Annotated in this window: 51 protein-coding genes and 1 tRNA gene (1 of these 52 only partly in view); 32 read left to right on the forward strand and 20 right to left on the reverse strand. The window is 66.1% G+C overall.

Features of this window, described 5'->3' with window-relative positions:
* Window positions 1-241: 241 nt before the first annotated feature.
* The 7 genes from TEP_RS03900 (at window position 242) to TEP_RS03930 (ending at window position 10,533) form a co-directional block, all read left to right on the forward strand.
* The gene (locus tag TEP_RS03900) at window positions 242-691 is read left to right on the forward strand and encodes a DUF2946 family protein (RefSeq protein WP_276321426.1); all 450 of its coding nucleotides are present in this window, start codon (window positions 242-244) and stop codon (window positions 689-691) included.
* A gap of 72 nt (window positions 692-763) precedes the next feature.
* A complete protein-coding gene (locus TEP_RS03905; RefSeq protein ID WP_132824337.1) occupies window positions 764-2,827 on the forward strand; it encodes a TonB-dependent copper receptor in 2,064 nt (687 codons plus the stop codon).
* Window positions 2,828-3,146: 319 nt separating this feature from the next.
* A complete protein-coding gene (locus TEP_RS03910) occupies window positions 3,147-4,253 on the forward strand; it encodes an efflux RND transporter periplasmic adaptor subunit (protein WP_132824338.1) in 1,107 nt (368 codons plus the stop codon).
* Window positions 4,250-7,375, forward strand: coding sequence for an efflux RND transporter permease subunit (locus TEP_RS03915; RefSeq protein WP_132824339.1), 3,126 nt, complete (start codon window positions 4,250-4,252; stop codon window positions 7,373-7,375). The genes TEP_RS03910 and TEP_RS03915 overlap by 4 nt, the downstream gene beginning before the upstream one ends.
* Complete coding sequence (locus TEP_RS03920) at window positions 7,368-7,964, forward strand: GNAT family protein (protein ID WP_132824340.1); 597 nt, start codon at window positions 7,368-7,370, stop codon at window positions 7,962-7,964. The genes TEP_RS03915 and TEP_RS03920 overlap by 8 nt, the downstream gene beginning before the upstream one ends.
* Window positions 7,965-8,189: 225 nt before the next feature.
* Window positions 8,190-9,707: an alanine/glycine:cation symporter family protein gene (locus tag TEP_RS03925; protein ID WP_025874267.1), complete on the forward strand. Its 1,518-nt coding sequence runs from the start codon at window positions 8,190-8,192 to the stop codon at window positions 9,705-9,707.
* Window positions 9,700-10,533, forward strand: coding sequence for a TrmH family RNA methyltransferase (locus TEP_RS03930; protein WP_132824341.1), 834 nt, complete (start codon window positions 9,700-9,702; stop codon window positions 10,531-10,533). The genes TEP_RS03925 and TEP_RS03930 overlap by 8 nt, the downstream gene beginning before the upstream one ends.
* A gap of 140 nt (window positions 10,534-10,673) precedes the next feature.
* Here the strand turns inward: TEP_RS03930 and TEP_RS03935 are convergent, their stop codons facing one another.
* The 4 genes from TEP_RS03935 to TEP_RS03950 all read right to left on the reverse strand — a co-directional run bounded on the left by TEP_RS03935 (window position 10,674) and on the right by TEP_RS03950 (window position 13,849).
* Window positions 10,674-12,095, reverse strand: coding sequence for a M28 family peptidase (locus tag TEP_RS03935; protein ID WP_132824342.1), 1,422 nt, complete (start codon window positions 12,093-12,095; stop codon window positions 10,674-10,676).
* 225 nt (window positions 12,096-12,320) lie between these two features.
* Window positions 12,321-12,725: a large-conductance mechanosensitive channel protein MscL gene (gene mscL, locus TEP_RS03940; RefSeq protein ID WP_025874272.1), complete on the reverse strand. Its 405-nt coding sequence runs from the start codon at window positions 12,723-12,725 to the stop codon at window positions 12,321-12,323.
* 55 nt (window positions 12,726-12,780) lie between these two features.
* Window positions 12,781-13,497, reverse strand: a complete 717-nt coding sequence (locus tag TEP_RS03945; protein WP_132824343.1) for a fumarylacetoacetate hydrolase family protein — start codon at window positions 13,495-13,497, stop codon at window positions 12,781-12,783.
* 70 nt (window positions 13,498-13,567) lie between these two features.
* Window positions 13,568-13,849 carry a hypothetical protein gene (locus TEP_RS03950; protein WP_132824344.1) on the reverse strand — a complete coding sequence of 94 codons (282 nt, stop codon included), beginning with the start codon at window positions 13,847-13,849 and terminating at the stop codon, window positions 13,568-13,570.
* A 178-nt stretch (window positions 13,850-14,027) separates the two neighbouring features.
* On the opposite strand from TEP_RS03950, the gene TEP_RS03955 reads away from it, so the two are divergent.
* The gene (locus TEP_RS03955) at window positions 14,028-14,363 is read left to right on the forward strand and encodes a Rieske (2Fe-2S) protein (RefSeq protein ID WP_132824345.1); all 336 of its coding nucleotides are present in this window, start codon (window positions 14,028-14,030) and stop codon (window positions 14,361-14,363) included.
* Between the two features lie 314 nt (window positions 14,364-14,677).
* Here TEP_RS03955 and TEP_RS03960 read toward each other — a convergent pair whose 3' ends face one another.
* From TEP_RS03960 to thiS, 4 genes are all read right to left on the reverse strand, one after another.
* A complete protein-coding gene (locus TEP_RS03960; RefSeq protein ID WP_132824346.1) occupies window positions 14,678-16,525 on the reverse strand; it encodes an SLC13 family permease in 1,848 nt (615 codons plus the stop codon).
* Window positions 16,526-16,552: 27 nt separating this feature from the next.
* Window positions 16,553-17,287, reverse strand: coding sequence for a tRNA (guanosine(46)-N7)-methyltransferase TrmB (trmB, locus tag TEP_RS03965; protein WP_025874277.1), 735 nt, complete (start codon window positions 17,285-17,287; stop codon window positions 16,553-16,555).
* Window positions 17,287-18,096: a thiazole synthase gene (locus tag TEP_RS03970; RefSeq protein ID WP_132824347.1), complete on the reverse strand. Its 810-nt coding sequence runs from the start codon at window positions 18,094-18,096 to the stop codon at window positions 17,287-17,289. Before TEP_RS03970 ends, trmB begins: the two co-directional genes overlap by 1 nt.
* A 134-nt stretch (window positions 18,097-18,230) precedes the next feature.
* Complete coding sequence (thiS, locus tag TEP_RS03975; RefSeq protein ID WP_132824348.1) at window positions 18,231-18,431, reverse strand: sulfur carrier protein ThiS; 201 nt, start codon at window positions 18,429-18,431, stop codon at window positions 18,231-18,233.
* Between the two features lie 207 nt (window positions 18,432-18,638).
* Here thiS and TEP_RS03980 point away from each other — a divergent pair, with 207 nt between their 5' ends.
* Together TEP_RS03980 and TEP_RS03985 are read left to right on the forward strand one after the other, a co-directional pair.
* Window positions 18,639-20,471 carry an autotransporter domain-containing protein gene (locus TEP_RS03980; protein WP_132824349.1) on the forward strand — a complete coding sequence of 611 codons (1,833 nt, stop codon included), beginning with the start codon at window positions 18,639-18,641 and terminating at the stop codon, window positions 20,469-20,471.
* A gap of 105 nt (window positions 20,472-20,576) precedes the next feature.
* A tRNA-Gly gene (locus TEP_RS03985) sits at window positions 20,577-20,650 on the forward strand.
* Window positions 20,651-21,088: 438 nt separating this feature from the next.
* Here the strand turns inward: TEP_RS03985 and TEP_RS03990 are convergent.
* Window positions 21,089-21,541 (reverse strand): hypothetical protein, encoded by a 453-nt coding sequence (locus tag TEP_RS03990; protein ID WP_132824350.1) that lies wholly within the window; start codon window positions 21,539-21,541, stop codon window positions 21,089-21,091.
* Window positions 21,542-21,933: 392 nt separating this feature from the next.
* On the opposite strand from TEP_RS03990, the gene TEP_RS03995 reads away from it, so the two are divergent.
* From TEP_RS03995 to TEP_RS04025, 7 genes are all read left to right on the forward strand, one after another.
* Entirely contained in the window at window positions 21,934-22,176 is a 243-nt protein-coding gene (locus TEP_RS03995) for a hypothetical protein (RefSeq protein ID WP_132824351.1), read from the forward strand.
* Window positions 22,177-22,269: 93 nt separating this feature from the next.
* Window positions 22,270-23,148, forward strand: a complete 879-nt coding sequence (rimK, locus tag TEP_RS04000; protein WP_025874283.1) for a 30S ribosomal protein S6--L-glutamate ligase — start codon at window positions 22,270-22,272, stop codon at window positions 23,146-23,148.
* 255 nt (window positions 23,149-23,403) lie between these two features.
* A complete protein-coding gene (locus TEP_RS04005) occupies window positions 23,404-23,880 on the forward strand; it encodes a hypothetical protein (protein WP_132824352.1) in 477 nt (158 codons plus the stop codon).
* A gap of 89 nt (window positions 23,881-23,969) precedes the next feature.
* Entirely contained in the window at window positions 23,970-24,437 is a 468-nt protein-coding gene (locus TEP_RS04010) for a hypothetical protein (protein ID WP_132824353.1), read from the forward strand.
* An 8-nt stretch (window positions 24,438-24,445) separates the two neighbouring features.
* Window positions 24,446-25,123, forward strand: coding sequence for a response regulator transcription factor (locus TEP_RS04015; RefSeq protein ID WP_025874286.1), 678 nt, complete (start codon window positions 24,446-24,448; stop codon window positions 25,121-25,123).
* The gene (locus TEP_RS04020) at window positions 25,086-26,456 is read left to right on the forward strand and encodes a HAMP domain-containing sensor histidine kinase (protein ID WP_132824354.1); all 1,371 of its coding nucleotides are present in this window, start codon (window positions 25,086-25,088) and stop codon (window positions 26,454-26,456) included. Before TEP_RS04015 ends, TEP_RS04020 begins: the two co-directional genes overlap by 38 nt.
* Window positions 26,457-27,071: 615 nt before the next feature.
* Window positions 27,072-27,458 carry a hypothetical protein gene (locus tag TEP_RS04025; protein ID WP_132824355.1) on the forward strand — a complete coding sequence of 129 codons (387 nt, stop codon included), beginning with the start codon at window positions 27,072-27,074 and terminating at the stop codon, window positions 27,456-27,458.
* 52 nt (window positions 27,459-27,510) lie between these two features.
* On the opposite strand, the gene coaE is transcribed toward TEP_RS04025, so the two are convergent.
* From coaE to TEP_RS04040, 3 genes are read right to left on the reverse strand one after another with little or no spacing between them, the layout of a single operon-like run.
* Window positions 27,511-28,122, reverse strand: a complete 612-nt coding sequence (coaE, locus tag TEP_RS04030; RefSeq protein ID WP_132824356.1) for a dephospho-CoA kinase — start codon at window positions 28,120-28,122, stop codon at window positions 27,511-27,513.
* An 11-nt stretch (window positions 28,123-28,133) separates the two neighbouring features.
* Window positions 28,134-28,997: an A24 family peptidase gene (locus tag TEP_RS04035; RefSeq protein WP_049463888.1), complete on the reverse strand. Its 864-nt coding sequence runs from the start codon at window positions 28,995-28,997 to the stop codon at window positions 28,134-28,136.
* Between the two features lie 8 nt (window positions 28,998-29,005).
* Window positions 29,006-30,265: a type II secretion system F family protein gene (locus tag TEP_RS04040; RefSeq protein ID WP_132824357.1), complete on the reverse strand. Its 1,260-nt coding sequence runs from the start codon at window positions 30,263-30,265 to the stop codon at window positions 29,006-29,008.
* A 348-nt stretch (window positions 30,266-30,613) separates the two neighbouring features.
* Here TEP_RS04040 and TEP_RS04045 point away from each other — a divergent pair, with 348 nt between their 5' ends.
* The 6 genes from TEP_RS04045 (at window position 30,614) to pilB (ending at window position 35,115) form a co-directional block, all read left to right on the forward strand.
* Window positions 30,614-31,051, forward strand: a complete 438-nt coding sequence (locus TEP_RS04045; protein WP_132824358.1) for a pilin — start codon at window positions 30,614-30,616, stop codon at window positions 31,049-31,051.
* Between the two features lie 92 nt (window positions 31,052-31,143).
* Window positions 31,144-31,989 carry a sterol desaturase family protein gene (locus TEP_RS04050; protein ID WP_132824359.1) on the forward strand — a complete coding sequence of 282 codons (846 nt, stop codon included), beginning with the start codon at window positions 31,144-31,146 and terminating at the stop codon, window positions 31,987-31,989.
* 154 nt (window positions 31,990-32,143) lie between these two features.
* The gene (locus TEP_RS19725) at window positions 32,144-32,284 is read left to right on the forward strand and encodes a hypothetical protein (RefSeq protein ID WP_165933888.1); all 141 of its coding nucleotides are present in this window, start codon (window positions 32,144-32,146) and stop codon (window positions 32,282-32,284) included.
* 88 nt (window positions 32,285-32,372) lie between these two features.
* Window positions 32,373-32,882 carry a hypothetical protein gene (locus TEP_RS04055; RefSeq protein ID WP_132824360.1) on the forward strand — a complete coding sequence of 170 codons (510 nt, stop codon included), beginning with the start codon at window positions 32,373-32,375 and terminating at the stop codon, window positions 32,880-32,882.
* Window positions 32,883-33,048: 166 nt separating this feature from the next.
* The gene (locus TEP_RS04060; protein ID WP_132824361.1) at window positions 33,049-33,375 is read left to right on the forward strand and encodes a hypothetical protein; all 327 of its coding nucleotides are present in this window, start codon (window positions 33,049-33,051) and stop codon (window positions 33,373-33,375) included.
* A 12-nt stretch (window positions 33,376-33,387) separates the two neighbouring features.
* Window positions 33,388-35,115 (forward strand): type IV-A pilus assembly ATPase PilB, encoded by a 1,728-nt coding sequence (gene pilB, locus TEP_RS04065; RefSeq protein WP_132824362.1) that lies wholly within the window; start codon window positions 33,388-33,390, stop codon window positions 35,113-35,115.
* Between the two features lie 319 nt (window positions 35,116-35,434).
* Here pilB and TEP_RS04070 read toward each other — a convergent pair whose 3' ends face one another.
* Both TEP_RS04070 and TEP_RS04075 read right to left on the reverse strand, forming a co-directional pair.
* A complete protein-coding gene (locus TEP_RS04070) occupies window positions 35,435-36,808 on the reverse strand; it encodes a sigma-54 dependent transcriptional regulator (RefSeq protein WP_132824363.1) in 1,374 nt (457 codons plus the stop codon).
* 54 nt (window positions 36,809-36,862) lie between these two features.
* On the reverse strand, window positions 36,863-38,476 hold the full coding sequence (locus tag TEP_RS04075) for an ATP-binding protein (RefSeq protein ID WP_132824364.1): 1,614 nt from the start codon (window positions 38,474-38,476) through the stop codon (window positions 36,863-36,865).
* 376 nt (window positions 38,477-38,852) lie between these two features.
* Between TEP_RS04075 and sucC the strand changes: the two genes are divergently transcribed.
* The 3 genes from sucC (at window position 38,853) to TEP_RS04090 (ending at window position 42,790) form a co-directional block, all read left to right on the forward strand.
* Window positions 38,853-40,022 (forward strand): ADP-forming succinate--CoA ligase subunit beta, encoded by a 1,170-nt coding sequence (gene sucC / locus TEP_RS04080; protein WP_025874298.1) that lies wholly within the window; start codon window positions 38,853-38,855, stop codon window positions 40,020-40,022.
* Between the two features lie 21 nt (window positions 40,023-40,043).
* Window positions 40,044-40,919, forward strand: a complete 876-nt coding sequence (gene sucD / locus TEP_RS04085; RefSeq protein WP_017356169.1) for a succinate--CoA ligase subunit alpha — start codon at window positions 40,044-40,046, stop codon at window positions 40,917-40,919.
* A 236-nt stretch (window positions 40,920-41,155) separates the two neighbouring features.
* Window positions 41,156-42,790, forward strand: a complete 1,635-nt coding sequence (locus TEP_RS04090) for an NAD+ synthase (RefSeq protein ID WP_132824365.1) — start codon at window positions 41,156-41,158, stop codon at window positions 42,788-42,790.
* 110 nt (window positions 42,791-42,900) lie between these two features.
* Here TEP_RS04090 and TEP_RS04095 read toward each other — a convergent pair whose 3' ends face one another.
* Window positions 42,901-44,100, reverse strand: a complete 1,200-nt coding sequence (locus TEP_RS04095; protein WP_132824366.1) for a lipase family protein — start codon at window positions 44,098-44,100, stop codon at window positions 42,901-42,903.
* Between the two features lie 153 nt (window positions 44,101-44,253).
* Complete coding sequence (locus tag TEP_RS04100; protein WP_132824367.1) at window positions 44,254-45,138, reverse strand: outer membrane protein assembly factor BamD; 885 nt, start codon at window positions 45,136-45,138, stop codon at window positions 44,254-44,256.
* A gap of 113 nt (window positions 45,139-45,251) precedes the next feature.
* On the opposite strand from TEP_RS04100, the gene rluD reads away from it, so the two are divergent.
* Genes rluD through TEP_RS04115 form a run of 3 tightly spaced genes read left to right on the forward strand, consistent with a single transcriptional unit; the run spans window position 45,252 to window position 47,433 of the window.
* A complete protein-coding gene (gene rluD, locus TEP_RS04105) occupies window positions 45,252-46,241 on the forward strand; it encodes a 23S rRNA pseudouridine(1911/1915/1917) synthase RluD (protein WP_080278287.1) in 990 nt (329 codons plus the stop codon).
* Window positions 46,241-47,008: a peptidoglycan editing factor PgeF gene (gene pgeF, locus TEP_RS04110; protein ID WP_132824368.1), complete on the forward strand. Its 768-nt coding sequence runs from the start codon at window positions 46,241-46,243 to the stop codon at window positions 47,006-47,008. The genes rluD and pgeF overlap by 1 nt, the downstream gene beginning before the upstream one ends.
* Window positions 47,008-47,433 (forward strand): thiol-disulfide oxidoreductase DCC family protein, encoded by a 426-nt coding sequence (locus TEP_RS04115; protein ID WP_132824369.1) that lies wholly within the window; start codon window positions 47,008-47,010, stop codon window positions 47,431-47,433. The genes pgeF and TEP_RS04115 overlap by 1 nt, the downstream gene beginning before the upstream one ends.
* A gap of 74 nt (window positions 47,434-47,507) precedes the next feature.
* Here the strand turns inward: TEP_RS04115 and otsA are convergent, their stop codons facing one another.
* From otsA to TEP_RS04135, 4 genes are all read right to left on the reverse strand, one after another.
* A complete protein-coding gene (gene otsA, locus TEP_RS04120; protein ID WP_132824370.1) occupies window positions 47,508-48,872 on the reverse strand; it encodes an alpha,alpha-trehalose-phosphate synthase (UDP-forming) in 1,365 nt (454 codons plus the stop codon).
* Window positions 48,869-50,650 carry a glycoside hydrolase family 15 protein gene (locus TEP_RS04125; RefSeq protein WP_093818793.1) on the reverse strand — a complete coding sequence of 594 codons (1,782 nt, stop codon included), beginning with the start codon at window positions 50,648-50,650 and terminating at the stop codon, window positions 48,869-48,871. Before TEP_RS04125 ends, otsA begins: the two co-directional genes overlap by 4 nt.
* Window positions 50,651-50,688: 38 nt before the next feature.
* Window positions 50,689-51,447 carry a trehalose-phosphatase gene (gene otsB / locus TEP_RS04130; RefSeq protein WP_132824371.1) on the reverse strand — a complete coding sequence of 253 codons (759 nt, stop codon included), beginning with the start codon at window positions 51,445-51,447 and terminating at the stop codon, window positions 50,689-50,691.
* 273 nt (window positions 51,448-51,720) lie between these two features.
* A complete protein-coding gene (locus TEP_RS04135) occupies window positions 51,721-54,153 on the reverse strand; it encodes a TonB-dependent receptor (protein ID WP_132824372.1) in 2,433 nt (810 codons plus the stop codon).
* A gap of 237 nt (window positions 54,154-54,390) precedes the next feature.
* On the opposite strand from TEP_RS04135, the gene TEP_RS04140 reads away from it, so the two are divergent.
* The 3 genes from TEP_RS04140 to TEP_RS04150 all read left to right on the forward strand — a co-directional run.
* A complete protein-coding gene (locus TEP_RS04140; RefSeq protein ID WP_165933889.1) occupies window positions 54,391-54,867 on the forward strand; it encodes a DUF3574 domain-containing protein in 477 nt (158 codons plus the stop codon).
* Between the two features lie 36 nt (window positions 54,868-54,903).
* Entirely contained in the window at window positions 54,904-55,764 is an 861-nt protein-coding gene (locus TEP_RS04145) for an SH3 domain-containing protein (RefSeq protein WP_132824373.1), read from the forward strand.
* A gap of 109 nt (window positions 55,765-55,873) precedes the next feature.
* Window positions 55,874-56,453: the 5' end (the start) of a thiamine pyrophosphate-dependent enzyme gene (locus tag TEP_RS04150; RefSeq protein ID WP_132824374.1), read on the forward strand. The gene runs 1,139 nt beyond the window's last position; only the first 580 of its 1,719 coding nucleotides appear in the window; it begins with the start codon at window positions 55,874-55,876; its stop codon lies off the right edge, out of view.

Genomic DNA, 56,453 nt, shown 5'->3' on the forward strand with positions numbered 1-56,453 from the left:
GGGCGTGAGCCGCATGGATGCGGCGACCGAGCTTACATGGACGTACTTGCAGCGGCCCCCGCAACCGGACCCACCCCGCCTACCCACAGGAAGCCAGCTTTTGATGTTGCTGTTGCTGCTGAGGTTGCCGGCCAGCGGCCGGCATTACCGCAGGTGCAGGGCGCAGCCCTGCCGATAAACCCCCTCCTGCGACGGTTCGTCGCACGGTGCCTTCTGGAGGCACCTCTACACTAGCGCGGTGATCCGTACCGGCTGCCTCCGTCGAACCCTGCTCCAGCTCGCCTTCATCGCGACGCTGTTGATGGTGCTTGCGCCGCTGGTCAGCCGTGCGCTGCAGCAGCCGCAGGGTCAGATCTCTTCACCACAGGGAAGGGCTCTGACCCCATCCACAATGCATGGCGGCATGGACCATGCCCACATGCATCACGGCGACATTGCTGAGGGTCAGAGCCCTTTGCCGGGGCAAAGGGATCCGACCCCGCCCGCCGATCCGCACGCCATGCACGGCGAGGCCTGCGAGTACTGCGTGCTGGCCATGCGCCTGCTGCCGTGGCTGGCCGTGCTGGTGCTGCTGCTGCCCCTGCTGTGGCGGCCGAAGCCGGTGTTCCCATGGTCGCAGCCGCGACTGCCGCTGCTGCATTGGCCGGCACATGCTGCGCGTGGCCCGCCGCTGATCTCCACCGTCCGCTGATTTCCCTATCGAATCCGCCGCACGAGGCCTGCAAGGGCGTCGTGCGCGCGTGCGTACCTTGGAGCTGTTTCCATGAAAATGACTTTCCCCGCTGCGGGCGCCCGTGCGCGCCTGCCGTTTGCGCTTGGCGCTGCCCTGGCCGCGCCCTTCGCCCATGCCGCGCCCGCTGAAGAAGCGCGGACGCTGGATACGCTGGTGGTCACCGCCGCCGCGCCGTCCTCGCCACTGCATTGGGTGACCGATCCGCGCCTGCCGCGGCAGCCGGTACCGGCCAGCGATGGCGCCGATTACCTGAAGACCGTTCCCGGCTTCTCCGCCATCCGCAACGGTGGCACCAACGGCGACCCGGTGCTGCGTGGCATGTCCGGTTCGCGCCTGAACATCCTCAGCAACGACGGCAATCTGATTGGCGCGTGTCCCTCGCGCATGGACAACCCGCTGTCCTACATCTCGCCGGAGAGCTTTGATCGGCTGACCATCATCAAGGGCCCGCAGAGCGTGCGCTGGGGCGCGGGTGCCTCTGCGGGCACCGTGCGTTTCGAGCGTGATACCCCGCGTTTCGATGCGCCCGGGCTGCGTGCCGATGCCAGTGCGCTGGTCGGCTCACGCAACCGCAACGACCAGGTGCTGGACCTGACCCTGGGCAATCCAACGGGCTATGTGCGTGCCAGCGGTAATCGCTCCGAAGCCGATGACTACAAGGACGGCAACGGCGATGTGGTTCCGTCGAAATGGCGCAAGTGGAATGGCGACGTAGCGGTGGGTTGGACGCCTGACGCCGATACCCTGTTGGAGGTCTCCGCCGGTGCCGGCGATGCGATCGCGCGTTACGCGGGGCGCGGCATGGATGGTGCCGCGTTCGAACGCACCAGTTACGCCGCACGCTTCGAGAAGCGCAATCTGCCCGGGGCGTGGGACACGCTGCAGGCGAACGTGTACTACAACGAAGCCGACCACGTGATGGACAACTACACGCTGCGTACGCCGAACCCACACAGCATGATGCCGATGCCGATGGCGTCGAACGTGGATCGCCGCACGCAGGGCGGGCGCATCGGCGCCGAATGGCGCTGGCAGGACGTGCAGCTGGTGGCCGGCGTCGACGGCGAAGACAGCCGGCATCGCGGCCGCATGGGCATGGGCCGCGATACCTACAAGCAGGCGGACTGGAACACCGACGCCGATTTCCGCCGCTACGGTGCATTCACCGAACTGACCCTCGGTGTGGACACCGGGCAGCGTTGGATCGGCGGGCTGCGCATCGATCGTGCCAGCGTGCGCGATGCGCGTGCCGACATCGGCGGCATGATGATGGCCATGCCCAATCCCACCGCCGGCCAGCGCCGCAGGGAATGGCTGGGCAGTGGTTTCCTGCGCTACGAACAGGACCTTGCCGACGGCCTGACCTGGTATGCCGGGCTGGGCCACAGCCAGCGCATGCCCGACTACTGGGAACTGTTCTCGCCCGATCAGGGGCCGGCAGGTGCGGTGAACGCGTTCGCTGGCATCCAGCCCGAGCGCACCACCCAGCTCGACATCGGCCTGCAATACAAGGGCCCGCGCGTGCAGGCCTGGGTCTCGGCGTATGCGGGTCAGATCCAGGACTACATCCTGTTCACCTATCGCGGCAGCGGCATGATGGGCATGAGCCAGGCTGACAACGTGCAGGCACGCATCGCCGGTGCCGAGGCCGGCCTGCAGCTACAGCTGGACGACCAGTGGAAGCTGGGGGGCACGCTGGCCTATGCCTGGGGCGAGAACCGCGATCAGCATCGCCCGTTGCCGCAGATGCCGCCGCTGGAAGCGCGCCTGAGCGCTGACTGGGAAGGCCAACGCTGGAGTGCCGGTGCGCTGCTGCGCGCGGTCACCCACCAGCATCGGGTCGCGGACGGGCAGGGCAACGTGGTGGCGCAGGACCTGGGGACGAGCAGCGGCTTTGCCACGTTGGCGCTCAACGCGGCCTATCGCTTCAGTTCACAGCTGCAGCTCAGCGCCGGTGTCGACAACCTGTTCGACCGTGCCTACAGCGAGCATCTGAACCTGGCCGGCAGCGCAGATTTCGGCTTCCCGGCTGATCCGGTGCGCATCAACGAGCCCGGCCGCAGCCTGTGGATGAAGGTGAACTACCGGTACTGATCCGCCGGGCATGGCCCGGCGCTACCGGTGCGCCGGGCAAACAAGGCCTGTGTCCAAAAGAAAACGGGGTCGGATCCCCGCCAGGTTCCGACCCCGCCCGGCGCCCTCGGCCGGGCCCCTCGACTGTACGACGGTATCGCCGGCCATGGCGCGCCGGGATACATCCCGACATACGCCGACACCGTGCTGCGGACCCCCTGCATGGAATGGGCACACGGCGCTATCGCAGCCCCCGTTCCACGCCGGTAAACGCTTGGCACATACCGCTTTTGCGGGGCCTTGCCTACACTCGGCGGCCGTGCACCACTCAGGACGCTTCATGTTGGCTCGTATCGCTTCGACCCTGGCCCTTGGCCTCAGCCTGGCCGTGCTGGCCGGGTGCGCAGGCAAACAGGAGGCCGCCGCGCGTCGGCAGGGCGAAGCCGTGCCGGTCACCGCGCAGGTCGTGCAGGCGGTGCAGTGGAACGACACGCTGCAGGCGCTGGGCACGGCCAAGGCGCGCGAGTCGATCAGCGTGACCGCCAAGGTGAGCGAGATCGTCGAGCGCGTGCACTTTGAAAGTGGCCAGCAGGTCGCCGCCGGTGCGCCCCTCGTGACCCTGCGCGGGCAGGCCCAGGAGGCCGCATTGGTGCAGGCGCAGGCGACCTTCCGCGAAGCCGACCAGCTGTACAAGCGCCAGCGCGAACTGGCGGCGCAGCGGTTGGTATCCAGCGCGACCCTGGACACGCAGAAGTCGATCCGCGACGCCGCCGAAGCGCGGGTGGCACAGATGCAGTCGGACATCGGTGACCGTCGTGTGCGCGCGCCGTTCGCCGGCGTCCTTGGCATCCGCCAGGTCAGCCCGGGTACGCTGCTGACGCCGACCACGGTGATCGCTACCCTCGACGACGTCGAGCGCATGCACGTCGATTTCCAGGTGCCGGAAGTGGAACTGGCCGCGCTGACCATCGGCGACAAGGTGCAGGCCACCAGCGTGGCCTGGCCGGGCCGTACCTTCGAGGGCGAGGTCAGCACCATCGATGCACGCATCGACCCCGCCACCCGTGCGGTGACCGTGCGTGCCGACTTCGCCAACGGCGACCATGCGCTGCGGCCGGGCATGCTGCTCGATGTGCGCCTGTTCCATCCCGAGCGGCCGGCGCTGGTGATTCCGGAAATCGCCGTGGTGCAGGTCGGTCGCGATACCTTCGTGTACCGCATCAAGAGCGACGACAGCGTCGAGCGCGTGGACGTGGTGACCGGTGCGCGCCGCGCCGGCGTGGTCGAGATCAAGCAGGGCCTGGAAGCGGGCCAGCGCATCGTGGTCGATGGCACCGGCAAGCTGCGCCCAGGCCTGAAGGTCGCGGCCAAGGATGCGGCACCGGCCAGCGGTGCAAAGCCCGCTGACGCCGCTGCACCGGTCGCGGCCGAGGGCCACGGCGGATGAAGCTGTCCGACGTCTCCATCCAGCGGCCGGTGTTCGCCGTGGTGATGAGCCTGTTGCTGCTGGTGCTGGGGGTGATGTCCTTCACCCGGTTGACGCTGCGCGAACTGCCGGCCATCGACCCGCCGATCGTTTCGGTCTCGGTGGATTACACCGGTGCCTCGGCAGCGGTCATCGAGAGCCGCATCACCCAGGTGCTGGAAGACGCGCTGGCCGGCATCGAAGGCATCGATACGATCAACGCGCGCAGTACCAACGGCCGCTCGCAGGTCAGCATCGAATTCACCTCCAACCGTGATATCGAAGCGGCGGCCAACGACGTGCGCGACGCGGTCAGCCGCGTGGCCGACCGCATGCCCGAGGAGGCACGGCCACCGGAGATCGCCAAGGTCGAGAGCGATGCCGACCCGATCATCTGGTTCAACATGGTCTCCTCGACCATGGATACGCTGGAACTGAGCGACTACGCCGACCGCTACGTGGTCGACCGCTTCTCCAGCCTCGATGGTGTGGCCCAGGTCCGCATCGGTGGCCGCCAGCGCTATGCGATGCGCATCTGGCTGGACCGCGACCAGCTGGCCGCACGTGGGCTGACCACCGGCGATGTGGAAACCGCGTTGCGCAACGAGAACGTGGAACTGCCGGCCGGCCGCATCGAATCCACCGACCGCGACTTCACCCTGCGCGTGGAACGCAACTACATCAAGCCGGAAGACTTCGCGACCATCCCGCTGGGCAAGGGCCGTGATGGCTATGTGGTGCGCATGGGCGATGTGGCGAAGATCGAGCTGGCCTCGGCCGAGCGTCGCGCCTACTACCGCAGCAACGGCGAGCCCGGCATCGGCCTGGGCATCGTCAAGACCTCCACGGCCAATTCGCTGGACGTGGCGCGCACCGCGCGCGCCGAGGCCGAACGTGTCGCGCTGACCCTGCCCAAGGGCACGCAGATCTTCGTTGCCTTCGACAACACCACCTTCATCGAGGCTGCCGTCGACCGCGTGTACGCCACCCTGGTGGAGGCGATGATCCTGGTGCTGGCGGTGATCTGGCTGTTCCTCGGCAGCTTCCGCGCGGCGTTGATTCCTGCGGTCACCGTGCCGGTATGCCTGGTGGCGGCGTTCATCGCGCTGTACGCGTTCGACTTCTCGATCAACCTGCTGACCCTGCTGGCGCTGGTGCTGTGCATCGGCCTGGTGGTGGATGACGCGATCGTGGTGGTGGAGAACGTGCAGCGCCGCATCGACCTGGGCGAACCGCCGCTGGTGGCGTCCAAGCGGGGTACCGGGCAGGTGGCGTTCGCGGTGATCGCCACCACCGCCGTGCTGGTAGCGGTATTCCTGCCGGTCGGCTTCCTGGAAGGCAATACCGGGCGCCTGTTCCGTGAACTGGCGGTAGCCCTGGCCGCCGCCGTCGCGCTGTCGGCGTTCGTCGCGCTGACGCTGACGCCGATGATGGCCTCCAAGCTGCTCAAGCCGCATACCGGGCAGGCACCGCGCGGGCTGCACGGCTTCATCAACCGCAATCTGGAACGCCTGGCCGGCGCCTACGGCCGCGTGCTCGATCACCATGTCGATCGCACCTGGATCTACCTGCTGGTGATGGCTGCTGCGTTGGCGGCCAGCTGGCTGCTGATCAAAGTGCTGCCTTCGGAACTGGCCCCGGCCGAAGACCGTGGTTCGTTCCAGATCATGATCGACGGCCCGGAAGGCGCCGGCTATGACTACACCGTGCAGCAGGTGCAGCAGGTCGAAGCGCTGCTGGCACCGCACGTCGGCGCGGACAAGCCGATCGTGCGCGCCAACCCGCGCGTGCCCGGCGGTTTCGGTGCCAGCGAGGAAATGCACACGGGCCGCGTCAGCGTGTTCCTGCAGCCGTGGCGCCAGCGCAGCGAAGGCACGCCGGAAGTCGCCAACGAACTGCAGAAGGAGCTGGACACCATCCGTGGCGTGCGCGTACGTACCCAGGTCGGTGGCGGCCTGGTACGCAGTGGCGGGCAGCCGTTCCAGATCGTGCTGGGCGGCCCGGAATACGCCGAGATCGCACAGTGGCGCGACCGCATCCTGCTGCGCATGGCCGACAACCCCGGCCTGGTCGGCGCGGACTCGGACTACAAGGAAACCCGTCCGCAGATGCGGGTGAACATCGACCGCCAGCGTGCCGCCGACCTCGGCGTGCCGGTCACCGCGATTGGTTCGGCGCTGGAAACGATGATGGGCTCGCGCCGCGTCACCACCTTCGTCGACAACGGCGAGGAGTACGACGTGCTGGTCCAGGCCGGCCGTGATGGCCGCGCCAGCCCCGCCGATCTGGCCGCGATCCGCGTGCGTGCGACCTCCGGCGAGCTGGTGCCGTTGTCCAACCTGGTCACGCTGAGCGAAGTGGCCGAGGCCGGAACCCTGAACCGCTTCAACCGCCTGCGCTCGATCACCATCAGTGCTGGCCTGGCACCGGGCTATCCGCTGGGCGAGGCCATCGCCTGGGCCCAGCAGGTGACCGGCGAGGAGCTGCCGCAGTACGCACAGGTGAACTGGAAGGGCGAATCGCGCGAGTACCAGAGTGCGGGTGGTGCGGTGCTGCTGACCTTCGCCATGGCCCTGTTGGTGGTGTACCTGGTGCTGGCCGCGCAGTTCGAGAGCTTCATCCACCCGCTGACTATCATGCTGACCGTGCCGCTGGGCGTGCTTGGTGCGCTGGTTGGCCTGTGGCTGAGTGGCGGCACGGTGAACCTGTTCAGCCAGATCGGCATCGTCATGCTGGTCGGCCTGGCGGCCAAGAACGGCATCCTGATCGTCGAATTCGCCAACCAGCTGCGCGACGATGGCCGCAGCGTGCGCGAAGCGATCATCGAATCGGCGATGGTGCGCCTGCGTCCGATCCTGATGACCTCGATCGCCACCGTGGTCGGTGCCATCCCGCTGGTGGTGGCCGGTGGCCCGGGCTCGGCCAGCCGTGGCACCATCGGCATCGTGATCATCTTCGGCGTCACCCTGTCCACCTTCCTGTCGCTGTTCGTGGTGCCGGCGTTCTACGCGCGGCTGGCCCCGTATACCCGCTCGCCGGAGGCGGTGAAGCGCGAGCTGGAGAAGCAGGAGGCCGACTCGCCGTCGGTGGGTGGGCATGCCTGAGCCGTCTGCCAACGAGGGCGGCGTCGGGGTCGGATCCCTTGCCGAGGAGGAACGGGCTCTGACCCCACGCTTGCAAGGCAACGGATTCGTCCTGCGCCCCTGGCGCAGAGATGACCTGCAGTCGCTGTTGCATCACGCCAACGACGCGGACGTCTCGCGCGGGCTGCGTGACCGCTTCCCGTATCCATACACCCGCGAGGATGGCGAAGCCTTCCTGGGCGGACGCGTGCTGGCCCCGGGTACGCTGAACCTGGCCATCGAGATAGAGGGCCAGGCCTGCGGCAGCATCAGTGCCCAGCGGGGCGTGGCCGAGCGCGGGCATACCGCGGAACTGGGCTACTGGCTCGGCCAGGCCCATTGGGGGCAGGGCCTGATGACCGCTGTGGTCGGCCTGTTCGCGCCCTGGGTGATGGATGAGCTTGGCCTGTTCAGGCTGCAGGCCACGGTCGTCGACTTCAACCTGGGCTCGGCCCGGGTACTGGAAAAGAACGGTTTCCAGGAGGAGGGCGTGGAGCGCTGCGCCCTGTACAAGCGCGGCGTCCTGCATGACCTGCGCCGCTTCGCCCGGGTACGCAGGCAGCTGCCCTGAAAGGCCGCCGGGCATGGCCCGGCGCTACCGTGGGGGCACGGTCATTGCCGGTCGCCGGGCACGGCCCGGCGCTACCCGTGGTGCGGCCGGCATGCCCGGTAGCGCCGGGCCATGCCCGGCGGATCCCTTCCGGCGCTATCGCAGCGACCTTCGATCAGGGAGAATCGACCGGTCCCTTCCAGCCGACGGGACGTCCTTACAACCCGCCGACTGGAGAGAGCGCGCGTGGAAGCTACCGTACATTTCATCAACAGCATCATCTGGAGCAAGGCGCTGATCTTCATGTGCCTGGCCGCCGGCCTGTTCTTCAGCCTGCGCACCCGCTTCATGCAGATCCGTGGTTTCGTCGAGATGTGCCGCCTCACCGTGTCCGGTGAGAAGTCCGACGCCGGCGTGTCCTCGTTCCAGGCCCTGGCCATGTCGATGGCCGGCCGCATGGGCATCGGCAACATCGCCGGCGTGGCCACCGCCATCGCCTTCGGCGGCCCCGGCGCGATCTTCTGGATGTGGGTGATGGGCTTCCTCGGCGCCTCCACCTCGTATGTGGAATGCACCCTGGCGCAGATCTACAAGACCAAGGATGCCGAAGGCCGCTACCGCGGTGGCCCGGCCTATTACATCGAAAAAGCGATGGGCCTGAAGTGGTATGCAATGGCTTTCGCCATCGCCACGATCATCGCCGCCGGTTTCCTGATGCCCGGCGTGCAGGCCAACGCGATCGCCGACAGCGTCATCAACGCCTGCCGCGGTACCGCGCTGTGCGGTCCGCTCGATGGCCAGGCCTTCGGCATGGAATCGGCGCAGGCGCTGAAGCTGGGCATCGGCATCGTCGTCGCCCTGCTGCTGGGCGTGGTGATCTTCGGTGGCGTCAAGCGCATCGCCAACTTCGCGGAAGTGGTGGTGCCGTTCATGGCCGCCGGCTTCATCCTGATGGCCATCGTCATCATGATCATCAACTACGACCGCGTGCCGGAAATGTTCGGCATCATCTTCAAGAGCGCGTTCGGCACCCATGCCGCGTTCGGCGCGATGATGGGCCTGGCGGTGGAGTGGGGCATCAAGCGCGGCATCTACGCCAACGAGGCCGGCCAGGGCTCGGGTCCGCACGCTGCGGCGGCCTCCGAGGTCTCGCACCCGGCCAAGCAGGGCTACGTGCAGGCGTTCGCCATCTACTTCGACACCATGATGGTGTGCACCGCCACCGCCTTCCTGATCCTGGCCAGCGGCACCTACAACGTGTATTCGCCGGTCGCCGGCGCCGCGCCGATCTTCCAGGGCCTGGCCGGCATTCCCGAAGGTGCGGGCTACGCGCAGGCGGGTGTGGAAGCGGTGCTGCCGGGCTGGGGCTCGGCCTTCGTGTCGGTGGCGATCTTCTTCTTCGCCTTCACCACGATCATGGCCTATTACTACATGGCCGAAACCAACCTGACCTACGTCAACCACAACAAGCGCCGGCCGCTCACCGTGCTGCTGCTGCGCCTGGGCATCATCGGCATGGTGGTGTTCGGTGCCTTCCACAACGCCACCCTGGCCTGGGCGCTGGGTGATATCGGCGTGGGCCTGATGGCCTGGCTGAACATCATCGCCATCCTCATCGTGCAGAAGCCGGCCATGCTGGCCCTGCGCGATTACGAACGACAGAAGAAGCTCGGTCTCGACCCGATCTTCGACCCCGATGCCCTGGGCATCAAGAACGCCGATTTCTGGCGTCAACGCAAGCTGGAGTTGTCCCGTAGTGAATGATCCCTGGAAGAATGCCCGCCGCCCGTCGTCGCGACCGCCGCGGGCCACCCCGCTGCCACCGCGTGAGGGCGGCACCCCGCCACCGCCGGGGCGGGGCAACGACGAACTTCGCCTGTACGGCTGGAACGCGGTGCAGGCGCTGTTCGCCAAGCGTCCGCAGGCGCTGCGCAAGCTGTACCTGGTGGAATCGCTGATTCCGCGCATGCAGCCGGTGCTGAAGTGGTGCGTGGCCAACCGCGTGGGCTATCGCGTGGTGGAGGAGGGCGACCTCAACAAGCTGGCCGCCACCACCCACCATGAAGGCCTGGTGGCCGACGTGCTGCGCGCGCCGGTGTTGCCGCTGGCGCAATGGCTGGCCGACCTGGGCGAAGGCCCGGCGCTGGCACTGTGGCTGGATGGCGTCGGTAATCCGCACAACTTCGGTGCGATCCTGCGCTCTGCCGCGCACTTCGGCGCCAAGGCGCTGCTGCTGCCGGCCAGCAGTACGCTGGCGTTGTCCGGCGCGGCCGCACGCGTGGCCGAGGGCGGCGCAGAGTCGGTGCCGCTGGTGCAGTTGCCTGAGGATGCAGAAGCGATGGCGCAGCTGCGCGCGGCCGGTTTCGGCCTCGCCGCGACCCTGGTCGAGGGTGGCGATAACGTGTTCCGCACTTCGCTGCCGGCCCGCCTGGTCTACGTGATGGGCGCGGAAAGCGAAGGCATGGATCGCGGCCTGGCCAGCCAGTGCGACCAGCAGCTGTCGATTCCCGGCAGTGGCGCGGTTGAAAGCCTGAATGTCGCTTCCGCCACGGCCGTGTTGCTGGCGCAGTGGGTCAGCCAGCGCGGCTGAGCGGTGCAGGGGGGGCGAACCTTGGTTCGCACCCCGATTGCCGCTGCACTCGCCGGGCATGGCCCGGCGCTACCAATGCGGAATCTCCCCTGGTGGGTGCGGACCTGGGTCCGCACCGTTCCTGCCGCGCCGTTACCGCATCACTCGTTCGGCGGCGTGGTTGCCTTGGCTTCGCTACCGAAGTTGCCATCGGCCTCGGCCGCCAGGTAGGCAAACACGGTGTAGGCCGCCACGTTCTGTGCCAGCGCCTTCGGGTCGATCTTGTCGAGGGTGTCGTCGGCGGTGTGGTGCAGGTGGAAGTAATCCGAGCCATCCTGCGCCAGCCACGCCCATGCGCCACCCTTGGCGGCCAGCGGACCGACATCCGGCCCCGGGCCACCCTTGTCGGCCTGGTACTCGATGCCGAGCGGCTTCATCACTTCGGCAATCTGCTTCGTCGCTTCGCGCGAGCCTTCCGGGTTCGGCGAACCGGTGTTGAAGGCGTAGATGCGGCCAGCACCGAAATCGCTCTCGGCGGCCAGCTGGTGCAGGGCTACATCCTTGGCATGCGCCTCGGCGTAGGCCTTGCCGCCATACAGGCCCTGTTCTTCGTTGGCGAAGGCGACCACGCGGATGGTGCGCTTCGGCGCCTGCTTCAGCTGGCCGATCAGGTGGCCGGCGGCCATGGTGATGCCCACGCCTGCGCCGTCATCGACCGCGCCGGTGCCCAGGTCCCACGAGTCCAGGTGTCCACCGATCACCACCACTTCCTTCGGCAGCGTGCGGCCGGTGATCTCACCGATCACGTTGTACGAGGTCGCCGTGCCATCCCAACCGCAGTCCAGTGCGACCTTCACCGTGGTTGCGCCACGGGCAAGCAGGCGCGCCAACTGGTCGGCGTCGGGCACCGACAGCGCCGCCGACGGCACCGGGGTCAGGCCGTCATCAAAGCGAGTGATGCCGGTGTGCGGCACGCGGTGCGAATCGGTACCGGCCGAGCGCATCAGGAAACCGATCGCGCCCTTGCGGATGGCCTCGGACGGGCCCTTGCTGCGGATCGCGCCGCCACGGCCATAGTCGCGGCCATCGCGGAACGGCAGCATCTGATAATCGACGAAGGCGATCTTGCCCTTCAGCGAACCCGCCGGTGCGGCCTGCAGCGCGGCCAGATCGGCAAACCGCACTACCTCGGCTTCGACCGTACCGCCCGGGCTGCCACCCAGCGCGGTGATCTGCAGCGGTTGCGGGCTCCTGCCGGTCACGGCGGCGTGTTCACTGCGGCGCTCCCATTTCGGGAAGGTCACCGGTTCCTTCCACACCTTGTCAAAACCCAGTGCCTTGAACTTGGCTTCTGCCCAGGCCACGGCACGGGCGTCGGCCTCGCTGCCGGCGATGCGGGGGCCGATCTCGGTGGTCAACGATTCGACCACCTTCCAGCCGGTGTCATCAGCCAGCGCCTGGTCGCGCAGCTGCGCGGCGGTGGCCAGCGAAGCCGGCGGCAGGGTGGTGGCATGCGGCGCCGCGAAGGCCGGCGCGGCCAGCAGGGCGAGGGAGGATGCGATGGCAAGGACGCGGCGACGCATGGACAGCTCCGGGAAGGGTGTAAGCCTTGGAGCTTAACAGTCGTTCAGCGCAGCGCATGGGCGGGAGGTCATGGCCGGCGCGGATGCTGTTTTCCGCCAGATGCAGCAAAGCGAAAGCCCCGCCGTAGCGGGGCTTCCGCACGCCTCTGCAGTAGCGCCAAGCATGGCCCGGCGAGCGCAGCGGCAGGATGGCGTTCCGCCGGGCATGGCCCGGCGCTACCCACCTTATTTCTTCAGGCTGTCGCGGATCTCGCGCAGCAGCACCACTTCCTCGGCCGGCGCTGCCGGCGCCGCTTCCTTCTTGCGCGACAGGCGGTTGATCACCTTGATCACCAGGAAGATGGCGAAGGCCACGATCACGAACTGGATCAGCGTGTTGATGAAATCACCGTAGCCGATCACCACGGCCGGGATTTCCTTGCCATCAGGCCCGATGCTGGCCGGCGACAGCGTCCACGCAAGCTGCGAGAAATCGACCTTGCCGATCAGCATGCCCAGCGGCGGCATGATGATCTTCTCCACCAGCGCGGTGACGATCTTGCCGAAGGCCGCGCCGATGACCACGCCGACGGCGAGGTCGATGACGTTGCCGCGCATCGCGAATTCCTTGAACTCGGTGAGCATTCCCATTGTTGTTTTTCTCCTGAGGGCGAGGGGGGCAGCGCGAAGGGTAGCGCAGCTGATGTCAGCCGGCGATCACGCCGTGGCGCTCGGCCACGTTCTCAAGGCGTGCACTGAAACGGTCGCCGGGCTTCAGGGCGGCCACGCCAGACGGCGTACCCATGAACACCAGGTCGCCGGCGCGCAGCTGCCACAGCTTGGACAGCTCGTGCAGGATCTCCGGCACGTTCCAGATCATCTGGTCGAGCAGGGACTGCTGGCGTACCTCGCCATTGATCTCCAGCGACAGGTTGAGCGCGGCCAGATCGCCAACTTCACCGGCGTGCACGATCTCGCTGATCGGTGCAGAGGCATCGAAACCCTTGGCCGAATCCCACGGGTGGCCCTTCTCCTTGGCGGCCGCCTGCAGATCACGGCGGGTCAGGTCCAGGCCCACGGCATAGCCATAGACCAGGGCCTCGGCGTCGGCCACGGCCAGCTCGCCGGTGGGCGCGTCACGGCCGATCGCCACCACCAGTTCCACCTCGTGATGCAGGTTGCTGGTGGCAGGCGGATAGGGGATCACATCGTCGTGGCCGACCACGATGGCGTCGGCCGGCTTGGTGAAGAACATCGGGCGGCCGCGATCATCTGCTGCGGGCACGGCAGCACCCATCTCACGCGCGTGGTCGGCGAAGTTGCGGCCGACGCAGTAGATGCGGTGCACGGGAAAGCTGCCGCCGCCAACAACCGGTACACGCGGCGTGGCTGCAGCAGGGATCACATCGGAGACATCGGACATGCGGGCATCCAGGAAGGGAGTGCCCGCAGTCTAGAACGCAGCAAGGCCCGCCGTCAGCGGGCAGCGTCGATCAGCGCGAGGACGGCAGCGCCGACTTGCGCACCACGTGGTACTCGCCCTCGACCACGTTCGGGTCGACCGGGCGGCTCGGGCCGGACTTGCGCGAAGCCAGCAGCTTCCACGCCAGGCCCACCAGGATCATGGCGGCACCGACGAATACGCCGATGAACACCATCGCGGCCAGGATCGCCAGGCCGAGCAGGCCGACGGCAACGCGCACCAGCGGATGACGCGGCTTGCGCGGGGCAAACAGGGTGCGGAACTGGTTGAAGGCGAAATCGCGATTGAACATGGTGGCTCGATAGGCTGGAAATCAGCGAGCCATGAGTATCAGCAGCTGCCACTGTCATTGAGTGAAAAACTCGTTAAATATAGCCTTGGCTTATTACGGATCAATGACTTGTGTTCATGTCGCAGCTAGTCACATGACCTGGCGTGCGACAATGCGCGATTCCGTCCGAGCCCTCGCCATGACTGCCGCTGTTGCCCTGATCACCCTGGATGCCATTGCCGATGGCGCGTTTGCCGAGGTTGAAGCGGTGGTCGATGGCGATGCCGAGTCGCTGCTGCTGTACCGCGACGGTGAACATGTGCGCGCGTTCCTGAACATCTGCCCGCACGCGGGCCGCCGTCTGGACTGGGCACCCGGCCAGTTCCTGAAGAGCCGCGAAGGCCATCTGGTCTGCGCCGCCCACGGCGCCTCGTTCGCGCTGGACAGTGGCGACTGCATCGCCGGCCCCTGCAAGGGCGACCGTCTGCGCGCAGTGCCGGTGGATGTGCGGGATGGACAGGTCTACCTGGCCTGAGGCATCGGTGTGCGGACCAACGGTCCGCACCCACCAAGTTCAGACCCCACCAAGTTCAGACCCCCACATCAGCGAAACGTCCAGGAATCCATCCACGCCTGGCGTGGATCTACCGTGTCGACCAAGGTCGACACCCACCCACAGCAGCACAGAATGCCGTTCCGACAGCGCGCGGAAATCTGTCGAAGGCGGGGTGGGTCCGGTTGCGGGGGCGTGAGCGCCATGGATGGCGCGACCGAGCTTACAGGGACGTACTTGCAGGCTGTTGCCGTTGCCTCTGCGGGTGCAGGGCGCAGCCCTGCAGAGAAGGCCCCTCAGAACATCAGGTTGATCATCACCACCACCACACAGGTGTAGATCAGCGACAGCGGGCCGCCAACCCGCCACATCTCGCGCGGGGTGTAGTTGGCCGGGCCGGTGATCATTGAAATCACCGGGTTCGACGCCGTCATCAGGTTGTTGGACGCCGACAGCGCCACGATCAGCGCGAACGCCGTGGGATTGCCGCCGGCCGCCAGCGCCAGGTTCACCGCGATCGGCACCATCACGATGGTCGCGCCCACATGGCTGATCACCAGCGAGAACACCGTGGTCAGCAGCGCCAGCGCCAGTTCCAGCACCCAGATCGGAATGCCGGTGGGCAGCTTGTCGATGGTATGGCCGGCCACCCATGCCGCTGCGCCGCTGGAATCCATCGCCCAGCCGAGCGGAATCAGCCCGGCCATCATGAATACCGTCTTCCAGTTGATCGAGGCATAGGCCTCGTCCATGCGCAGCACGCCGGTCAACAGCATCCCGGCCACGCCGGTCATCAGGGTCAGCGCCACCGGCAGCTTGCTGGTCAGCGCGATCAGGATGGTCAGGGCGAAGATCGCCATGGCGATCTTGAACTTGTGCGGGCGCTGCTCGCCGGTGGGGTAATCGGTGACCACCACGAAGTCACGGCTCTTGGCGGCCTGCGCCAGATCAGTCCAGATGCTGTGGAAGACCAGCATGTCGCCGGCGCGCAGCTGCACATCGCGTACATCCTCGCGGATCACCTGCTTGTCGCGGTTGATCGCCAGCAGGCTGATGCCGCGTTCCTTGCGCAGGCGCAGCTCGCCTGCGGTCTTGCCGATGACGCCGGAGGTCGGCGGCACCACCGCTTCGGAAATGCCAGCGCGGCTGGGATTGAACAGGTCACCGAGGTGTTTCAGGCGCGAGGACATGCGCAGGAACTGGTTCTGCGCGAAATCGTGGATCTGCTGGCGCGGGCCCATCGCACCGAGCACGCTGCCGACCCATATGCGCATTTCCGCAGGCGGTGCCAAGCGGGTGTCATTGCCGGTCTTCAGTGCCAGCAGCAGTGGCGCGTCATGCAGGTTCTCGGCCTCGCCCAGGGTCATGCCGACCAGCGGGCTCTCGGCGGTGACCACAAGCTCGAACACGTCGCCTTCGATGCCGTAGGTCTTGGCGAAGTAGCTCTCGGTGCGGGCCGGCGTGGTGCCGTCGTTGACCAGGCTTTCCTCTTCCACCAGCTTGCGGTCGCCGTAATAGCGGAAATACAGCAGTGAGGCGATCAGCAGGGCGACGCCGATCGGCAGCGGCGCGAACATGCGCAGCGGCTCGATGGTGGCCAGGCCGGAGGGCAGGTTGTTGTTGGCCGAGGCCAGCAGATCGTTCAGCAGGATCAGCGGTGAGTTGCCGACCATGGTCAGCGCGCCGCCCATCACGATCGCCGCCGAGATCGGCAGCAGCAGGCGCTGCATGGTCAGCCCGGTGCGCGCGGCCAGGCGCGAGGCGACCGGCAGGTACAACGCCATCACCGACGGGTTCTGCATGAAGGACGAGTTCAGGCCGGCGATGGCCGTGGTCATCATCAGCAGCCGCTGCTCCACGCCATGGCCACGCCGCAGCAGCCAGGCCGCGAGCCGGTTCAATGCACCGGTACGGTCCAGGCCTGCGCCGAGGATGGTGGTGGCGATGATGCTCATCACCGCGTTGCCGGAGAAGCCGCCGAAGATCTCCTCCGGCGCGATCAGGCCGGTCACGCCCAGCACCACCAGCACCACCAGCGCGACCACGTCGGCGCGGATGCGCTCGAACAGGAACATCGCCATTGTGAAGCCGACCAGCCCGAGCACGAGCTTCATGTCAGTGGTCAGCGTCAGCGCGGTATCCATGTGGGGCGCGGCGTCCTCAGGCGTTCATCAGGTGCGGTCGTACAACAGGTCCCAGACGCCATGGCCGAGCTTCTGGCCGCGGGTCTCGAAGTGGGTCTGCGGGCGCCAGTCCGGGCGCGGCACGCTGCCACGCGGACCGGCACGGTTGACCAGGCCGGGGGTGGCATCGAGCACGTCCCACATCTGCTCGGCGTAATCCTCCCAGTCGGTGGCACAGTGCAGGCGGCCACCGGGGCGCAGCTTGCGCACCAGCAGCTCGGCAAAACCCGGCTGGATCAGGCGACGCTTGTTGTGGCGCTTCTTGTGCCACGGGTCGGGGAAGTAGATGCGCACTTCGTCCAGCGCGCCATCGGCGATTTCCTTTTCCAGCACTTCCACTGCGTCGTGGTGGTACAGGCGCACGTGGTCGGCGTTGTCGTCGGCCAGCGCGTTCAGCAGGCGGCCCACGCCGGGCGCGTGCACTTCCAGGCCGATGTAGTCGCGGCTGGGGTCCTGCTGCGCGGCGAAGCGCAGCGCGGCGCCGTTGCCGAAGCCGATTTCCAGCACCTTGTGTGCATCGCGGCCGAAGGTGGCGTCCAGATCACGCGGTTCACCGCTGAAATCCAGGCCGAAACGCGGCCAGCGCTCGTCGAACGCGCGCTGCTGGGCCGGGGTGAAACGGCCCTGGCGCAGCACGAAGCTGCGCACTTCACGGCGGCCTTCGTTGACCGTGAACGGCTTGGGCGGTGCCTTCGAACCGGCGCTGTCGAATGGATTGGTCATCAGCCGATCAACCCATCGATCGGCGAGGACGCACTGGCATAGCGCTTGCGCGGAATGCGGCCGGCCAGGAACGCCTCGCGGCCGGCTTCCACGGCCTTGCGCATGGCGCTGGCCATCAACACCGGGTTGCGCGCGCCGGCGATGGCGGTGTTCATCAGCACGCCGTCGCAGCCCAGCTCCATCGCGATCGCCGCATCCGACGCGGTGCCCACGCCGGCGTCGACGATGATCGGCACCTTGGCATCTTCGATGATCTGCAGCAGGTTGTACTTGTTCTGGATGCCCAGGCCCGAGCCGATCGGCGCGGCCAGCGGCATCACCGCAGCGCAGCCGATCTCTTCCAGGCGCTTGGCCAGGATCGGGTCGTCGGAGGTATAGACCATCACCTCGAAACCGTCCTTGACCAGCTGTTCGGCGGCCTTCAGGGTCTGCACGACGTCCGGGTACAGCGACTTCTGGTCGCCCAGTACTTCCAGCTTGGTCAGGTTGTGGCCGTCCAGCAGTTCGCGGGCCAGGCGGCAGGTGCGCACGGCATCCTCGGCGGAATAGCAGCCGGCGGTGTTGGGCAGGATGGTGTAACGGTCCGGCGGCAGTACGTCCAGCAGGTTCGGTTCGCCCGGGTTCTGGCCGACATCTTTGTTGAAGAACGGGGTGCGGCGGATGGCCACGGTGACGATCTGGGCGCCCGCGGCCTCGGTGGCCAGGCGGGTTTCTTCCAGATCCTTGAACTTGCCGGTGCCGGTAAGCAGCCGCGAGCTGTAGGTCTTGCCGGCGATCACCAGCGAATCGGGGGAGACATGAGCGTTCATGACGCGATTATCGCTTATCCGCCCGAAGATGGGGTCGTCACTTCGACGCCGCCGGGCATGGCCCGGCGCTAACGGAACGGATGCGCAGGGTAGCGCCGGGCCATGCCCGGCGAGCGCGGAGCGCGGGCTTTGCTTCAACCACCGCCAAGCGCATGCACGATCTCCACCACATCGCCCTCGGCCAATGCATGCTCGGCATGACGGCTGCGGCTGACGATCTCGCCGTTCACCTCCACTGCCACCCGGCGTTGCAACAGCTGCTCGGCCGCGAGCAGGTCCAGGAGGGTCGCCGGAGCGGGCAGGGTGCGGGGTTCGCCATTGAGCTGGATGTTCATGGGGCCATTGTCGCTGATCGCCGGTTCGCATCGGAACCGTTGCAAGTTGTGCGCGACGCCTGCACCGGCAAAGCCCGCCGGGCCTGGCTCGGGCGACAATCCATGCGGCGGCGCAGCGTGAGCAATTGGCGGCGCAGTGAAACCATTCACCGTGCGCCGGCGTACGTGCGTCGGATCCTCAAACGATACCCCCACAGGAGTTTTTACATGCTGCTCAGCAAACGCCCGATCCGCTCCCTCATGGCGGCCGCGATCGCGCTGGCCGCGCTGCCGGCCATGGCAGGCGAATCCCCGTTCACCCGTACCGTGTTTTTCGGTGACAGCCTCACCGACAGCGGCTACTACCGTCCCCTGCTGCCGGCGGAGGCGCGTCCGGTCGCCGGCCAGTTCACCACCAACCCCGGCCTGGAATGGGCGCAGTTCGTCGCCGACTACTACGGCACCAATGCGTCCCCCAACGGCAACGGCCAGACCGGTGACAATTACGCGGTCGGCGGTGCCCGCGTGGGTACCGACCTGACCCAGCCGGCCTTCGGTAACGTGCCGGTGCCGTCGCTGAAGACGCAGATGGCCAGGTATCTCGCCGCCAACGGTGGCAAGGCCGACCCGAATGCGCTGTACACCGTGTGGGGCGGCGCCAACGACCTGTTCTCGATCACCGCTCCGGCCCAGGCCCCGGCCGTGATTGGCGCAGCGGTGACCGACCAGATCGGCATCGTGGCCAGCCTCAAGCAGGCCGGCGCGCAGTATGTGCTGGTGCCGAACCTGCCCGACGTCGGCATCACCCCCGGGTTCATCGACCGCGGCGCAGCGGGCCAGGCGCAGGGTACCGCCCTGTCCACCGCGTACAACAAAGCGCTGTACGGTGGCCTGAAGCAGGCCGGCATCGACTTCATCCCGCTCGACACCTATACCCTCCTGCACGAAATCATCGCCAACCCGGGGATGTATGGTTTCAGCAACGTCACCGGCCGCGCCTGCCTGACCGCGTCGTCGCTGACCTGCAGCCCGCTGGCCTACGCCCGCCCGGATGCCGCCAGCAGCTACCTGTTCGCCGATGATGTGCACCCGACTTCGGGCGCGCACCAGATGCTGGGCCAGTACGCCATCTCGATCCTGGAAGGCCCGCGCCTGCAGCAGGTGCTGAGCCACTCGGCACAGACCATCGGCCGCTCGCGCGCCGACCAGGTCAGCCTGCACCAGGCCGGCCGCCCGGCCGACGGGATGTCGTGGTGGGGCGGCGTGCGCGGTGACATGCAGCGCTACGACCACGCCGATCTGTACGACGGCTTGGCCCCGGCCGGCCTGTTCGGCGTCGACTGGGCGCGTGACGGCATGGTCTTCGGTGGCTTCGCCGGCTTTGGCCGCCTGAATGCCGATTTCGGCAACAGCCGCGGCGACTTCACCCAGAAGGACACCACCGCCGGTCTGTTCGCCGGCTGGTACGGCGACCGCATCTGGGTCAATGGCCAGGTCAGCTACACCTGGCTGTCCTATGACGTGAACCGCAAGGTCCAGCTCGGCCCGGCCACCCGCGAACACGGTGGCTCGCCGGACGGCAGCAACCTGACCGCCGCCCTGAACGCCGGTTACGAGTTCGGCACCGAAGGTGGCTTCCGCCACGGCCCGATCGCCTCGGTGATCTGGCAGCAGGTCAAGCTCGACGGTTACACCGAAAGCGCCGATGCCGGCACCCTGGCCACCGCGCTGGGTTACGGCAAGCAGGATGTCGATTCCACCGTCGGCCGTATCGGCTGGCAGGCCCGCTTCGACGGCGGCACCGTCAAGCCGTACGTGCAGGTGACCTACGACCACGAGTTCGAAGACACCAAGCAGGCCAGCGCCTGGGTGCAGAGCCTGCCGGACGTGGGCATGTACCGCGTGCCGGGCATGGACTTCGACAAGAACTATGCAACCGCCATCCTGGGCGCGCGCATGGAGCTGTTCGGCCTGCAGAGCAACATCGGCCTGAGCGCCACCACCCTGCAGAAGCGTGCGCAGGACGCGACGCTGTTTGCCAGCTTCAGCGGCAGCTTCTGAGGCACATGGCGGCAGGCCTGTGGGCCTGCCGTCACCGCTACGGGCAGCTGCAAGGGCCTGCCCGTTGCGTTTGAACACGTGCCCCGCATAGACTTGTCGGGCAACGCGGGCGTAGCTCAATGGTAGAGCTGTAGCTTCCCAAGCTACTGACGAGGGTTCGATTCCCTTCGCCCGCTCCATGTCTTCCAGCGGTTTGCGCCAGATCGAGGCGCTCCGCAATAGCCGAAGCGCTTCGCAATTCACTGCGCCGAAGTGGCTTTGGAATCTCTTTTTCTTTCGCGCGTGGATCCCGGTCGTGGTGACTGATGGATGCTCGGCTGGGCCTGCGCTTCGTGAATGTCTGCCGCCTCGCGGGTCTTATCGAATCCTCAGTGCGATGCGCGCCCGTCAAGGGAAGACTCGCTTCATTCGCGATCGGCCGCGAGGCGTTAGTCTTCGCTGCTCGTTCGGCAGGTTCTTGCGGACTTCGTTCGGGTGTAGAGAATCACGTGGAAAGATGAGTGGCCTGCCTCAACTGCAGGTGACCTTGTTGGCTACGGTACTCAGCGCACCTGGCGTACTGTTTGGAGTTGTGCACTGCCTGCAATTCTGGCTGCAGCGGTAATCCGGAGGGCAGGTCACAACCTCGGACGCTCTGGGGGAAGGATTTCATTGATCGTTCTGCCCCCGATTCGTGCAATAACGTACTTGAATCCGACAGTTCCGGAGAGGTACTCGTAAAGCTCCGCCTCGATCTCGCCGATCTTTTCGCCGAAACTCTCACTCAGCTCCGTCGCCCCTTTAGGCAAATAGCCTGAATCCAGATCAATCCAGACTATGCCTGTAGACGGCTCAGGAGTGATCCGGACAAGTACATGCTCTTCTTGGCCCGGTAGCCGCGTCTGCTGATCCACAAAACGCTGAAGTTCAGGCTCCAGCTGTCGGAAAATCGACATGCTTTCCGCCACAGAGGGAAGTCGCTGTTGCTGCTGAGGCTGTGTCTGTTGCGTGCTTGCATTGGCGGCGAGCGCTAAAGAAAGTGCCAGCCCTGCGACGATACAAGCCAGTCCCCCATGTTGCGTAACAGGCATCATGCATTTCCTTTGCTGATGGATCCCTGCGTCCGAAGTTATCAACAATGATCGCGTCGTTTGAAGTCAGGTAACTCCCCGTCTATTGCAGGTAATTCCGGCGAAGGTGAACGGTGGCCTTTCCAGGCGTGCAGGATGCTGCGTAGGGGGAATGGCCAAGTGCTGTCGCGGCATTGCCCTACTGCGTCGAGCTGGCCGGGGCGCCCTCCTGACCTCGCACATTCAAAAGTCGCTTGGGCGAGCGATTCAGGTGGGCCCGCTTCGTTCGCATCGGCTGGATTCTGTCGGGCCCGCTTCAGGCCGAGCGCGGGGCGTTCGTTTCAAACAATCCGCATGTCCGACCGCTGCGGTCTTCGCTAGTGTGTTGCTCTCATTTCAGGGAGTACGCAGGCATGGATCGCAGGGATGACGTCGTCACCGCGCTGCATCGGATCTTTCTTTCGGCCGGCATAGGCTCGGCCAAACAGGTCGAAGCAGTTCGAGCACTCGGGCGTGCCGGTGGCCCGGAGGCGGCGCGGTTGATCGGGCAGATCTATCAGGATGCCTTCAGCGGGTCGACCGTCCAGATGGCCTGCATCGCCGCGCTGGGCGAAGCGGCACGCACCTGTCCGCCGGTGTTGCCAGGCACGGAGTGAGCTGGGCAGCGCGGCCGCGCGCGGGCCAGGCAGCATCATCCAGACGCAACGCTGCCACGCTATGCTTCGCGCCTGCCGACCGATCCCACTGCGATGAAGCTCGCCATCCTGTCCCGCAACACCCGGCTGTACTCCACCCGTCGGCTGGTCGAGGCCGCGCGCGCGCGCGGCCATACCGTGCGCATCCTGGATCCGCTGCGCTGCTACATGCGCATCGCCGCGGACGGCTTTTCCATGCACTACAAGGGCCGGCCGATGACCGGCGTGGATGCGGTCATCCCGCGCATCGGTGCTTCGGTCACCCGCTATGGCACCGCCGTGCTGCGCCAGTTCGAACTGATGGGCGCACGCACGCCCAATCCGTCCGACGCGATCCTGCGCTCGCGCGACAAGCTGCGGGCGCACCAGCTGCTGGCGGCCAAGGGCATCGACATGCCGGTCACCGTCTTTGGCGACAACCCGGATGACACCGTCGACCTGTTGTCCATGCTCGGCCCACCGCCGCACGTGGTGAAGCTCAATGAAGGCACCCAGGGCCGCGGCGTGATCCTCACCGAGAAGGCCAGCGCCTCGCGCGGCATCGTCGAAGCCCTGCGTGGCCTGTATGCCAACTTCCTGATGCAGGAGTTCATCGGCGAGGCCAAGGGCGCCGACCTGCGTTGCTTCGTGGTCGGCGACCAGGTGGTGGCGTCGATGCAGCGCCAGGCGCCGGAGGGGGATTTCCGCTCGAACCTGCATGCCGGCGGCACGGCGGTCGCGTCCAAGGCCAGCCGGGCCGAGCAGCAGGTGGCGGTGCGTTCGGCCAAGGCGCTGGGGCTGGGCGTCTGCGGGGTGGACCTGATCCGCTCCGAGCGCGGCCCGCTGGTGCTGGAGGTGAACTCCACCCCGGGCCTGGAAGGGATCGAGGCCGCCTGCGGGGTGGATGTGGCCGCACGCATCATCGAACATGTCGAGAAGATCAAAAAATCCTGATATTTCAGAGGCTTGAAATTAAGTTCAGGCGGGGTTGGCGGGTTTAACGCTGCTTTAATCGCCCCGGGCGTAGCCTTCAACGAACCGCAGCTCTGCCTCTCAGCAGGATCGGTATCGGGATACAACTTCAGGCCCAGGCGGGTGCACCGCCTGGGTCTTTTTTATGCCCTGCGTCCCCCTGCCAAGGGGCCCTTGTGGGCACATGGGGACACTCGTACAGTTGGGCCTTCGTTCCGAAGGATCGGGAGGTTGGCGATGTACCGCACCACGATGATCGTGCTGTTGCTGTGCCTGCCTGGCGTTGCACTGGCCAAGCCGGAAAAGGCGGCCGTGCAGATGGACCGCCAGACCCCGGTGGCCGAGCAGGTCCGCCAGGTCGAAAAAGCCCTGCAGCAGGGCGACTACAACGAAATTTCCGCCGAGGACCGCAGTCAGGTCCAGCAGGCACTGGCGCGGATCACCCAGCGGATGGGCGACCGGCAGACCGTCCAGGAGCTGCCACCGCAGGTGCAGAACGACGTCTTCAACGATCAGGAGCGGGTCAACAGCATCCTGACGCGCGCCCACGACGACAGCCGCCAGATCTGCTCGTACCAGCGCACCACCGGCAGCAACATGCCCAAGAGCCGTTGCCTGACCGTGGCCGAACGGCGCCGCATCGAAGAGAAGGGCAAGGCCCTGCTCAACGACCAGCGCACCTACAGCAACTTGAACCCCGACTCCAAGCTTTAGGGCCGCCTGCACCCTGCCGGCCAGCACTTGCTGGCAGAGCGGGCATCCGCATACAGTCGGCGTTCACCTCAGACAGGGATTCGTTTGTCATGAAGCACTCTTTGCTACTAGCCATTCTGGCCACGGGATTGGCCCTTGCCGCTTCAGCTCAAGGCAAGGAGCCTGTGCTGCAGCCGGGCAAGCCGCTGTTGGCGCAGATCGAACAGATTGAGAAGCAGCTAGGTGACGGTGAAACCTATTCGGAGCTCAGCGGTGCGGATCGTTCCCGGGTGCGGGAGACGTTGTCTCGCCTGCGCGGGGTCGGCGAACAGTATGCCAATGGCGTGGGCATGCCTGAATCGGTCCAAACCCAAGTGTTCAACGACCAGGAGGTTGTGAACGTGCTTTTGACACAGGCGCGTGAAGATAGTCGTCTAATATGTCGACGTGAAAAGGCCATCGGTTCCAACCGGACCACGACGCAGTGCTCGACCGTCGCCGAACGAGCCCGTCAGCGGGAAGCCGCCGACCGGGATCTGGCGCGGGCGCAACGCGGTGGCCACACCGCCAACAATTAGAGGTGACAGTGAGAATCCTGGTAATCGAAGACAACAGCGACATTGCGGCCAATCTGGGCGACTACCTGGAGGACCGGGGCCACACCGTGGACTTCGCTGCCGACGGAGTGACCGGGTTGCATCTGGCTGTCGTGCACGAGTTCGACGCGATTGTCCTGGACCTCAACCTGCCCGGCATGGACGGCATCGAAGTCTGCCGCAAGCTTCGCAATGAAGCGCGCAAGCAGACCCCGGTGCTGATGCTGACCGCGCGCGATTCGCTGGACAACAAGCTGGCCGGCTTCGATTCCGGTGCTGACGACTACCTGATCAAGCCGTTCGCACTGCAGGAAGTGGAAGTGCGTCTGAACGCCCTGTCGCGTCGCGGCAAGGGCGTGCAGACCCGCGTGCTGGAAACCGGTGACCTGGAATACAACCTGGACACGCTGGAAGTGCGCCGCCAGGGCAAGCTGCTGCAGCTCAACCCGACCGCACTGAAGATCCTGCAGGCGCTGATGGAAGCGGCCCCGGCCGTGGTCACCCGGCAGGAGCTGGAAACCCGTGTCTGGGGCGAAGAGCTGCCGGACTCCGATTCGCTGCGCGTGCACATCCATGGCCTGCGCGCCGTGGTGGACAAGCCCTTTGAAGTGCCGATGATCCAGACCCGCCATGGCATCGGATACCGCATCGCTACGCCGGAAGCCTGATTCGGTGGCAAGCAAGGGGGAGCGCCGGCGCACGCCTTATCGGCGGCGCCTGCGCAGCCGCATCATCGTCTCGTTCGTGTTGTTGGGCTTCTGCCTGACGACACTGTTCGCGTTCGCCACCAACTGGGCCCGCATGCGGGTGGAAAACCAGCTGGTGGAAGATGTGATGAACCGCAACATCAACGAGTATGCGCGGCGCTTCCATGAGAATCCGGATCGCAATCCGGATCTGCCCGTGCAGCAGATGTATGCCCGCCTGATCAAGCCGGACAAGTTCGAGGCACTCCGCCAGGAAGAGCCGGACTGGTACGAGTTCAAGGACGGCCTGTACAACATGAGCGGCATCGACGAGCGCGGCCAGCGCTATTCCTACAAGCTGGCCGTGCGCAAGACTCCCGATGCCTGGGCGTTCCTGGCCTATGACATGACCGACAGCGTGCGCGGTGGGCAGCAGCTCAACCGCGCGCTGATCCTGTCGGTGCTGGTGTTCAGCCTGCTGTCGCTGGTGCTGGGCTGGTGGTCGGCTTCCAAGGTGATGAAGCCTGTTTCGGATCTGGCCGCACGCCTGCGTGCGTACCGTGGCGGTACCAGTGAGCCCGAGCCGTTGGCGCCACGCTTCCCGGATGACGAAGTGGGGCAGTTGGCACAGGCGTTGGATGACTATTCCTCGCGGCTGACCGAAGTGGTGCAGCGCGACCGTGAGTTCAATGCCGATGTCAGCCACGAGCTGCGCACGCCGTTGGCGGTGATCCGTGGCGCCACCGAACTGCTGCTGACCCGCCCGGGCCTGGACGAAAAGGTGCTGCAGCGCCTGCAGCGCATCCAGCGTGCCGAGCAGCAGTGCAGCGATCTGATCGGCGCGCTGCTGCTGCTGTCGCGCAACGAACGCGGGCAGGGCAGCAGCAATGTAGCCCGGGTGGCCGAGCAGCTGCTGGACGCGCACCGCGCCCAGTTGGGTGGCAAGCCGCTGGAGCTGCACCTGGATGGCGAACGCGATCTGGTCATCGATGCCCCCGAAGCGGCGCTGTCGGTGGCGCTGGGCAACCTGATCGGCAATGCGGTGAAGTATTCGCAGGATGGCGAGGTGCGCGTGCATGTGGGTGCCAACGCCGTGTCGGTGACCGACAGCGGGCCGGGCCTGAGCGAGGAAGATGCCGCCAAGCTGTTCCAGCGCGGCTATCGCGGTACTCACGCCGGTCACTCGCAGGGCGGTGGCATTGGCCTGTCGATCGTCAGCCGCCTGTGCGATCTGTACGGCTGGCAGGTGAGCGTGCGCCCGGGCGGCGCCCGTGGCGTGATCGCCACGCTGACGTTCTCGCCGAAGCCGCTGTAACCCATTCTGCTGCTGCCTTGGTGGATGCCGACCTTGGTCGGCACAAACCCTCCCGTTGCCGATGCTGCTCTGGTGGGTGCCGACCTTGGTCGGCACGAATCCATCCGTTGCCGGTGCTGCTTTGGTGGGTGCCGACCTTGGTCGGCACGAATCCATCCGTCGCCAAAATCTCCCACTTGGCGCGAAATGTCGCATGCAACGCCAATGCAGCTTCCGCGAAGGTGCGGTGTTTCCGGTCCAGCACGACACCTGCGTGATGCATTCCGCGCCCCGTGCGTGTCACACCGCACGGTTCCGCAGACGCTTGGCCCGCATGGCGTTTTCGCCTCATGACCGCAGTGCATGCAGCTGGCGAGATGGCACGGCCGGGGTCGTTGCCCTGGCCGGGATTGGCGTCCCGAATAAACCCGACAATTCAACAGCTCCTGATGCGCCCAGGCCATCATGGAAAATGCACCGCATGCTCTTGCTTCGGCGGGCGGTGCGTGGGGATTCACCAGAATCCGCTGGAGTCTTTTTCCTTGCTGTTGAGTAGTTGGGTCTCCGGTACGCCAACCCGCACCGTCCGCCACCCCGCATCCGCGGGTGGCCTTGCCGTCTGCGAGGAGCATTGCCATGTCTGCACGCACTACCTATCCGAACCTGCGCCGCCTGGTTGGCGAATCCGCCGATCAGTTGCCGGCCGACATCGCCGAACGCATCGAAGACCTACTGGCCGAACCCAGCGACCTGCTGCCCGCGCTGATGGCACGCATGGATGGCCGCGACAACGCCGATGGCCAGACCCGGCAGGGCACCGGTCTCAGTCCGTCGCAGGCGGTAACCCTGGCCAGCCTCAGCCGTACCCTGGCCGGTCTCAATGCGCTGATCCAGATGCTGCACGCCGCCGAAGCGGCACGCGTGCAGGGCAGCGCGGGCCAGCAACTGCCGCCGGATGTAGTGGAAGGTCTGTTGCTGGCCGCCCGCGAACTTGCCCGCTACGCCCGCCAGCAGCTGGAGTAGATCCACGTCATGCGTGGATGCGCGTTCGCGCGGTGCCGATGGACCTGCAGGATTACCCTGCCGCCAACACCAGGTACCGCGCGTGCAACCGCTCCACCTGCGCCTGCAGGTCATCCGGATGGCCATCATTGACCACCACGTCATCGGCCAGCGCCAGGCGCTGCGCGCGGGTGGCCTGGGCGGCGATCATCTGGTCCGCCAGCGCGGCGTCGATGTCGTCGCGCTGCATCAGCCGGGCGTGCTGCACGGCTTCCGGGGCATCCACCAGCAGCACCCGGTCCAGCCACGGATAGGCCTGGCGGCCGCCGACCTCGGTCAGCAGCGGGATCGCCGCCAGCGCATAGGGGCTGGCGGCCTGTTCGCACTGCTGCTGCATCAGACGGCGGATGGCCGGGTGAGTGATCGCTTCCAGCGCCGTCCGCTCGGCCGGGTCGGCAAAGATGTGGGCACGCAGGCGCGCCCGGTCCAGGGCGCCGTCGGCGAGCAGCATGTCTGCACCGAAGCGCTCGGCAATCAGGGCGAGGGCAGGGCTGCCCACCGCCACCACCGCGCGCGCGGCCAGGTCGGCGTCGGCCACAACAATCCCCAGCGCCTCGAAGCGCCGGGTGACCTCACTCTTGCCCGAGGCGATGCCGCCGGTCAGGCCCACCACGTACTGGCTCATGGGGACTCCCCTCAGCGCAGCCCGCTCATCACCAGATACTGGTTCAGCAGGGGCTCGCCCCACATGAAGAACAGCCAGCCTGCCAGTGCCAGGTAAGGGCCGAACGGAATCGGCGTCGCCCGGTCACGGCCGCGGCTGTACAGCCAGATCGAGCCGATGAGGGCGCCCAGCACCGACGACATCAGGATGATCGGCAGGATGCCCTTCATGCCGCACCACGCGCCCAGCGCGGCCAGCAGCTTGAAGTCGCCGTGGCCCATGCCTTCCTTGCCGGTCAGCTGCTTGAACAGCCACCACACCGACCACAGCGACAGGTAGCCCAGCAGGGCGCCGAGCAGGGCCGGTTTGGCCGGCATGTACAGGTTGTCGATGCTGCCGATCAACCCCAGCCACATCAGCGGCAGGGTCAATTGGTCCGGTAGCAGCTGGGTGCGCAGGTCGATGCCGGACAGGGCGATCAGGAAACAGGTCAGCACGATCGCACCGAAGCCCTGCCAGCCGAAGCCGAACTGCCACACGCAGGCCAGCACCATCACCGCGGTCAGCGCTTCCACCAGCGGGTACTGGATGGAGATGGGCGCCTTGCAGTGGCGGCACTTGCCGCCTTGGATGATCCAGCTGAACAGCGGGATGTTCTCGTACCAGGCCAGCTTGTGCTTGCAGTGCGGGCAGTGCGAAGGCTCCACCACGATACCCGGCGGGGGCGGCTCGTAGAAGTCCGGCTCCTCCAGAACCTCGCGCGCATCGCGCTTCCACTGCCATTCCAGCCGCTTGGGCAGGCGCAGGATGACGACGTTCAGGAAGCTGCCCAGAAGCAGCCCCAGGCCGGCCGCGGCGGGATAGCCGAGGCCGGGATGCTGGTCGAGAAATGCCATTGTTACCTTTAGCCGACGACGGCGCCGAGTTTGAAGATGGGCAGGTACATCGCAATGACCAAGCCACCGACAAGGGTACCAATGAATACCATGATCATCGGTTCCAGCAGGCTGCTCAGGGCGTCCACTGCGTTGTTGACCTCTTGCTCATAATACTCGGCCACCTTGAACAGCATCGTGTCCAATGCGCCGGCCTCTTCGCCGATGCCGGTCATCTGGATGACCATGTGCGGGAACAGGTTGAGCTGTTTCATGGCCATATTGACCGGATAACCCACCGACACGTCGTCGCGCATGCGAAGTACGCCATCGCTGTAGACCTTGTTGCCGGTCGCACCGGCAACGATGCCCAGCCCTTCCACCAACGGCACGCCTGCCTTGAAGGTCACCGCCGTGGTACGGGCGAAGCGGGCAATGGCACTGTTGTGCATGATCTGGCCGATCACCGGTACCTTAAGTACCAGCCTGTCCACCGTATGCTGCATTTTCTCCGAGCGCCGGTAGGTCATGGCGATTGCGACAACCGAGCCGATCAGCACGATCGCCATCAACCACCACCACGACACCATGAACCGGGACAAATTCACTACCATCTGGGTGAACGCCGGCAGATCGGCGCCGAAGCTCTGGAAGACCTCTTCGAACTGCGGCACCACCCATACCAGTAGGATCGTGCTGACCAGAAACGCAACGGCCAAGACCATCGCCGGATAGAACAGGGCCTTCTTTATCTTGCCCTTCAGGGCCTCGATGTTCTCTTTATAGGTGGCGATGGTGTCCAGCACCGTCTCCAGCACACCCGCGCTTTCGCCAGCCCGGACCAGATTGCGGTAGAGCTCGTCGAACTGCACCGGGTGGCGGCTGATCGCCTCGTACAACGAAGAGCCACCCTCGATGTCGGTACGCACCGAATCAACCAGCTTCTTCATCCGCGGGTTCTTGTGGCCACTGCCGATGATCTCCAGCGCCGACACGATCGGCACACCGGACTTCATCATGGTGGCCATCTGCCGGCTAAAGAAGGCGATGTCTTTGGGCGATACCGGCTTCCCGGCGGCGCCGAAAAGCGGTTTCGGCTTCACCTTCACCTGGCCTGGGTTGATGCCCTGGCGGCGTAGTTCGGCCCGCAGCAGATTGGCATTCTTGGCCAACTGCTCGCCCTTCATCTTGATTCCCCGTTTGTCGGTCCCCTCCCAGACAAACGGCTGCAACTCCATGGTGCTACGCGCCACGGGCTCTTTCTTGATCGCACTGCGACTGACAGACATGTTGGCTCCCCGGCCCGCCATCCCCAGACGGGCATCTGCCGATGGTAGCGGGTTCACCGCCGACTTGGCAGATCCGGAAGGGGCAGAATGCGAATTCGTGCCGGCTGCCGACCAAAGGTGACGCACTGCGTCACATTGCCGGGTTCGTCGCAATTCCTGTTGAGGGGGCTTCCCATTCACAAATTTGCTGCCATCATTGGCCCCGGGGAAATCCAGGGGGAGGCGTGCCGGGGTTGGCACGCAACCTGCGTTGATCCACCCGCAGGGTGCAGGACACGCTCAGCCGGCCATTGGCCGGACCGATCCAGCGCACTGACTCAACCACTACTATCTTGGGGATGTATGACTATGAAGAACCAGAAGGGCTTCACCCTTATCGAACTGATGATCGTCGTTGCGATCATCGCCATCCTGGCCGCCATTGCGCTGCCGGCATACTCCAACTACACCAAGAAGGCCAAGGTCTCGGAAGTGATCCTGGCGGCTTCTTCGCTGCGTACCGACGTGTCGGAATACGTGGCGAGCAACAATGCGCTGCCGCCGACCACCTGGAAGCCGGACTTCCAGGCGACCAAGTACGTCAGCAAGCTGGAATGGGACGGCAAGTCTATCGTTGCCACCGCGCAGGCGATCGGCGACGCGAACATTGACGCCAAGACCATTACCCTGACGCCCGATGCCACCAAGGTGGCCGATGGCGTGATTCCGGAGTGGGTCTGCGAAGGTTCGATCGACACCAAGTTCCGCCCGGGTTCCTGCCAGGGCAAGAAGGCAGCGGCTCTGTAAGCGCCGCGTCTGAGTGCGATTGAAGAGGGCCCCGTGCGAACGGGGCCTTTTTCGTTTGTTGATTGGGTGCAAATTTGATCTGGAGGTACTCCATGTGTGCATTAGCCGTGCTGGTGCCCAAAGTGGAGATCGACCTGGTAGGCCAACTAGGCGCTGCCTATTCCGAGGTCAGTGTGGAGGCAGGTGCGTTCCTGCTGCTCGCGCTGGTACTGCAGCGGAAAAACGTCGCAGGCATTCTGCGGAATCTCTGGCCGCAGGGCGCGTGGGTGAACCTGCTTTGCCTGATGATGGAGGTGCTGCTGCTGATGCCCCTGCTGGGCATGTTGCTGATCTGGATGTATCGATCCACCCGGGGGTGGCAGATGGACTGGACGTCAGGCCTCTGGGACAGTCTGCCGTCCTGGGGCGTCCTGCTCATCGTCCTGTTTGTTGCCGACGGCATCAGCTATTTCAGACATCGCCTCGAGCACTCCCGCTGGTTCTGGCCGATCCATGCCATGCACCACAGTGATCGTCAGCTGACATGGTTCTCGTCCTATCGCCAGCATCCCCTGAATCGCTTGAATGCTGCAATACTTGATGTTGGCGTGTTGCTGCTGATAGGCGTGCCACTCTGGGCGATCTATGCCAATGCGCTGGTCAGACATTACTACGGCCTCATGACCCACGCCAACCTGCCATGGACTTTCGGCTGCCTGGGGCGGGTGCTCGTCTCCCCGGCGATGCATCGCTGGCATCATGTGCGGCAAGGCGAGGGCGTCGGCAAGAATTTCGCGACCGTGTTCTCGGTGTTCGACCAGGCGTTCGGAACGTATTATGTGCCATCGGCATGCTGCGAGCCCACAGGGCTGGACGAAGCGGGACATAGCGCCTTTCTGTGCCAGATCTGCAAGCCCTTTGTGACGGCGACAAGAGCAATGCGGGGCCCCTTCCTCTAGCACAACGAAGCATGGCGCGTTGAGTAGGTGCTTCGCGCCTGCATTTCCGGACTCGATGAGGTGGAATGAACGCGCGCCAGCGGTGGGGTGGGGCTTGCGCGGTGTGCATCGATGTTGTTTTTTTGCTGATCGAAGATGCGACTGGGGAGCCGCAATGAGCCTTCCATCACGCAACCATGGCCCGTGGCTGCTGCCGATCTTCATCCTTTCCGGTTTTGCCGTGCTGATCTACCAATCCATCTGGACGCAGTACCTGGGGTGTTTCTCGGGCATTCTTGACGCGCCCAATCGCTGATGCTGATCCTGTTCATGGGCAGAATGGCACTCAATGGCCGCAGCTGCACGAGATCACCCCCGAGCGCGTCAGCTCGGTGCTAGCCGGCATGCTGGACCAGTTCTCGGACGTGCGCGCCTACCTGCCCAACCGCAGTGATCTGATCCTGGTCGCCACGCCCAAGGTCAAGCTGCCGCCGATGAATGACTGCCTCTTCCAGCAGCCGGCGCCTCGGGAGGAGCTGGCGCGGATCGGCGTTCATTCCGTGGCAGATCTGAACGACAGTCTGTCGATGGACGATGCCGCACTGAGGGCATTCGTTCCGCTGTATCCATCCCCGAGCAATTCAGATTACTTCCCGACGCTGAAACTGAAGACGCCGGTGGCGCGTTTCCAATGTGCGTTCACGCCTGACTTCCAAGACGTGATGGCTGGGCCTTGGCCAGTCCTCGCGCAACCGCAGCCCGTGCGCCATACCACCGCCGCGGCTGCAGTCAGGCAACCTGCTTCAGGACGTGAAGACAGGCGCCAGCGAGCGCTGGCGCTGGCAGACGTGCTCCAGGATGGGGCAGTGGTAGCGTCGGTTGATGTCTCTGCCGCTGACTGGATGCGAGCCTAGGCACTGCGTGGCTTGGTCGCCGGCTGTGAACTGGACAAGGCTCCCTTGGAAACTACCCGGTTGCTGTCGCACTGGCGGGTGACACCAACCCATCCTTCCGGCGGAACAGCGCGTGGTCTTGTGGGTAGAACGAGAATGGATGGATTGCACCACGCAGGATGCGGACGTGTCCTCCAGCTTGGCCTTGGTCGCAGCGACTGCTGCGGAGGACCATCACGCGGAAATTACAGAAGGCCGACGATTGTTGCAGGGAGAGCAGGAGCAAGCGCTGCTTGCTGATGCCGCAGCAGGTTATTATCTGTTCGGTGCAATGCAGCATGCCGCACGTGCGCTTGGCGACACAACCGCCTCGCGCCAGCTTACGGATCAGCACTGGGAGGCGCTTGCGCCGGACACCCGGCGGAGCGGACCATTGCGCCTGTTGAGCTATCTGGACTACACCGAGCCAGTGGCTACTGCAAAGGCCGATTCACTGCCGTCAGGTCACGAGTAAACGAGGAATACCATGAGTACCGTTTCCACCCCAAACCTCGTCGGCATTACTGGTCTGGCCCGTCGTCTTGTCCAGGACGGCGCGCTCGATGAAGTTGCTGCCCGAGACGCCATGGCCAAGGCCACCGCCGCGCGTCAGCCGCTGCCAACCTGGTTCGCGCAGAACAAGGTGGTCGGGGCTTCGCAGCTCGCCGCTGCCAACGCGGTCGAGTTCGGCATGCCGCTGTTCGACGTGTCCACGTTCGACAGCAGCCAGAATGCGATGAGCCTCGTCAGCGAGGAGCTGCTGCGCAAGCACAACGTGTTGCCGCTGTTCAAACGCGGCGGCAAGCTGTTCGTCGGCACCAGCAACCCCACCCATTCTCTGGACGAGATCAAGTTCCACACCAATCTGGTGGTGGAGCCGATCCTGGTCGATGAAGACCAGATCCGTCGCACCCTCGAGCAGTGGCAGTCCAGCCACGACACCATCGGCGATGCCTTGGGCGGCGATGACGAGGGCATGGCCAACCTCGACATCGGCGGTGGCGACGATGAGATGGCCAGCACCGACAGCGGCATCGACGCCAAGGGCGACGATACCCCGGTGGTGAAGTTCATCAACAAGGTGCTGATCGACGCCATCCGCAAGGGTGCTTCGGACATCCACTTCGAGCCCTACGAAGACGACTACCGCGTGCGCCTGCGCATCGATGGCCTGCTGAAGATGGTCGCGCGCGCGCCGAACAAGCTCAACCAGCGCATTGCCGCGCGCCTGAAGGTGATGGCGCAGCTGGATATCGCCGAAAAGCGCGTGCCACAGGATGGCCGCATCAAGCTCAATCTTTCCAAGACCAAGCAGATCGATTTCCGCGTCAGCACCCTGCCGACGCTGTTCGGTGAAAAGGTGGTGCTGCGTATCCTCGATGGCAGCGCTGCCAAGCTGGGCATCGACAAGCTGGGTTACGAGCCGGACCAGCAGAAGCTGTTCCTGGATGCGATCCATAAGCCGTACGGCATGGTGCTGGTGACCGGCCCGACCGGTTCGGGCAAGACGGTGTCGCTGTATACCGCACTGGGCATCCTCAACGACGAGACCCGCAACATCTCCACGGCCGAGGATCCGGTGGAAATCCGCCTGCCCGGCGTCAACCAGGTGCAGCAGAACAACAAGCGCGGCATGACCTTCGCTGCGGCGCTGCGTTCGTTCCTGCGCCAGGATCCGGACATCATCATGGTCGGCGAAATCCGCGACCTGGAGACGGCGGAGATTGCGATCAAGGCTGCGCAGACCGGTCACATGGTGCTGTCCACGCTGCATACCAACGATGCGCCGCAGACCATCGCGCGCCTGATGAACATGGGCATCGCGCCGTACAACATCACCAGCTCGGTGACGCTGGTGATCGCCCAGCGCTTGGCGCGCCGTCTTTGCGGTAACTGCAAGCGCCCGGCCAATCTGCCGGAGCATGCGCTGCTGGCCGAGGGCTTCACCCAGGCGCAGCTGGATGCGGGCATCGAACTGTATGAGGCGGTGGGCTGCGACGAATGCACCGAGGGCTACAAGGGCCGTACCGGCCTCTACCAGGTGATGCCGATGACCGACGAGATCGCGACCATCGTGCTGGCGGGCGGCAACGCGCTGCAGATTGCCGAGGCCGCGCAGGCGATCGGTGTGAATGACCTGAGGCAGTCGGCGTTGAAGAAGGCGGCTGCAGGTGTGACCAGCCTGGCCGAGATCAACCGCGTAACCAAGGATTGATGCCGTAGATCCACCCCATGCGTGGATGGTGTAACCAGTAGATCCACGCCATGCGTGGATGGCGGTCAGCGCCCAGTAGATCCACGCCATGCGTGGATGGCGCGGTACATGAGGTTGCCGGCCAGCGGCCGGCACTACCATTTCGACGCAGAACGGCTGGTTGACTCACTCCATGCGTGGATGGGCGGTGCACGGGGTTGCCGGCCAGCGGCCGGCACTACCATTTCTACGCAGAACGGCCGGTTGATCCACGCCATGCGTGGATGGCGCGGCGGCGCAACGCCAACCAAGGTTGGCATCTACCAGGGCCGTTCGGCCCTTATTCCATCCCCAGCTTCTTCAGCTTGTAGCGCAGCGCACGGAAGGTGATCCCCAGCTGCGCGGCAGTGCGGGTCTTGTTCCAGCGGTTTTCTTCCAGCGCGCGCTGGATGGCACTGCGCTCAAGCTGCTCGATGTACGAGGGCAGGGCGGCACTGCCCGGATGCAGATCCACCACCGCTTCAGCGTGGGCGGCGCTGCCCGGTGAGCGCGGCGCATGCTGCGGCAGGCGCAGGTCGTCGGCGCCGATACGGTCTTCCTCGGCCAGTGCCAGCGCGCGTTCCAGGATGTTCTCCAGCTCGCGCACGTTGCCGGGGAAGCCGTACTGGGCCAGTGCGTCCAGCGCCGAAGGCGCAAGCAGCGGGGTGGCGCGGCCGTGGCTGCGGGCCAGCCGCGCCAGGATCGACGCCGCCAATGCGGGCAGGTCCTGGCGACGCTCACGCAACGGCGGCACGCGCAATTCGATGACGTTGATGCGGTAGTAGAGGTCGTGGCGGAAGCGCCCGTCTTCGACCAGCTCGGCCAGGTCCTTGTGGGTGGCCGAGAGGATGCGCACGTCCACCGGTTCTTCGCTGGGGGCGCCCACCGCGCGCACCGATTTTTCCTGGATCGCACGCAGCAGCTTCACCTGCATCTGCAGCGGCAGCTCGGCCACTTCATCCAGGAACAGGGTGCCGCCGTGCGCGGCCTGGAACAGTCCCGGCTTGTCGGCATGGGCGCCGGTGAAGCTGCCCTTGCGGTGGCCGAAGAACTCGCTCTCCATCAACTCGGTGGGGATGGCGCCACAGTTGACCGGCACGAACGGCCCGGCGGCGCGCGCGCCCTGCGCATGGATGGTGCGTGCAACCAGTTCCTTGCCCACCCCGGATTCGCCCAGGATGTAGACCGGCGCCTGGCTGCGCGCAACCTTGCCGATGGTGGCGCGCAGCACGTCCATCGCCGGCGATTCGCCGAGCAGGCGTGCGGCCTGTTCGGCGGCGGGGCCGGCAACCGGGCGTTCGCTGTTGTTGAGTTCCAGCGCATGCTTGACCAGGCCGCGCAGCACGGTGATGTCCACCGGCTTGCTGACGAAATCGAAGGCACCGGCTTTCAGTGCTTCCACGGCCAGGTCCATGCTGCCGAAGGCGGTGATCATCGCCACCGGCGTGTGCGGGTAGTGCTGGGCGATCTCGCTGACCAGTTCGATGCCATTACCATCGGGCAGGCGCATGTCGGTGATGCACAGGTCATAGGGATTGCTGGCCAGCAGTTCGCGGGCTTCGGCGAGATTGGCGGCGGTGCTGATGCGCAGGCCCATGCGGCCGAGGGTCAACACCAGCAGTTCGCGGATATCGCGTTCATCGTCGACGACGAGGGCGCTGCGGGTTTCGTTCATGGGTGGGAAAGATAGCCGAGGGTGTGGAAGGCGACAAATGTTTGACGCACGGAATCAGTGCGGAAGCAGGGTGTGCGGGCCGGGCAGTACCAGGCGGAAGCAGGAGCCGCCGGCGGGGACGGGGATGTAATCCAGCCGCGCCTGGTTGGCCCTGCACAGCTCGCGGGCGATATACAGGCCCAGGCCGGTGCCGTGCTCGGAGGTGGTGAAGAAGGGGCGGAACAGCTGCGCGGCGACGGCCTCGGGGATGCCCGGGCCACGGTCCATCACGTCGATCACCGCACTACGCTCGTGCTGGGCCACACGCAGCCGCACGCGCGCGGGCTGCTCGCCGATGCGGCCGTACTTGAGGGCGTTGTGCACCAGCACGGTCAGCACCTGGTACAGGTGGCGCGGGTCGACCTGGGCCGGCACCGAGGTGTCGTTGATGATCGGTTCGATGCTGTCGGTTTCCAGCGTCTGGCCCTGCTTGTACTCCAGCACGAAGCGGCGCACGAAGGCGGCCAGATCCACGTTTTCCGGGTTGGCGCGTTCGCGCCGGGCCAGGCCCAGCACGCTTTCAACGATGCCGTTGGTGCGCTGGCACTGCTGGTGGATGATCTGCAGCAGGCGACGGTCGCTTTCGTTGAAGCCGGTACCTTCTTCCAGCAGCTGCACGGCATAGTTGATGGCCGCCAGCGGGTTGCGGATCTCGTGCGCGAGGCTGGCCGAGAAGCGCCCCATCGCCGACAGAGTGAGTGATTCGGCGCGGCGTGAGACCACGCTGGAGTCGTCCAGGAACACCAGCACCAGGTCGCTGCCGGCCAGCAGGCGGGCGAAGCGTGGCTGCACTTCCGGCTGGTCGGGGTTGAGCTGTAGCGGCATTTCATCCTGTGCCCAGCCGTTGCGCCAGCGTTGCAGGCGCCGCGCAAGTTCGGGGGCGACACTGGCCAGGTCGAGGCGGCCGGAATCACTGTTGCCATCGCGGTCGCCCAGCAGGATCGAGGCGGCTTCGTTGGCCAGGGTGATGCGGTTGTCGGCGTCCACCACCACCACGCCGGTGCGCATGCGGCGGATGATCAGTTCGTTGATCTGGAACAGGTTGGCCACTTCGTCGCCACGCTGGTTGGCCAGCTGCTGGTTGCGTCGTGCACGGTTGCCGACCTGGTAGCTGATGAAGGCCAGCGCCAGGTAGCTGGTGGCGAACATCGCCAGTTCGGCCAAGGTGCGGGTGGGGTCGCCGCCTTCCAGCACCTTCCACAGGTATTCGGCAGCAGTGGCGACGCTGGCGGCCAGCGCCAGCACCAGGCCCCAGCTGAGCGGCAGCAGGGTGGCGGCGGCGGCGATGTTGAACAGCAGCGACATCGAGATGCCGGCGCTGGCGCCGGGCAGGGCGTGCGCCAGCAGGCTGGCGGCGACGATGTCCAGCAGCACGCCGCCGACCACGATCGGCCGCAGCCAGCGTTCATTGCGTCCGATCACCAGCCACAACAGGGACAGCAGCAGATAGGCGGCGCCGACCGAATAGGCCAGGCGCGGATGGTGGGCTTCGCCGACCATGGCCGACAACGGGCTGTACAGCAGGGCGGCGATGACCGAGGCGATCAGCACCCGGTACAGGGCGAAGAAATACAGCTCGCGCCGCGGTATCGATTCGATGCGGTCGATCAATGAAGCACTGGGTGACACGCCGGAACTCCCCTTCTGGCTGCCTGGAACTGGGTCATGACGGCGGTGGGCCGAACCTGCCCGACGTCCCCCGATCGTCGGATCTGCTCGCTGCCCGGTTGCCGGCACCGTGGGTCGAATTTACGGGGCCAGTATAGGGCGCCTGTACCGGGCTGGGCTGCGCAGTCGGCCGGGGCGGGCGTTTGCGGTGTGATCCAGGCCGTGCCGCAACTGCCTGAATGACCATGGAAATCTGGCCTGTTCCGGCCTTTTGTCCATACTTCTTTGCGCCCCGGCGCCGGCTCGGCCACAATAGTGGGCCCGCCGCGGTCCATGCCGGCGCCCCGCCGGGGCCCTGAGGAATTGCGTGCGGTCGTTCCTATTCCCACGGTGACGCATGAATTTCCACGAATACCAGTCAAAACAACTGCTTGCCGAGTACGGCATCCCGGTCCCGGCCGGCAAGGTCGCTGCGACCCCGGACGAAGCTGTTGCCGCTGCCAACTCCCTGGGCCAGGGCCCGTGGATGGTCAAGGCGCAGATCCACGCTGGCGGCCGCGGCAAGGCTGGCGGCGTCAAGTTCTGCAAGACCACCGACGACGTGAAGGCCGCTGCGGCCAAGATGCTCGGCACCAAGATGGCCACCTACCAGACCGCTGGCGTTGAACTGCCGGTCAACCTGGTGCTGGTGACCACCGCTGGCGAGATCGTCAAGGAACTGTACCTGTCGGTGCTGGTTGACCGTGGCACCAAGACCATCACCTACATCGCTTCTTCGGAAGGCGGCGTGGAGATCGAGCAGGTCGCCGCTGAAACCCCGGAGCTGATCCACTCGCTGAACGTCGACTTCGTCGAAGGCGTGCAGGGTTACCACGGTCGTGATTTCGGCTTCAAGCTGGGCCTGACCGCCAAGCAGGCCGGCCAGTTCGCCAACATCATGGTGAACCTGTACCGCCTGTTCAACGAAAAGGACCTGGCGCTGGTTGAAATCAACCCGCTGGCCATCCTGGACGACGGCAACCTGTACGCGCTGGACGGCAAGTTCGACAGCGACGACAACGCCGCGTTCCGCCAGAAGGCCCTGGTCGCCATGCGCGACAAGACCCAGGAAGATCCGACCGAAGTGATCGCTTCGGAGCTGGACATCAACTACGTCACCATGGACGGCAACATCGGCTGCATGGTCAACGGCGCAGGCCTGGCCATGGCCACCATGGACGTCATCAAGCTCAACGGCGGCGAGCCGGCGAACTTCCTGGACGTGGGCGGCGGCGCCAACAAGCAGCGCGTCATCGAAGCGTTCAAGCTGATCCTGTCCTCGGACAAGGTCGAAGGCATCTTCGTCAACATCTTCGGCGGCATCGTCCGCTGCGACATGATTGCCGAAGGCATCATCGCCGCCGTGAAGGAAGTGGGCGTCAAGGTTCCGGTCGTGGTGCGTCTGGAAGGCACCAACGTGGAAGAAGGCAAGCAGCTGCTGCGTGACAGCGGCATGGCCATCATCCCGGCCGACAACATCAACGACGGTGCCAAGAAGGTCGTCGAAGCTGTCAAGAACGCCGCCTGATCCGACACCGAAGGAAATCCAATGTCAGTTTTGATCAATAAGAACACCAAGGTGATCGTGCAGGGCTTCACCGGCCAGCAGGGCACCTTCCACGCCACTCAGATGATCGAGTACGGCACCCAGGTTGTTGGCGGCGTGACCCCGGGCAAGGGGGGCACCACCCATATCGACCTGCCGGTCTTCAACACCGTTGCCGACGCCGTGCAGAGCACCGGCGCCAACGCTTCGGTCATCTACGTGCCGCCGCCGTACGCGGCTGACGCGATCCTGGAAGCCGCTGCTGCCGGCATCAAGGTCATCGTCTGCATCACCGAAGGCATCCCGGTGCTGGACATGCTGCGCGTCAAGAACGTGCTGACCCGTTCGCATCCGGACACCGTGCTGATCGGGCCGAACTGCCCGGGCGTCATCACCCCGGGCGAGTGCAAGATCGGCATCATGCCGGGCCACATCCACAAGCCGGGCAAGATCGGCATCGTGTCGCGTTCGGGCACCCTGACCTATGAAGCGGTCAAGCAGACCACCGAAGTCGGCCTGGGCCAGTCCACCTGCATCGGCATCGGTGGTGACCCGATCAACGGCCTGAACTTCGTCGACTGCCTGAAGCTGTTCAACGAAGACCCGCAGACCGAAGGCATCATCATGGTCGGCGAAATCGGCGGCGACGCTGAAGAAGCCGGTGCCGAGTACATCAAGAACCACGTGAAGAAGCCGGTCGTCGGTTTCATCGCGGGTGCTTCGGCTCCGGCCGGCAAGCGCATGGGCCACGCCGGTGCGATCGCATCGGGCGGCAAGGGCACTGCCGAAGGCAAGTTTGCTGCCATGGAAGCTGCTGGCGTCGTCACCGTGCGTTCGCCGGGCGACCTGGGCGCTGCCATCGCCAAGCTGGTGAAATAAGACCGCAGCCGCGCAGCGGCTACGTGTTTGTAAAGCCGGCCGCTGGCCGGCTGCTTGAAACAGAAGGGCCGCCTCAGGGCGGCCTTTCTGCGTCCGGGTATCCGCCGGGCATGGCCCGGCGCTACCGGCATGGCCCGGCGCTACCAGAATGGTCCACGCGGTAGCGCCGGGCCATGCCCGGCGAGCGCATGTCGCGGCGCTACAATGTGCGCATTGCAACCACAGGCTGGACCCTCATGGCTTCGATCCGCATCGCGATGGCGCAGTTCGACTTCCCGGTTGGCGATGTCGCCGGCAACACCGAGCGCATCATCGAGATGATCGCCCAGGCGCGCGACGAGTACGGCGCCGGGCTGGTGATGTTCCCCGAGCTGGCAGTCAGCGGCTATCCGCCGGAGGACCTGCTGCTGCGCCCGGGCTTCCTGTACGAGTGCGAGCAGGCGATGACCCGCATTGCTGCTGCGTGCCGTGGCATCACCGCTGTAGTGGGCTGGCCACAGGCCGCCGGTGCGGTGGTCTACAACGCGGCCAGCGTGCTGCGCGATGGCCTGGTGGAACAGACCTACCGCAAGCGCGAACTGCCCAATTACGCGGTGTTCGACGAGCGCCGCTACTTCGATGTCGATCCGGACGGTGGCAGCTGCGTGTTCGAGGTCGACGGCATCCCGGTCGGCCTGCTGATCTGCGAGGACCTGTGGTTCGCCGAGCCGCTGGCCGATACGGTGCGTGCCGGCGCGCAGCTGGTGGTGGTGCCCAATGCCTCGCCGTACGAACGCGGCAAGCATGCCCAGCGTGACGCCGTGCTGGCTGCACGTACCCGCGAAAGCGGCGCGGCCATCGCCTACCTCAACGTGGTGGGCGGCCAGGACGCGCTGGTGTTCGATGGTGCATCGGTGGTGGCCGATGGCGACGGCACGGTGCACCCGGCCGCGGCGGCCTTCGTCGACCAGTGGCTGGTGGTGGACTACGACGGCGCTGCCCGCCGCTTCCTGCCACAGGTATGGATGGACGACGGCGACGAGAGCATGGATGCGCTGGCCTGGCGCGCGGTCACCCGCGGCATCCAGGACTATTGCAGAAAGAACGGTTTCAAGAAGGTGTGGCTGGGTCTGTCCGGTGGCATCGACTCGGCGATCGTGCTGGCCATGGCGGTCGATGCGCTGGGCGCGGAGAACGTGACGGCGGTGCGCCTGCCGTCGCGCTATACCGCCGGCATGTCCAACGACCTGGCCGCCGAGCAGTGCCAGGCGCTGGGCGTGAAACTGGAAGCCGTTTCCATCGAGCCGGCGTTCCAGGGCCTGATGCAGGCGCTGGCGCCGATGTTCGAGGGCACCACGCCGGATGTGACCGAGGAGAACCTGCAATCGCGCAGCCGTGGCGTGATCCTGATGGCACTGGCCAACAAGTTCGGTGGCCTGCTGTTGACCACCGGCAACAAGAGCGAGTACGCGGTCGGCTACGCCACCATCTATGGCGACATGTGCGGCGGCTACGCGCCGCTGAAGGACCTGTACAAGACCGAGGTGTTCGGCCTGTCGAAGTGGCGCAACACCGTCGGCGGCGCGCCGGTGATCCCGCCGGCGGTGATCAGCCGCCCGCCCTCGGCCGAACTGCGTGAAAACCAGACCGACCAGGATTCGCTGCCGGCCTACGACGTGCTGGACGGCATCCTGTACCGCTACATCGACCAGGAGCAGTCGCGCACGGAGATCGTCGCCGCAGGCTATGACGCGGCGGTGGTGGATCGTGTGCTGCGGCTGGTGCGGATCAGCGAGTGGAAGCGCCACCAGGCCGCGCCGGGCCCGAAGGTCTCGCGCCGCGCGTTCGGGCGTGAGCGCCGCTACCCGATCAGCAACGGCTACAAGAGCTGAGGACCGGTCGCCGGGCATGGCCCGGCGCTACCGATGTTCGATGGATCCATCGGTAGTGCCGGCCGCTGGCCGGCAACCGGGTGGACCTCCCATCCACGCACGGCGTGGATCTACCGGGCTTCGTCGAGCAGCTGCTCCAGGCCGGCGGTTTCGGCGGCCTCGTCAAATTGGCTGTCCCCCAGCCGCGCACGCACGAATGCCGGGCCATCGGCCGCCGCTGCGTCCAGCGTGCCACGATGGTCGACCGGGTATCGGCGGAATGCCACCGGTTCGCCGCGCAGGGCCAGGCCGACGGCATACAGCAGGGTGGTGAGATAGGGCACGTCGCGATCCTCGCTGCCGTGGCCCAGCATCAACGGTTGGCTGAAGCCCCGCCGTGGCACGCCCAGATAGTCATGCAGCAGCGCCCAGATGCCCGGCACCGAGGTCAACGGTGCGCTGAACATTTCTCCCGTGTTCGCCCCTTCCAGGGTGGCTGCCAGCGGGCCCAGGCACTGCTGGCGCGCCAGCGCGACCCGTGCATGGCCTTCATCGCTGAGTACGCGTGCGATACGCGGCTCCACCTGCAGCAGGCCATCGATCAGGTAAGCGTGATAGGCATTGAGCGCGCCCGGATTCGGCGTGCGGCTGTCCGGCTTCATCACCAGCGCAGTCAGTTCGACGGCCGTGGGGGTGCCGGTGGTGAAGCTGCCTCGGTACTGCAGCGAGGGTCCATAGGACGGTGCCAAATGGCCGGCCGTGAGCGCGGCAGCGCCGCCCTGCGAATGGCCCACCGATACCCAACGCGGTGACAGCGTGGCATTGCCGAGGAAATGGCGGCTGGCCTTGATGAGATCGATGGCGTTGCGCGCGGAGGTGCGCACGTGCAGGTAGGCGTGGTCACCCGGGCTGCCCAGGCCTTGGTAATCGGCGGCGAGAACGGCATAGCCCTGTGCCAGGAACTGGTCGAGGAAGCGGCCATCGCGCTCGGGCTGATAGGGGCCGGATACCGAAGGCGCGCAGTGGTCGGCGATGCCCTGGGTGCCGTGGGCCCAGGATACGACTGGCCAGCCACCGGCCGGCGCAGGCCCGGCGGGCAGGTAGACCAGCCCGGTGGCCTCGGCCAGGCGTCCGTGATGATCGGGGGTGCGGTAGGCCAGCTTGTAGGCCTGGGCGGCCTTGGAGGGCACCCAGCTGGCGCGGTAGGGCGCGGCCGAGAGCAGGTCGCCCGGCTCCGCCGCCCGCGCGACAAGGGGACTGGCGGCCAGCGCGAGCAGGGCAGTGACCAGCAGGGTCGGGCGTGATCGGAACCGCAGGGACGATGAGGACATGTGGCGCTCCATGCAGGCCGGGATGGCCTTTGCGCCGCATTCTGGGAGCTGCTCTCCGCGCCGACTGCGATGGAAGTCGCAGTGATCGCCGGTTCGTAGCATTCCTAGCGGTGACGCCAGGCAAAAAAAAGGCCCCGTGCGGGGCCTCTTTTCTTACTTCTTTTCCAGTCGCGCGTTGCGCTGGCCGGTGGCGGCGGACTTCTCGCCGGCAAACGGGTTCAGCTTGCGGATCATCCACGGGTACTTCGGCCACTTGCCTTCCAGCCACGGGTGATCCGGCTGGTTCAGCTGCAGGACGCGGCGGGCGTCGTCGGCCAGGGTCTTGTTGCCCAGGTGGGTGTAGGACTCGGCCAGCACCGCCACGGCATCGTTCTGGAACGCGCTCTGCGGGTAGTTTTCCAGCAGATAGTTGGCGCGGCCGGCAGCCGAGACCCAGGCGCCGCGACGCACGTAGTACAGGGCGTTGTCGAGCTCGTGCTGGGCGAATACGTCACGCAGCACCAGCATCCGCTGGCGCGCATCGGCGGCGTAGCGGCTGTTGGGATAGCGGTCGACCACGATGTTGAAATCTGAATAGGCCTGGTGCGACGTCGACAGATCACGGCGGCTGGCATCCAGGGACCATACGCGGCGCAGGAAGACCGTACTGCGGTTGGAGTTGGCCAGGCCGCGCAGGTAGTACAGGTACGCAATGTTGCGATGGGTCGGGTAGGTACGGATGAAGCGGTCGATGCTGGACACCGCGTCATCGTGCTTGCCGGCCTTGTACTGGGCGTAGGCCGATTCGATCATCGCCTGCTCGGTGTACGGGCCGTAGGGGTACTGTGCCACCAGGCGACGGAAGCTGGCTTCGGCGCCGCTCCAGTTGCCGCCTTGCATCAGCTTGTGGCTCTTTTCGTAGAGCTGTTCGACCGGGGTGCCTTCATCAGGGCGATCACCCTTGGTGCCGCGGTTGCAGCCAGTGGCGACGATGACCAGCACCAGCAGGAGGGCGGTCAGGCGGACGGGCGCGGAGAGCAGGACGGAGCGTCGGATCATGGGGTCAATGCGGGACGCGGCTGGAATACGAAGGGTCGATGATAGCCTAGTGTCCTGTCCAGCGACTGAAACCGGCTCGCCGGGACCCCAAAATTTCAAAGATGCCCCCTGCCATGTCTGAACAACCCTCCGAATCGGCCCGCCAGGCCGTTGTCCCTGACACCTCCGCCGGCCGCCGTTTCGACGCGGTCGTGGCCGAGCTGTTCCCCGAATACTCCCGCTCCCGCCTGACCGAGTGGATCAAGGCCGGCGACGTCCTGCTGGACGGCGCGCAGGCACGCCCGCGCGACGCACTGCGCGGCGGCGAGGTGGTCACCCTGCAGGTGGTGCTGGAAACCCAGACCAGCGCCGAGCCGGAAGACATCCCGCTGGACGTGTTGTTCGAGGACGAGCACCTGCTGGTGATCAACAAGCCGGTCGGCCTGGTCGTGCACCCCGGTGCCGGCAACCACAGCGGCACCCTGGTCAATGCGCTGCTGTACCGCGACCCGTCGGTGGCGGTGCTGCCGCGCGCGGGCATCGTGCATCGCCTGGACAAGGACACCAGCGGCGTGATGGTCGTGGCCCGCACGCTGGAAGCGCAGACCGCACTGGTCGAGCAGCTGGCTGCCCGTGACGTGCATCGCCAGTACCTGGCGGTGGTGATGGGTGCGCTGGTGGCCGGTGGCACGGCAGATGCGCCGATCGACCGTCACCCGCGCGACCGCCTGAAGATGGGGGTGCGCGAGGATGGCAAGGAAGCGGTGACCCATTACCGCCTGCGCGAGCGCTTCCGCGCGCATACCGCGCTGGAATGCCGCCTGGAAACCGGGCGTACCCACCAGATCCGCGTGCACATGGCGCACCTGCGCCATCCGATCGTGGGCGATCAGCTGTACGGCGGTGCGCTGAAGCTGCCCAAGGGGGCCAGCGACGAACTGGTGGCCGCGCTGCGCGGCTTCAAGCGCCAGGCCCTGCATGCAGAGACCCTGGAGTTCGTGCATCCGATCAGTGGTGAGCCGGTGCGCAACACCGCGCCTGCGCCGGCCGACATGCTGCACCTGATGAAGGTGCTGCGCGAAGACAGCGCGGCCTTCGCCGAGCGCGAGCGGGACCGCTGGTAATGACTACGGCGCTGCCACTGCTGCAGGCTGACTGGCCGGCGCCCCCGGGCGCGCATGCGCTGACCACGCGCCGGCATGGCGCGGGTATCTCGCCAGCGCCGTTCGCCCAGTTCAACCTGGGCAACCGGCACGCGGCCGACGGTGACACCCCGGCCAACGTCGAGCACAACCGGCAGCTGCTGCAGCAGGGCCTGGCACTGCCATCGGCGCCGCATTGGCTGCGCCAGGTGCACAGCAGCACCGTGCTGCGTTTCGCCGCGCCGCCGGTGGAGGGGGCCAGCGAACCGGTGGCCGATGCCGCGGTGACCTCGGTGCCCGGCGTAGTGCTGGCGATCCTCACCGCGGACTGCCTGCCGGTGGTGTTCGCCGCTGTCGATGGCAGCGAGGTGGGCGCCGCCCATGCCGGTTGGCGTGGCCTGGCCGATGGCATGCTGGAGGCCACCGTGGCCGCCATGCAGACGCCACCGGCGCAGCTGCGCGCGTGGCTGGGCCCGGCAGCGGGACCGGCCGACTACGAGATCGGCGAAGAGGTGTACCACGCCTTCGTCGGCCACGACGCGGCCGCTGCGGCGGCCTTTGTGGCGACCCGCCCCGGTCACTGGAAAGTGGATCTGTTCGCGCTGGCGCGACAGCGCCTGCAGGCCGCGGGCATGGAGCTTGGCAACATCCACGGCGGCACGGTCTCGACCATGGCCGATGCGGATCTGTACTCGCACCGTCGCGACCGCCGCACCGGCCGGATGGCGACGCTGGTGTGGATGGATTGATGCGGGGGGATCGCGCTGCGGGGGCAGAACCTGGCGGCGTGATCGTCTTTGATGGCGTCTGCGCGTTGTGCAGCCGCTGGGTGCGTTTCCTGCTGCGGTTCGACCGGCAGGAACGCTTTCGCTTCGCGGCGATGCAGGGCGCGCAGGGCAGCTCGATGTTGCGCGCGCACGGCCTGGACGCGCACGACCCGACCTCGTTCCTGTTGTTGGACGGGCAGGGCGCGTGGACCGATACCGATGCGATCCTGCGCGTGCTGGCGGCACTGGGTGGTGGCTGGCGCCTGGCGACCACACTGCGCGTGCTGCCACGCCGCTGGCGCGATGGCGCCTACCGCGTATTGGCACGCAACCGCTATCGCTGGTTCGGGCGCCATGACGCCTGCTTCCTGCCGACGCCGGCACAGGCCGCGCGCTTCCTCGATTAAGCGCCGCCGGGCGTGGCCCGGCGCTACCCTGTGTCCGGATCAAGATAGCGCCGGGCCATGCCCGGCGTAGGCGGTCAACCTTCCAGGGCTTCGAGGTAGCTGCGGCGCCAGTGGTTGATGTCGTAGGTGCGCAGGTGGTCCATCATCGCGTGCCAGCGTTCCTGCCGCTTGCGCAGGGACATCGTGGCGGCGGTGGCGATGGCATCGGCCACGCCGTCCAGATCGTGCGGGTTGACCAGCAGCGCCTGCTTCATTTCATCGGCGGCGCCGGCCAGCAGGGACAGCACCAGCACGCCGGGATCTTCCGGATCCTGCGAGGCCACGTATTCCTTGGCCACCAGGTTCATGCCATCGCGCAGCGGGGTCACCAGGCCGACAGCGGCGGCACGGTAGAAGCCGGTCAGCGTGGCGTGGGTGAAGTTCTGGTTGACGTAGCGCAGCGGTGTCCAATCCGGCTCGGCATGGCCACCGTTGATGTGGCCGGCGATCTGCTCCAGCTGGCTGCGCAGTTGCCGGTACTCGGTGACATCGCCGCGCGAGACCGGCGCGATCTGCAGGTAGGTGAGCGAGCCACGCTGGTCGGGATGGCGTTGCAGGTAGCGTTCGAAGCCGAGGAACCGTTCGGGCAGGCCCTTGGAATAGTCCAGGCGATCCACACCGATGGCGAGCTGGCGGTCGCGCAGGCTGCTGCGCAGGTTCTTCACGGCCGCCTTGCTGGCGGCGGTGCTGGCCTGGCGGGCGATCAGCTCGGTGTCGATGCCGATCGGGAACGCCGCGGCTCGGAAGTGGCGTCCGCCCGGCGCTTCGAGCTTGCCGTTTTCCAGTACCCGGCCACCGCCGAACAGGCGCAGGTAGGTCTGGAAGCGATCGGCATCGCGCTGGGTCTGGAAGCCGACCAGGTCGTAGGCATACAACGCCGAGAACAGCCGCAGATGGTCGGGCATGGCCTGCAGCAGGTCGGCCGAGGGCATCGGGATGTGCAGGAAGAAGCCGATGCGGCACCCGATGCCGCGCTCGCGCAGCATCGCGCCGAGCGGAATCAGGTGATAGTCGTGGATCCAGACGATGTCGTCTTCGCGCAGCAGTGGGGCCAGCTTGTCGGCGAACAGTGCATTGACCCTGTGGTAGGTCTCGCGGGTGCCGCGGTCGTAGTCGACCAGGTCCAGGCGGAAGTGCAGCAGTGGCCACAGCGTACGGTTGGCGAAGCCGTTGTAGTAGCCATCCACATCGCGCTTGGCCAGGTCCATGGTGACGTACTGGATGTCACCATCGCGCTGTTCGTGCAGCGCGCCACTGGCCTCGCGCACGCTCTTGCCACTCCAGCCGAACCACAAGCCGCCGCGTTCCTTCAGTGCCGCCAGCAGGCCCACGGCAAGGCCACCGGCACGGTTCTCGCCCGGGACGGCAACGCGGTTGGAAACAACGACAAGACGGCTCATGACGCCTCCTGCCAGGAACGCGACAGGCGCATCGCCGCCGTGATCAGGCCGACATGCGAATAGGTCTGCGGGAAGTTGCCCCAGGCTTCACCACCGTCGAACGCCAGGTCTTCCGACAGCAGGCCAAGATGGTTGCGTTGCTGCAACAGTGATTCGAACATGTCGCGCGCCTCATCCATGCGGCCGATCGCAGCAAGCGCATCGATGTACCAGAACGTGCAGATGGTGAAGCTGGTTTCCGGTTCGCCGAAATCATCCGGGGCGATATAGCGGTACAGCGCATTGCCGTGCTTGAGGTCGCGGCCGATGGCGTCGACGGTGGCGACGAAGCGTGCGTCGTTGGCGTCGATGAAGCCGATATCGGCCAGCAGCAGCAGCGAGGCATCAAGGCGATGGCCATCGAAGGTGTCGGTGAAGTGGCCGAGCTCCTCGCTCCAGGCTTTTTCCATGATGCGTGCGTGGATGGTGTCGGCACGCTCGCGCCAGTACTGCGCGCGGTCATCACGCTTCAGGCGCACGGCGATCTTGCACAACCGATCGCACGCCGCCCAGCACATTGCGCTGGTGTAGGTGTGTACTTCGGTGCGGCCGCGGAATTCCCACAGGCCCGCATCGGGCACATCGTGCAGTGCGAACGCCTGTTCACCCAGCGGTTCCAGCCGGGCAAAGGTGTGGCTGTCACCGGGGTCCTGCAGGCGACGGTCGAAGAACAGCTGGGTGGAGGCCAGCACCACGCTGCCGTATACATCGTGCTGGCGCTGTACCCAGGCCAAGTTGCCGCGCCGCACCGGGCCCATGCCGCGGTAGCCGGACAGGCTGGGTACTTCGTCCTCGTCCAGCTTGGCTTCGAAGCCGATGCCGTACAGCGGCTGCAGGGTGCCGTCGGTGGTGGCCAGGTTGAAGATGTAGCCGAGGAACTGCTCCATCGTGCGGGTGGCGCCCAGACGGTTCAACGCGCGCACCACGAAGGCGGCATCGCGCAGCCAGCAGTAGCGGTAGTCCCAGTTGCGCACGCTGCCGGGCGCTTCGGGAATCGAGGTGGTCATCGCTGCGATGATCGCGCCGCTGTCCTCGTACTGGCAGAGTTTGAGGGTGATCGCACTGCGGATCACCGCGTCCTGCCATTCCAGCGGGATGGACAGGTACCGCACCCATTCGCGCCAGTAGTCGCGGGTGCGCTGGAAGGCTTCCTGCACGTAGCCGCTGATGGAGCGGTTGAGTGATTCATCCACGCCCAGGATCAGGTGGATGGGATGGTTGAGCACGAACGGCAGGCCATCACGCACGAAGCGCACCGGCACGTCGGTGGTCAGGCGCAGCACGTGCTCGGGCAGGATCCAGCGCACGTGGTTGCTGCCCCAGGTGGACTCGGGCACGCGCGCGCCCCAGTCGGCCAGTGGTCGTGCGCGGATCACGATGCGCGGGCTGCCGGACAACGGGCGCACCTGGCGGATGAGGCTGACCGGCCGGTAGAAACGGTCGTTCTGGCGCCAGCGCGGGGCGAAATCGAGGATTTCCAGCGCGCCGCCATGCGCATCGCGCAGCACGGTGCGCAGGATCGCGGTATTGGTGAGGTATTCCTGTTCGCTGCCGGCGAAGTCCTCCAGTTCGATGGCGAAGTCGCCGCCGGTCTGCTGGTTGGGGCTGAGCAGGGCACAGAAGGTCGGGTCGCCGTCGAAGGTCGGCAGGCAACTCCAGACAACACGGGCGTGCTTGTCGATAAGGGCGCCGAAGCTGCCGTTGCCGACCACGCCCAGATCAAGATCGGGTTGGGTCATCACGCGGTACATCTCGGTTGCGGCCGTGGGGGCCGGGGTCAATACGCATTCTCACGCAGCCAGGCGTGCACGCTGCGTATGTCGGGCAGCGCGAACACTGCTGCACTGGGTTCACGTTCGCCGATCAGCACGCTCCAGCCATGCAGGCCATTGGCCGCATCGAAGCCGAATTCATCGGTCAGGTCGTCGCCGAGGAACACCGGCAGACGCCCACGGAACGGCAGGTACTGCATCAGCCGACGCACGGCTCGGCCCTTGTTGGTAGCCACCGGGACGAATTCGACGACATGGTCGCCCGGCTGCAGGCGATAGCTGGCACGGCCGCGAACATGGCGGTCGGCGAAGGCGCGTACATCGTTGGCTGCATGCGGCGCGCCACGCCAGTGCAGGGCCAGGCCTACGCCCTTGTTCTCGACCAGTACGCCGGGGTGGCCATGGGCGAAACGCATGGCTTGCTGATGAAGCGCATGCAGCCAGTCGGCGGTGTCGTCACCATGCTCATCGCGTATCACGTGCCCGTCGTGCGCACGCAGTTCGTGGCCATGCAGGCCCGCAGCGGGAAGCTTGAGCGGCGCGAACAACTGGTCCAGCTGTTCAAGCGGGCGGCCACTGACCAGTGCCACGGCACCTTCCAGCCGATCGCTGATGCGGCCGATGGCTTCACGCACATCGGGGAGAAGCTGCACGGCGTCGGGGCGTGCAGCGAATTCGATCAGGGTGCCATCCACATCGAGGAACAACGCGCAGGCGTCGTCCAGCAATGGAGGTGGCGGACGCAGGGGGAGCGGTTCAGCCATGGCGACCACCATGCCAGCGGCGGCGTGTACGCGGGGTCGAGGCCAGGCTACGGCTGGTGCGGACCAACGGTCCGCACCCACCCGGTGGGTGCCGGCGGATTGCGGTAGTGCCGGCTGATGCGGACCAACGGTCTGCACCCACCCGCAGCGAGCCATCGCGTCCCGGTGGGTGCCGACAGTGATCCATCGCGCCCCGGTGGGTGCCGACCGTTGGTCGGCATGCTGTGCGGACCAACGGTCCGCACCCACCCAAGGCAATCACACCCAGAGCAATCAGAACGTGTAGCGCACGCGTCCGTAGTAGTACGCACCGTTGCTGCCGATCGGCGACAGCACGTCGTAGGGCAGGTTGCCGAAGTAGTGGATGTCCTCGTTGGAGCGATCCGGGTAGTTGTCGGTCAGGTTCTGCCCACCGATGGCCACGCTCCACTGCGGGGTGATGCGGTATTCCACTTCCGCATCCAGCTGCCACTCGGCCTGGTAGGTCTGGCGCGGAATGTAGCCATCACCGAAGTTGAATACGCGGGTCGCGCTGCCGTAGCGGTTCACCCGGCTGCTCAGCGACCAGCGGTCGTTGCTCCAAGCGGCCGAGAAACTGCCACGGGTACGCGGGGTGGCGTCGGTCAGCGTATTGGTCTCTTCGATGCCGAACAGCACGTAGTCCGGGTCCAGCGCCTGCAGCTGCGCCGGTGTGGCCAGCACGTTCTTCAGCGTGGTCTTGGTGTAGGCGTAGGTGCCGGTCAGCAGCAGCTGGCCATCGCCCAGCGACTGCCGCCAGTTGCTCACCAGCTCGGCGCCGCGGGTGCGCGTGTCGGCGGCGTTGACGAAGAAGCTGGCGCTCTGCAGGCCGCCGACGCCGTAGTTGGTGGCCACGTAATCGGTCAGCGCATCGCCGGTGATGCTCTCGGACAGCGCGATGCGGTCGTCGATGTCGATCTGGAAGAAGTCCAGCGACAGGTCGAAGTGCTCGCCGATGCGGCTGGTGAAGCCGAGCGAGGTGTTCAGCGACTTCTCCGGCTTCAGGTCCTGCGCACCCAGGCCACGGGCGATGGGGTTGTTGACCGAGAGCAGGCGGCCCTGCACCAGCTGGCCGCCGGCGTTGTAACCGGTGGAGGTGGATTCGTAGCCGATCTGCGCCAGCGACGGTGCGCGGAAATTGTTGGAGATCGCGCCGCGCAGGGCGAATGCCGGGGTGAACGCGTAGCGCAGTCCGAGCTTGCCGGTCAGTTCGCCGCCGAAGTCATCGCTGTGCTCGTAGCGCGCGGCCAAGTCGGTGGAGAATTTTTCGCCGAACTGGCTGGACAGGCTGGCGTAGACGCTGGCCACATCGCGCGACAAGGTCGCCGCGTCCTGCGGAGTCAGGCCACCGCCTGCCTGCGAGCCGGTCGGACGATCGGTGTACGGGCCGGCGGCGTAGCTGGCCGGGTCGCCTGGACGGGTCTGGTAGCGCTCGTGGCGGGCTTCGGCGCCCAGGCCCAGGGTGTGGCTGATGCTGTCGCTCTGCGGGAACACGCGGCTCAGGTCGACGTTGCCCACGGTCTGCGCGTACTCGTAGTCCGCGGTCTTGAAGCGGGTCGGGCTGGTCGGGCCCAGCGAGGCATTCAGCGAATCGCGCAGACGATAGGTGAAGTCGTTCTGCCCGTAATCCAGGCTGCCGTCATAACTCCATTCACCCCACTGCCCACGGAGACCGGCCACCGCCTGCACATCGCGGTTCTCGCCTTCGGAGATCGGCCGGTAGCCATTGGGGTAGACCTCCTTCCAGTTGGCATCGCCATCGGGATAGCGGAAGTAGTTCGCGCCTTCGGTGTCACGCTGGTTGAAGGTACCGAACGCATAGAACGTCGCGGTCCTGCCCACCGGAATCTCGGTGTTCAGCCACAGATTGATGTCCTTGCTGGCGCCATCGCCGAGCACGTAGTTGCGCTTGCCCTGCAGGGCAAGATTGGCCTCGGTCTGGTCCCACGGCGGAATCTGGTCGAAGCCGGCGCGGTTGGTGCCGTTGCGCTTCTTGTATTCCAGGCCGACGCGCAGGAAGCCGCCGTCTTCGCCCAGCGAGGTACCGACCTTGGCACTGAGGTTGCCCGTCTGGCCATCGGTGAGGGTGCGGCCGATCGGCTTGAGGTCGGTGTGGTTGGCGCCGTAGCTGGCTTCGATCTCGCCGCCGTCGCCGCCGTTGTCGAGGATCACGTTGATCACGCCGGCCACGGCATCGGAGCCATACAGCGCACCGGCGCCATCGCGCAGTACTTCGATGCGCTTGATGGCGCTGACCGGGATTGCGTTGAAGTCGACCGGGGTGGTGCCCTTGCCGATCTTGCTGTCGGTGTTGACCAGCGCGGTGTGGTGGCGGCGCTTGCCGTTGACCAGCACCAGCACCTGGTCCGGCGACAGCCCGCGCAGCTGCGCGGCGCGCACGTGGTCGGCACCGCCGGAGTTGGACTGGCGGGGGAAGTTGAACGAGGGCAGCAGGGCCTGCAGGGCGCTGCCCAGTTCGCCATTGACCACGCCGGCCTTGCGGATGTCCTCGGCGGTCAGCACGTCTACCGGCGACGTGGATTCAAGCACGGTGCGGTCGGCGGCGCGGGTGCCGGTGACGATCACCGTGTCCAGGTTGGTGGCGGCGTCCTGGGCCGAAGCCAGGGCGGGGGACAGGGCGAGCGCGATGGCGAGGCCGAGCGGCGACGCGGACAGGCGGGGGGACATGCGGACTCCAGCAGCAACGACGTGGGGAAGGGGGGAGATAGTTTCACTTACATCCATCCGGATGAAGCGATATATTATCTTGGCGTGAGGAGACGGTGCGATGCAAGTCCCGGCTCTCATTGCATCACTTCATGCCCTGCCGGCATGAGGGCATTGGTTGCAACCGCAACCGAGGCGCAGGTGTACCCTCCGTGCCCCTTCGTCGTGCTTTTCCCCCTTCCCGGAGTGCTGTTCCCGATGAAACACCTTGCCCTTGTTTTCGCCGTGCTGCTGGCCACCAGTGGCTGCGCCAGCCTGTCCTCCAAGGCGCCCAGCGCCTATGCCACCACCGCCGACCTGCAGGGCGACGCCGCGCGTCCGTCCAGCGGCCACGGCTGGGTGCGCAGCGAGCTCTATTTCGGCGTGGGCGAAGAGCAGGGCGCCGGTGACCGCCCGCAGGCCGACACCATCAGCGATGCGCAGTGGCGCGCGTTCCTGGACAAGGAAGTGACGCCGCGCTTCCCGGACGGCCTGACCGTGTTCGATGCCTACGGCCAGTGGCTGTTCCGTGGCGATGCCTCCCCGAATCGCCTGCGCACCAAGGTGCTGGTGGTGCTGCATGAGGACAGCCCGCAGCGTCGCGCCGACATCGAAGCGATCCGTCTGGCGTGGAAGCAGCAGACCAGGCACCAGTCGGTACTGTGGTCGCGGCAGGCAGTTGACGTATCGTTCTGACCTGGACGCGCCACTGTGGCGCTGCAGGGAATGACGATGACACCCAGGGATGTGCTGATGGCGGTGATGCTGGCCGGTCTGTTGGCGCCGGCGGCACAGGCGCAGGACGAAGACCGGGGCCCGCTGCGGTTTTCGCCGGCAGCGGGCGTGCAGGCGTCGGTAGAGGTACAGGAGGATGGCATGCTGGCCGTGCTCCTGCAGCCGGCAGGGAAGCGGCAGCGCCTGCCTGGCGCGCCTGACGCCGAGGGAACGTCGCGCCTGGGCGCAGAGGATCTCGATTTCGACGGGCGTCCCGAGCTGGTTGCGCGCGCGACGGTGGGTATGGTCAATGAGGCCGTTGCGGTCTATCGCTTCGACGTGGGCAGCGGTGAGTTCCGCGCACTGAAGGCGGTGACCCATGGACACGACCAGTGTGGTGACCTGATGGGCATTACCGCCGACGCCGCCACGCGCACGCTGACCGCCAGCTGCCGCAGTGGGCCGATGTGGTACACCGACGTGTATCGCTTCAACGGACCGCAGCTCTATCTGTACCGCGGTGAGAGCGTGTTGATGTTGGGCGATACGCTGAACCGGGCGCTGCACTGGGAAGAGACCGAGAACCAGGGGCCACTGGCGGTGTGGCGCACCTACGATCCCTCCGGCAAGGTGCTGGAAAGCGCCATCGGCGACGGGCTCGGCGCACCAGCAAGCGGAGCGCCGCTGGTGGGGCTGATGGCGAGCGTGCTGCCTGCGCGCCTGTTCCTGTTCGATCAGCCCGGTGCGTCCAGCACGCAGCGCTACCTGGTGCAGGGTGATCGCGTCGAGATGCTGGATGAGCAGGATGGTTGGCTGCAGGTGCGCTACCGCAACCCGAAGCGCGGCGCGGTGACGGGGTGGATCAACGTCAACGATTGACGGCAGCCCTGCCCGGAGTTTGCACGACAAGGCGATCGGCCTCTTGCCCACGGGAGCATCACTTCATCGGGACTAGCCTCGGGGTTCCCCCTTGCAAGGCTGTAGTCCCATGAGCAAGCGCGTTGCCGAGATCGTCGTCGATACCCTGCAGCAGGCGGGCGTCCGCCGTTGTTATGGCATCGTCGGCGACACCCTGAACCATGTCACCGACGCACTGCATCGCAGTGAGATCGAGTGGGTGCATGTCCGCCATGAAGAGGTCGCGGCGTTCGCGGCCGGTGCCGATTCACTGATCAGCGGCCAGCTGACCGCCTGCGCAGGTTCGTGCGGTCCTGGCGGTCTGCACTTCATCAACGGCATCTTCGAGAGCAACCGCAACCGCGCGCCGATGGTGCTGATCGCCAGCCAGGTGGTCACCAGCGAACTGGGCATGGAGTTCCCGCAGGAAGTGGATTTCAAGGCGGTGTACGGCAGCTGCACCGTGTTCTGCGAGCAGGTGCACAGCCCGGCCCAGGCACGGCGCGTGGTAGCGCTGGCCTGCCAGGCGGCGATCAGCCGCCGCGGTGTGGCGGTGGTGATCCTGCCGGCCGACATCAGCGAAGCGGAAGTGAAGCACGATGTGCCGTTCTCGGTGCATTACACCCAGCCGGTGCTGCGCCCCTCCGAGGCCGAGCTGCAGCACATCGCCG

Origin of the sequence: Stenotrophomonas sp. TEPEL (assembly GCF_004348785.1) — a bacterium.
GTDB lineage: Bacteria > Pseudomonadota > Gammaproteobacteria > Xanthomonadales > Xanthomonadaceae > Stenotrophomonas > Stenotrophomonas indicatrix.

What these genes read in the sequence shown, in the direction of transcription:
- TEP_RS03905 (WP_132824337.1), top strand. Translation starts at nt 764, where the DNA reads ATGAAAATGACTTTCCCCGCTGCGGGCGCCCGTGCGCGCCTGCCGTTT.
- TEP_RS03910 (WP_132824338.1), top strand. Translation starts at nt 3,147, where the DNA reads ATGTTGGCTCGTATCGCTTCGACCCTGGCCCTTGGCCTCAGCCTGGCC.
- TEP_RS03915 (WP_132824339.1), top strand. Translation starts at nt 4,250, where the DNA reads ATGAAGCTGTCCGACGTCTCCATCCAGCGGCCGGTGTTCGCCGTGGTG.
- TEP_RS03920 (WP_132824340.1), top strand. Translation starts at nt 7,368, where the DNA reads ATGCCTGAGCCGTCTGCCAACGAGGGCGGCGTCGGGGTCGGATCCCTT.
- TEP_RS03935 (WP_132824342.1), bottom strand. Translation starts at nt 12,095, where the DNA reads ATGCGTCGCCGCGTCCTTGCCATCGCATCCTCCCTCGCCCTGCTGGCC.
- mscL (WP_025874272.1), bottom strand. Translation starts at nt 12,725, where the DNA reads ATGGGAATGCTCACCGAGTTCAAGGAATTCGCGATGCGCGGCAACGTC.
- TEP_RS03945 (WP_132824343.1), bottom strand. Translation starts at nt 13,497, where the DNA reads ATGTCCGATGTCTCCGATGTGATCCCTGCTGCAGCCACGCCGCGTGTA.
- TEP_RS03950 (WP_132824344.1), bottom strand. Translation starts at nt 13,849, where the DNA reads ATGTTCAATCGCGATTTCGCCTTCAACCAGTTCCGCACCCTGTTTGCC.
- TEP_RS03955 (WP_132824345.1), top strand. Translation starts at nt 14,028, where the DNA reads ATGACTGCCGCTGTTGCCCTGATCACCCTGGATGCCATTGCCGATGGC.
- TEP_RS03960 (WP_132824346.1), bottom strand. Translation starts at nt 16,525, where the DNA reads ATGGATACCGCGCTGACGCTGACCACTGACATGAAGCTCGTGCTCGGG.
- trmB (WP_025874277.1), bottom strand. Translation starts at nt 17,287, where the DNA reads ATGACCAATCCATTCGACAGCGCCGGTTCGAAGGCACCGCCCAAGCCG.
- TEP_RS03970 (WP_132824347.1), bottom strand. Translation starts at nt 18,096, where the DNA reads ATGAACGCTCATGTCTCCCCCGATTCGCTGGTGATCGCCGGCAAGACC.
- thiS (WP_132824348.1), bottom strand. Translation starts at nt 18,431, where the DNA reads ATGAACATCCAGCTCAATGGCGAACCCCGCACCCTGCCCGCTCCGGCG.
- TEP_RS03980 (WP_132824349.1), top strand. Translation starts at nt 18,639, where the DNA reads ATGCTGCTCAGCAAACGCCCGATCCGCTCCCTCATGGCGGCCGCGATC.
- TEP_RS03990 (WP_132824350.1), bottom strand. Translation starts at nt 21,541, where the DNA reads ATGCCTGTTACGCAACATGGGGGACTGGCTTGTATCGTCGCAGGGCTG.
- TEP_RS03995 (WP_132824351.1), top strand. Translation starts at nt 21,934, where the DNA reads ATGGATCGCAGGGATGACGTCGTCACCGCGCTGCATCGGATCTTTCTT.
- rimK (WP_025874283.1), top strand. Translation starts at nt 22,270, where the DNA reads ATGAAGCTCGCCATCCTGTCCCGCAACACCCGGCTGTACTCCACCCGT.
- TEP_RS04005 (WP_132824352.1), top strand. Translation starts at nt 23,404, where the DNA reads ATGTACCGCACCACGATGATCGTGCTGTTGCTGTGCCTGCCTGGCGTT.
- TEP_RS04010 (WP_132824353.1), top strand. Translation starts at nt 23,970, where the DNA reads ATGAAGCACTCTTTGCTACTAGCCATTCTGGCCACGGGATTGGCCCTT.
- TEP_RS04020 (WP_132824354.1), top strand. Translation starts at nt 25,086, where the DNA reads ATGGCATCGGATACCGCATCGCTACGCCGGAAGCCTGATTCGGTGGCA.
- TEP_RS04025 (WP_132824355.1), top strand. Translation starts at nt 27,072, where the DNA reads ATGTCTGCACGCACTACCTATCCGAACCTGCGCCGCCTGGTTGGCGAA.
- coaE (WP_132824356.1), bottom strand. Translation starts at nt 28,122, where the DNA reads ATGAGCCAGTACGTGGTGGGCCTGACCGGCGGCATCGCCTCGGGCAAG.
- TEP_RS04035 (WP_049463888.1), bottom strand. Translation starts at nt 28,997, where the DNA reads ATGGCATTTCTCGACCAGCATCCCGGCCTCGGCTATCCCGCCGCGGCC.
- TEP_RS04040 (WP_132824357.1), bottom strand. Translation starts at nt 30,265, where the DNA reads ATGTCTGTCAGTCGCAGTGCGATCAAGAAAGAGCCCGTGGCGCGTAGC.
- TEP_RS04045 (WP_132824358.1), top strand. Translation starts at nt 30,614, where the DNA reads ATGAAGAACCAGAAGGGCTTCACCCTTATCGAACTGATGATCGTCGTT.
- TEP_RS04050 (WP_132824359.1), top strand. Translation starts at nt 31,144, where the DNA reads ATGTGTGCATTAGCCGTGCTGGTGCCCAAAGTGGAGATCGACCTGGTA.
- TEP_RS19725 (WP_165933888.1), top strand. Translation starts at nt 32,144, where the DNA reads ATGAGCCTTCCATCACGCAACCATGGCCCGTGGCTGCTGCCGATCTTC.
- TEP_RS04055 (WP_132824360.1), top strand. Translation starts at nt 32,373, where the DNA reads ATGCTGGACCAGTTCTCGGACGTGCGCGCCTACCTGCCCAACCGCAGT.
- pilB (WP_132824362.1), top strand. Translation starts at nt 33,388, where the DNA reads ATGAGTACCGTTTCCACCCCAAACCTCGTCGGCATTACTGGTCTGGCC.
- TEP_RS04070 (WP_132824363.1), bottom strand. Translation starts at nt 36,808, where the DNA reads ATGAACGAAACCCGCAGCGCCCTCGTCGTCGACGATGAACGCGATATC.
- sucC (WP_025874298.1), top strand. Translation starts at nt 38,853, where the DNA reads ATGAATTTCCACGAATACCAGTCAAAACAACTGCTTGCCGAGTACGGC.
- sucD (WP_017356169.1), top strand. Translation starts at nt 40,044, where the DNA reads ATGTCAGTTTTGATCAATAAGAACACCAAGGTGATCGTGCAGGGCTTC.
- TEP_RS04090 (WP_132824365.1), top strand. Translation starts at nt 41,156, where the DNA reads ATGGCTTCGATCCGCATCGCGATGGCGCAGTTCGACTTCCCGGTTGGC.
- TEP_RS04095 (WP_132824366.1), bottom strand. Translation starts at nt 44,100, where the DNA reads ATGTCCTCATCGTCCCTGCGGTTCCGATCACGCCCGACCCTGCTGGTC.
- TEP_RS04100 (WP_132824367.1), bottom strand. Translation starts at nt 45,138, where the DNA reads ATGATCCGACGCTCCGTCCTGCTCTCCGCGCCCGTCCGCCTGACCGCC.
- rluD (WP_080278287.1), top strand. Translation starts at nt 45,252, where the DNA reads ATGTCTGAACAACCCTCCGAATCGGCCCGCCAGGCCGTTGTCCCTGAC.
- pgeF (WP_132824368.1), top strand. Translation starts at nt 46,241, where the DNA reads ATGACTACGGCGCTGCCACTGCTGCAGGCTGACTGGCCGGCGCCCCCG.
- TEP_RS04115 (WP_132824369.1), top strand. Translation starts at nt 47,008, where the DNA reads ATGCGGGGGGATCGCGCTGCGGGGGCAGAACCTGGCGGCGTGATCGTC.
- otsA (WP_132824370.1), bottom strand. Translation starts at nt 48,872, where the DNA reads ATGAGCCGTCTTGTCGTTGTTTCCAACCGCGTTGCCGTCCCGGGCGAG.
- TEP_RS04125 (WP_093818793.1), bottom strand. Translation starts at nt 50,650, where the DNA reads ATGACCCAACCCGATCTTGATCTGGGCGTGGTCGGCAACGGCAGCTTC.
- otsB (WP_132824371.1), bottom strand. Translation starts at nt 51,447, where the DNA reads ATGGCTGAACCGCTCCCCCTGCGTCCGCCACCTCCATTGCTGGACGAC.
- TEP_RS04135 (WP_132824372.1), bottom strand. Translation starts at nt 54,153, where the DNA reads ATGTCCCCCCGCCTGTCCGCGTCGCCGCTCGGCCTCGCCATCGCGCTC.
- TEP_RS04140 (WP_165933889.1), top strand. Translation starts at nt 54,391, where the DNA reads ATGAAACACCTTGCCCTTGTTTTCGCCGTGCTGCTGGCCACCAGTGGC.
- TEP_RS04145 (WP_132824373.1), top strand. Translation starts at nt 54,904, where the DNA reads ATGACACCCAGGGATGTGCTGATGGCGGTGATGCTGGCCGGTCTGTTG.